Below are 57671 nucleotides of genomic sequence, written 5' to 3'. Positions count from 1 at the left end.
CGCGCCATGACCAGCAATTCCCGGCGGAAGTACACGACCACCGCCAACAGCGATCCGGCGTGCAGGATGATGTCGAAATCCAGCCCCTGGTAGACGCCGCCGGTTACCCAGGAGTACAACACCAGGTGCGCCTGGCTGGAGACAGGCAGGAATTCGGTCAGGCCCTGGATCAGGGCGATCAGCAGGGTCTGCAGCCAGTCCACGCTTTTTCCTCGGTCGGGTTGTGTCGCCGCGCTGCGGGCATGTGCCGGTCCAGTTGACGGGGCGTCGGGGGCTCGGGCGGTATGATAACGTTCAAATCAATCTGCCGGAGGCTTCCGGCAGCATGCCTCGGGGAGAAACAACATGAAAGCACTGCGCATCATCGTCCTTGTGATCGCCATCGTCGCGGCCCTGTTCCTGCTGCTGGCCGGCCCGGGCACGCGGATGGAATGGTGGGACTTCAGCTTCGGTTTCACGCTCATGCGTTGGGCGCTCTACGGCGGTGTTGCCGCTGGCGTGCTCGGCATCGTGTTTCTGCTGGTACCGGCAACGCGCCGCGGCGGCGCCGGCGTGCTCGCCGCTGCTGCGGTGATCGGGCTGGCGACGGCGGCCGTGCCGTACCTGCAGGTCCAGAAGGCGCGTTCGGTGCCGCCGATTCACGACATCACCACCGACACCGCCAATCCCCCCGAATTCGTGGCCATCGCGCCGCTGCGCGAAGACGCCCCCAACCCGGTCGAGTACCCCGGCGAGGAAACCGCCGAGCAGCAGCGTGAAGCCTATCCCCAGATCGAGACGCTCCAGCTCGACGCCTGGCCGGCCATCGCCTTCGAACATGCCTTGGCAGTGGCCCGTGCGCAGGGCTGGGAAATCGTGGCCTCGAGCGAATCGGAAGGCCGCATCGAGGCGACAGCGACAACGTTCTGGTTCGGCTTCAAGGACGACGTGGTCATCCGGATCCGGGGCGATAACAAGGGCAGCGCGGTCGATGTGCGCTCCAAGTCGCGCGTGGGCCGCAGCGACGTGGGCGCCAATGCCGAACGTATCGAGAGCTATCTCGAAGCCCTGCAGGCGCGGGCTCAGTCCTGAGGCGCCTCATGGCGTGAAAGGGCCCAGTCGACGTGCTCACGAACCAGCCCGGAGGGATGATCGATTCGCGCCCTGAGCGCCTCGACCACTTTGCTTGAGGTCGGGGCGTTGCCCAGGGCCACGGCGAGATTTCTGAGCCAGCACTCGTAGCCCGTTCGGCGGATCGGGTTGCCCTCGGTGCGCTCCAGAAACGTTTCCTCGTCCCAGCCGAACAGCTCGACCAGATCACCGGCGTCGAGATCCTTGCGTGGCGCGAAGTCGGCCTCGCCGGTGTGCTGCGCATAGCGGTTCCAGGGGCAGACCATCTGGCAGTCGTCGCAGCCGAACACGCGATTGCCCATCAGCGGCCGCAGCTCCTCGGGGATCGAGCCCTTCAGCTCGATGGTCAGATAGGAGATGCAGCGGCGCGCGTCGAGCTGGTACGGACCGGTGATCGCCTGCGTCGGGCAGACGTCGATGCATCGCCGGCAACTGCCGCAATGCTGGCTCACCGGCTCGTCGGCCGGCAACTCCAGGTCGGTGTAGATCTCGCCCAGGAAGAACCAGGACCCGGCATGGCGGCTGAGCAACAGGGTGTGCTTGCCGATCCAGCCGAGGCCGGCCTTTTCGGCCAGCGGCTTCTCCAGCACGGGCGCCGAGTCGGTAAACACGCGATGACCGAAGGGCCCGATCTCGCGTTCGATGCGCTGGGCCAGTTTCTTCAGCCGCTTTCGGATGAGCTTGTGGTAATCGCGGCCCAGGGCATATCTCGAGACAACCGCGCGGTCCGGCTGATCGAGCAGTTCCTCGACCGGGCGGGCCGACTCGGGCAGGTAGTCCATGCGCGCGACGATCACCGAGCGGGTGTCGGGATGCAGCAGCGCGGGCCGGCTGCGCTTGCGCCCGTGGGCCGCCATCCAGTCCATTTCGCCGTGCCGGCCTTCGGCCAACCATTCATCCAGGCGCTCTTCGTAGCCGGACAGATTCGTGTCGGCGATACCGACCTCGGCAAACCCGAACTCCAGCCCCCACTGGCGAATCTTCTCGACCAGTTCGCCGGAATCGAGCTCACCTTGCCTATAATCGCGACCATGACTCATGTCCGACATTATCCCATCGTGCCGCTCTACCGTGCCGAATCCGTGCGCGAACTCGACCGGCAGGCCATCGAAGGTCACGGCATCGACGGTTATGACCTGATGCGGCGCGCCGGCCGGCGTGCCTTCGAAATCCTGCGCGCCCGCTGGCCGGAGGCGCGGGCGCTGACCATCTGCTGCGGCGGCGGCAACAACGGCGGCGACGGCTACGTCATGGCCCGCCTGGCCCGGGAGGCCGGGTTGGCAGTACAGCTGATCGCGATGAAATCGCCCGACGACCTGTCCGGGACGGCCGCGCGGGCGGCGAAGGACTGGCTGGCTATCGGGGGCACCATCGAACAAACTGACGAGCGGCTGCGCGGCGACGTGATCGTCGACGCCCTGCTCGGCACCGGCCTGGACCGGCCCGTGCGCGACGACTACGCGCGCCTGATCGACCACATCAACGACACCGGCCGACCGGTGCTGGCCGTCGACGTGCCCTCGGGCCTGAATGCCGATACCGGCATGCCGCAAGGCCGCTGCGTGCATGCCTGGGCCACGGTCACCTTCATCGGCCGCAAGCGCGGCCTCTACACCGGCCAGGCCGGGCGCTGGTGCGGCGCCCTGCTTTTCGATGGCCTGGAGACACCGACAGCGATCCACGACGCGGTCGAAGCCGACGCCACACTGCTGGATCCCGGCCTGTTGCAGGATCAGCTCCCCGCCCGGCCAGCCGATACCCACAAGGGCGAGCTGGGACGCGCACTGATCGTCGGCGGCAATCACGGCATGGCCGGTGCGCCGGTGCTGGCCGGGCGGGCGGCCCTTCGGACCGGCAGCGGGCTGGTCACCCTGGCAACGCGCGAATCCCACGCCACCCTGGCGCCGGCCATCCAGCCGGAATTGATGAGTCACGGCGTGGAGACGCTCGAAGCATTCGAGTCGCTGATTGAAAGCGCCGACGTGCTGGCACTGGGCCCAGGCCTGGGCCGCGACGACTGGGCGCGCGCGCTGTGGAAGCGATCGATCGAGCAAAACGTGCCGCTGGTGGTCGATGCCGACGGGCTCAACCTGCTGGCCGGCGAGCCGACCCGGCGCGGGAGCTGGATTCTCACCCCCCACCCGGGCGAGGCCGCACGCCTGCTCGAGACCGGCATCGCCGAAATACAGGCCGATCGCTTCGCCGCCGCCTCGGCCCTGGCCGAGCGCTTTGATGCGGTGGTGATTCTCAAGGGTCACGGTAGCCTGGTGGCCGGGCCCGGCGCGACCGTGGCAGTCTGCCCCTACGGCAACCCGGCCATGGCCTCGGCCGGGATGGGCGATGCCCTGACCGGCATCGTCGCCTCCCTGCTCGGACAGGGCCTCCAGCCATTCGACGCGGCCTGCTGCGGCGTGCTGGCCCATGCCCTGGCGGGCGACCGGGCCGCGCGCGACCGGCGCCAGATTCTCGCCGGCGATCTCATCGATGCCCTGGCCCGGGTGCTTCCGGCGTGAGCGAAACGCGGGAGTTCGTTGCCCTGGGGGAGTCCGACACCCTGGCCCTGGGTGGTGAACTGGCCGGCTTGTTCGCCGGCGGGGGCATCGTCTATCTCTCGGGCGACCTGGGCGTGGGCAAGACCACGCTGGTGCGCGGCCTGCTGCGCGCGCTCGGCTTCGAAGGACGGGTCAAGAGCCCCAGCTACGGCCTGATCGAGAGCTACGTCATCGACGGGCGCGAGATTCACCACCTCGACCTTTATCGCCTGGGCCACGGCGAGGAAATCGCCTACCTGGGACTGGAGGACCTGCTGACCGAAGGCAGCCTGCTGTTGGTCGAATGGCCCGAACGCGGCGAGGGCTGGCTGCCGGCTGCCGACTGGCGTATCGAAATCGACGACCGGGAAGGCGGCGGGCGCACGATCCGCGTTCAGCGCTGAGAACCGCCCGACGCGGTCATTAGAGCCGTCGCTTGCTATAATGCTCGGTTTTCCGCCGCTGCAAGACCATCCCACAAGGAGACGCGCGTGAGCATCATCAGCAAACTCGACACCCTGCGCAAGATTGGCGGCAGGCCGCTGACCCCCGGCCTGTCCGACGACGTCATCGAACGCTTTGCCGAGAGCGATCCCCGGCTGGGACAGGCCGTGGACGATGCGCTGGGTGTGCTGGAATGCTGGCGCGAAGCCTACCCGGACCTGATCGGCATCGACGAGGCCGACCAGAAAGAGGCCCTGCAGTCCGGTTACGTCAACTTCTACCCGGACGACTGCGTCAATCCTTTCGTGGCGCTGGCCGCGCGCGGGCCCTGGATCATCACCACCAAGGGTGCGGTGCTGCACGACTCCGGCGGCTACGGCATGCTCGGGCTGGGTCATGCCCCCGAGGCGGTGCTCAACGCCATGAACCAGCCGCACGTGATGGCCAACATCATGACGCCGAGTTTTTCGCACCAGCGCTTCTTCGACGTGCTGACCTAAGAGATCGGCAATCGCCGCGACGGGGGCTGCCCGTTCCACCGGTTCCTGTGCATGAACTCCGGATCGGAGGCGGTCACCGTCGCCGGCCGCATCGCCGACATCAACGCCAAGCAGATGACCGACCCGGGCGGACCGAAGGCCGGCTACAAGCTGCACCGCCTGTCCCTGTCCGGCAGTTTCCACGGCCGTACCGACCGCCCTGCGCGCTTCTCGGACTCGACGCGCAAGACCTACAGCCAGCACCTGGCCTCCTACCGCGAGGAAGACACGCTGATCACCGTCGAGCCCAACAATATCGAGCACCTGCAGCAGGTGTTCGACTGGGCCGGCAAGAACAGGATCTTCATCGAGGCGATGTTCCTGGAACCGGTCATGGGTGAAGGCAATCCGGGCATGGCGGTCACGCCCGAGTTCTACGCCGAGGCCCGACGCCTGACAAAAGAACACGGCACCCTGCTGCTGATGGATTCCATCCAGGCCGGCCTGCGCACCCAGGGCGTGTTGTCGGTCGTCGACTATCCGGGCTTCGAAGGCCTCGAAGCGCCCGACCTCGAAACGTACTCCAAGGCCCTCAACGCCGGTCAGTACCCGCTGTCGGTGCTGGCCATGAACGACAAGGCCGCCGGCCTGTACCGCAAGGGCGTGTACGGCAACACCATGACCGCCAACCCGCGCGCACTGGACGTGGGCACCGCCGTGCTGCGCCAGGTCACGCCCGAACTGCGCGAGAACATCGTCGAGCGCGGGCGCGAGTTCCTGGACAAGTTCGGCCAACTGGCCGAGGAACTCGACGGGCGCATCACGCGCGTGCAAGGCACCGGCCTGCTGTTCTCGATCGAACTCGACAGCAGCGTCTACAAGGCCTACGGCGAAGGCTCCACCGAGGAATACCTGCGCATGCACGGCATCAACGTGATCCACGGTGGTGCCAACTCGCTGCGCTACACACCGCCGTTCGGCATCACCTCTGAAGAAGTCGACCTGATCGTCGAGGCCACCCGCGACGCCCTGGTCAACGGCCCTGTCCGTCAGTCCGAACAGGCCGCGTAAACCAGACAGCGCGGCGACGCTGCTCGTCGCGCTTCCAACTAGCTCGCAACATCCACTGGCAGTGCCGGTGGGCGCGCGCTATATTGATGGCAGGCCCCGAGCGGGATGCAACGCATGCGCTCAGCAACCCCCTGGCCGGCGCTTGCCGGCTGCCTCTTCGTCATCTGGTCGGGCACCGCCCCGGCCCAGCGGCCGAATGATCCGGTCTGGGTCGAACCGGATGCCCGGGCCCTGACCGGTTCGCCAGCCGTCGAGCGCAGCGCCGACGCCCTCCTCGAACGCACTCTTTCCGGCGCCGGCACGCATGCACTGGCTGCCGAAATGAGCGAGATTCGCGGTAACGCTTCACTGTCGCCGGCCGAGCGCGATGCAGTGCTGTTCGGTTACATCAAGCGGCTGCGTGATTTTCCACCCGGCACGGCACCGGAGGCGCTGCTGGAGTGGCTTGCCGGCGTGCCGCCACTGGCGGTGACGGCCCACGAAGAAGGCGCCCACCATCCCGTCGCGTTGTTCGACGTCGCCACGGCCGCGCGCGGCCTGGCCAACGAATGGGCCTGGCGGCGCGGTCACGAAGCCGTCTCCGGCCACAATGCACTGCCCCCGTCCACCCTGGCCGACCAGCTCACGCAAGGCTCGCCGGACAACCCCGAGTATCGCGGCATGCGCTACGCCATCCAGCGCATGCCGGTCGAGCGCCTCGACGCGCTGGCCCTGCACTGCGCTTCCGGTCTCTATGGTTGTGGAGATTTCCGCGCCGACATCGAACTCGCACGCGGCAACCTGGACTGGCTGCAGCACTGGCTCCAGACGGCATCGGCTCGAGTCGTCATGCCCCGGCTGAAGCATGCCCGGGCCATGCTTCCGCCCGCGAAGGCCTCGGAACTGAGTCGAGCCGCACTCGAGCACCCGGCCCCGGGCATTGCCGCCTGGGCGATGAGCGACCTGACGGCCCATCTGCCCAAGGACCGCGCTGTCCGGCAACAATGGGGCAGCCGGCTGCTGGATCTGCTCGACGATCCAGAGCTGGGCGGCGCGGCAGCGCTGCAGCTCGCTCGCATGGACGGCGGTGACTGGCTCGAAGCAGCAACGACCAAAACGCTGACGGAGCACGGGCGCCGCCGGCTTGAGCTGTTGGCCGAGCTGGAAGCCGCCGAGCAGGAGACCGATCCTGAAAGCGAGGCCGGACCATGAACAGGCCCGGCCGCTTCATCGCGATCATTCTCCTGGCGGCATCCCCACTGTTGCCGGCCCAGTCCATCATCGACTGGACCGAAGGCCCGGGCAGACTGGGGCTGGGCTACCCCGTGCCGATCCCGGTCGACACCCCACTGCCCTTCGACGGCTTCCGCACGTACGCCGGTCTGCGCACGCGTCACCAGGACCTGGCGATGACGCACGACTTTATCGATTCGGCGATCGCCGGGCAGACGCGCGGCAACCGCGACATCTGGGCCTACCGCCTGGGCCGCGGCGGCGACACTACGTTCGAGGGCCTGCCCCGCGCCGCATTGCAGTTCACCGGCGGCATCCACGCCCGCGAATGGCAATCACCGGAAGTCGTCACCGGCCTGATGGAACGTCTGGTCGACGGGCGCGGAGACAAGCACTGGACCGACTACATCCTGTATCACACCAGTATCGTCGTCATCCCGGTGCTCAACGTCGACGGCTTTCTCCAGACCCAGCGCTATCCACGCAGCAACTGGCTGGACGTGGACAACCGCTCTCCCGATTCCTCCCCGCGCGACGGCCGCATGCGGCGCAAGAACCTGCGCGGCGCGGATGAAAGCCTGGTTACGGTTTCCGGCCGACTGTCCGGTGTCGATCTCAACCGCAATAACGAGCCGGCCTGGCCCGGCCCGCCCGATACAGGCATACGGGAGGACCTGACTTATCGCGGCCCCTCCCCCGCTTCCGAACCGGAAACGCAGGCGCTCATGGCGGCCGCGGCACTCGGCCCGTCCGAACAGTTGCGCTTCTACGCCGACATGCACTCCTACACCAAGGTGTTCTTCAGCGTCCAGACCAACAACAATCGGCTCAACGACATCCAGGAGCGGGTTCTGGACATGGCCGCCGATCACCACGCCGCGCTGCCGGGCAGCAAGCGCTATGTCGACAGCCCTCGACACATCAGCAAAGGCATCGGAACAACCTCCGAATACTTCGCGCACGAGTTCCGGGTGCCCTCGCTGACCTGGGAAATCGAACCGGGCAGCAGGGGCGGCACCGAATACGGGGGCTTCGGCAACAACGGCCACGACGGCTTCATCCTGCCCGAGAGTGAAATCGCCCGGGTGCGCGAGAACCTGGCCGAGAGCATGATGGCGATTGCCTACCACATGGCCGGTCCGCCGCGCATCGTGCGCGCCGACCTGCTCGACGAAGACGGCCGATTGACCTTCTGGAGTGCACGCTGGCGCGAAGCCGAGAACGGGCAGCGCCAACTCGTCACGCGCAGCGTCCGGCCCCTCGAGACCGGCCTTGATTACCGGCTGCGAGTGGTCTTCAGCAAGCCCATGCGCTGGCGAGAAGACGGCGAGATCGTCCCATTCCCCGGCCGTTTCTCCAGCTCACTGGGCGTCGACCTCGATATTGAAGTCGATGGCCAGCCGCTGGAAACAACGGTCAGCGGGCCTTCCTGGAGTGAAGAACCTCATCGCTGGTTAGGCGACCGTCCGAACTATCGCGACAGTACCGTCACCCTGCCGGTTCACCTCGCGGACACCGAGGCCAATCGATCCCTGCTGGAGCAGTCCACCGGCAAACATGCAACGCTGGCCATCGAAACCACCGACATGACCGGGCATCGGCTCGACGCCGACCCGTCGACGCCCGTGCGTTTCCGAACCGGTTTCTGGCGAGACTACGATTCGAATGGTGACGATCCCGATCAAGGCGGTACGGACCGGTCGCTCCAGGTCGAGGCCGGGCCGGAGAGCGATCCGTCGATCCTGGCGATAAGCCCCGGCCATACGGCAATGTGGTTCAACCCCGAACGCAGCGGCGAAGGCTGGATGCTGGAAATCCTGCCCGACGATCGCGCGCTTGCCTACTGGTTCACGTTCGATGGCGAAGGCCGGCCGCGCTGGCTGATCGGTTCGGGCAGGATCGAGGGCAACCGCATCGAGTTTCCGGAGCTGGTGGCCGGAAGCGGGGCGCAATTCGGCAGCGCGTTCGATCCCGAAGACGTCGAGCTTGAAACCGTCGGCTCGGCTCGCATGATCTTCACCGGCTGCCAGAGCGGCTGGTACGAGTACGAGGCATATGACCATCACCGCACCATCGATTTCCAGGCCCTGACCTCGACCTGGAGCACCGATTGTCGCCCGCCCGACATGCCCACGGCCTTTCCGGATCGCGCGCTGCTGAGCGGCTCCTGGTACGACCCGCTGCAGCCGGGACAGGGCATGACGGTCCAGTGGCTCTCCGCGGAGTCGATGCTTCTGGTGTGGTTTACCTACGATGCCGAGGGTCGCCCCTACTGGATCATCGGCCAGAGCGAGGCCGGCAGCACTGACCCGATCGTCTTTCCCGAGCTGCTGACCGTCCAAGGTCCCGTCTTCGGCGACGATTTCGACCCGGACGACGCCGAGCAGAACTTCTGGGGCCGGGCGGAACTCACCCTCGGCTGCGAGCAGGGTCGCCTCGAGTACGAGTCCGAGCTGGATGGTTTCGAGGACGGTGCCCTGCCGCTGGAAAGGCTTACCGAGCTGGCCGGACTGGCCGGCCTAGGCTGCGAGTTGTAGGACACCGGCGAGCACGGTCAGGCCGGCAGCCAGGGCCACGGTCAGGCTGGCAAGGGCCAGCAATTCACCCGATACGGCGATCAGTTGCCGGGTGCACTGGCGAAGCGATTCCCGGCGATTAAAACGGGGACGAGCCTGGCGGTTTGGGAGGGTTGCCTGCATTTCTGAACTCCATCGTTTGAACGTGATGCAAGTTCAGCATGCCGACTTCTCAGAACCTGAGAATGGAGTGATTCGTCACTTCGACCCCCCCTCATCGCCGAGTTCGCGTTCCATCTCGGCCAGGGATGCGTGGCGAAGATCCTTGCCCTCGACCAGGTAGACGATGTACTCACCGATATTCTTGGCGTGGTCGCCGATGCGCTCGATCGAGCGCGCCACCCAGATGGCGTCGATGATCCGCCGAGTGTTGCGCGGCTCCTCGACCAGATAGGTGTGGTACTGGCGCAGGATGGCTTCGTAGTCAGCATCCACCTTGTTGTCCTCGCGCACGAGGCTCACGGCAACCTCGGGGGCCAGCCGCACGAAACCGTCCAGGGCATCGTGAAGCATACCCCGCACGGTCGTTCCCATGATTTCGAGTTCGCGGTAGTTGTTACGCGGCCGATCGGCCTCGGCCAGCCGGATCGCCATGCGGGCAATCTTCTCGGCCTCGTCGCCGATGCGCTCGAGATCGTTGATTGCCTTGATCATTGCCACGACCAGGCGCAGGTCGCTGGCCGTCGGCTGGCGCCTGGCGAGCACCATGATGCAGCGCTCGTCGATGGCCTTTTCCATCTCGTTGACCTGGTCGTCGGCCTCGACCACGTGCTGCGCAAGCTCGGAGTCACCCTCGACCAATGCCTGCACGGCATTGCCGATCATTTCCTCGGCGAGCCCGCCCATGGTCATCACCTGCTGGCGCAGGGACTCGAGTTCCTCATTGAACTGGCGGGAAATATGTTTATCGAGGTGCAGCTTGTCCATTGTTGATTACCCGTAGCGGCCTGTGATGTAGTCTTCCGTCGCCTTTCGGCGCGGATTGGTGAACAACCGGGCCGTGTCGTCGAACTCGACCATTTCGCCCATGTACATGTAGGCGGTGAAGTCGGAAACACGCGCGGCCTGCTGCATGTTGTGCGTCACGATGACGATGGTATACCGATCCTTGAGCTCGATGATGAGTTCCTCGACCTTGGCCGTGGAAATCGGATCCAGCGCGGAACAGGGCTCGTCGAGCAGGATCACTTCCGGTTCGATCGCAATGGCGCGGGCAATGACCAGCCGCTGCTGCTGACCGCCCGAAAGCCCGAACGCATTGTCGTCCAGGCGATCCTTGACCTCGTCCCACAGTGCGGCCGAGCGCAGCGCATTCTCGACCACCTCCGAGAGCTGGCGTCGGTCGTTGACGCCCTGCAATCTCAACCCGTAGGCGACGTTCTCGAAGATGGTCTTCGGAAACGGATTGGGCTTCTGGAAGACCATGCCCACGCGTCGCCGGTGCTCGGCCACATCGACATTGCGGTGATGAATATCCTGACCGTCGATCAGGATCTCGCCCTCGATGCGACAGATGTCGATCAGGTCGTTCATGCGGTTGAAACAGCGCAGCAGGGTCGACTTGCCGCAACCACTGGGGCCGATAAAGGCCGTCACCCGATTTCGGGGAATACGCAGGTCGACGTTCTTCAGCGCCTGGTCCTCACCGTAGTACAGATTCAAGTCACGCGTTTCGATACAGATATCCTCGCGCTCGATATTGAGCGCCTGGCGATCCTCATTGACGGATACGCCGGTCGGAATCTGCGTTTCCTGTTGCTTCTCTTCCATTGTTCTGATTACTCTCTATAAAACCATTTCTAACCGCGAAGACGCAAAGATCGCAAAGTGCATTCAAACTCGCCAAACATGCAGGCGAGCATAATCCGAGTCACCATCTGCCAATCTATTTACATTCTCCAATCTGCTAATCTTTGTCTTTGCGCTCTTTGCGGTTAGCCAATCATGTCAGTCGCTTTCTGAGCGATATTTCTCGCGCAGCCGGTTGCGGATGGCGATTGCGCTCAGGTTCAGGATCAGGATCAGCGCCACCAGCGTCAACGCCGTAGCGTAGACCAGTGGCCGGGCCGCCTCGACATTGGGACTCTGGAAGCCGACGTCGTAAATATGAAAACCCAGGTGCATGATCTTGCGCTCCATATGCACGTAGGGAAATTCGCCGTCGACCGGCAGGCTCGGGGCGAGCTTGACCACGCCGACGAGCATCAGCGGCGCCACTTCGCCCGCGGCACGCGCCACGGCCAGGATCAGGCCGGTCATCATCGCCGGTGCCGACAGGGGCACGACAACCTTCCAGAGCGTCTCCCACTTGGTTGCACCCAGCGCCAGTGAGCCCTCGCGCACGGTGCGTGGAATCCGTGCCAGGCCCTCTTCGGTCGACACGATCACCACCGGCAGGGTCAGCAAGGCAAGTGTCAGCGAGGCCCAGAAAAGCCCCGGGGTACCGAAAGTCGGCGCCGGCAATCGCTCGGGGAAAAACAGCTCGTCGATACTGCCGCCTAGCATGTAGACGAAAAAGCCCAGCCCGAACACGCCGAAGACGATCGAAGGCACGCCGGCCAGGTTATAGACCGACACGCGGATCATCTTGAGGATCGGCCCCTGCCGGGCATACTCGCGCAGGTAGATGGCGGCCAGGACGCCGAAGGGCGTTACCAATACCGACATGATCAGCACCATGGTCACCGTGCCGAAGATAGCCGGGAAGATGCCGCCCTCGGTATTGGCTTCACGCGGGTAACCGGTAATGAAGTCCGAGATCCTGTGCCAGTAGAAACCCAGCTTGCCCGCCAGGCCCAGGGCATTGTTCGTCGAAGCCATCACGATCTTGCCGACCTGGATGGCCACTTCCTGCCCGTTGGCCGTCCGCGCATGCAGCACATCGCGTTCGTTGCGCTGTTGCAAATCATTGCGCTGCGCCCGCAACTCGTCGTATTCCTCCTCGAGCACGGACCGGCGGGCCTCCAGGTCGGCCATGGCGGCTTCCCGCTCGGCACCGGTGACACCGCGGTGATCCAGCCCCCGCTCCTCCAGCCGGATTTCCTCGAGCTGGCTGTTGATACGGCCGATCTCGTAGCGTTCGATCTGCTGGATGCGCGCGTGCAGTTCATTGGCGCGTTCGATGCGCGCCTGGAGTTCGCCCCACAGGTTCTCGCCTTCGGCGATCGTCCGGCCGTCTTCTTCCAGGCGCAGGGGATAGCCGTAGAAATTGCCCCACTCGCGCCGTTCGATCATCATCGCGTCTTCCGGGTAGGCCCACTCCCCGAGCGCGGGTTCCAGGTGCCATACGAAATCGCGCCCGGTCAGGTCGCGGTTGCCGACCTTGAACAGGTGCCGCGTGACGACCTGGGTATCGTCGTCGATGAACTGACCGGCCTCCCGTACCCGGTCGGCCGGCAACGTCTCGCTTTCGACCAGCTCACCCAGAATGACCGATTCGCTACCATCTGCAGCCGTCACAGTGGTCTCGGCGAGCGGCGCCGGCCAGAAATGCCCGAAACCCCGCACGGCGATCAGCAGCAACAGGCCGACGACCATGATCACGGAAATGCTCAGTGCCCCGCCGATCATCCAGATCCACGGATCACCGGATTTGAACCATTCTCTGAACTTCATAGCTCTCACAGACTGCTGTACTTCGTGCGCAAGCGCTGGCGCACGATTTCGGCGATGGTGTTGACGATGAAGGTCATGGCGAACAGCACCAGGCCGGCCAGGAACAGGATGCGGAAATGCGTGGAATTGACGGCCGTTTCCGGCAACTCAACAGCGATGTTGGCCGACAGGGTACGCATGCCTTCGAAGATGTTGAAGTTGACCACCGGGCTGTTGCCCGTGGCCATCAGGACGATCATGGTCTCGCCCACGGCACGCCCGAAGCCGATCATCACCGCCGAGAAAATACCCGGGCTGGCCGTCAGCAGGATCACCCGCGTGACCGTCTGCCAGGGCGTGGCGCCCAGCGCCAGGGAGCCCTGGGTCAGATGCTTGGGCACGGTAAAGACCGCATCCTCGGCAATCGAGAAAATAGTGGGAATGACGGCGAAGCCCATGGCGATGCCGACCACCAGGGCGTTGCGCTGGTCGTAGGTAATGCCGATGTCGGTAAACCATTGCCGCATCGAGCCGTCGAAGAACCAGATCTCGATCAGCGGCGAGAGTTCGATCAGACCCCATACCAGCAGGCAGATGACCGGCATCAGAATCAGCGCTTCCCAGCCGCCCGGTATGCGGTTGCGAACGCCCCTGGGAAGCTGTGCCCACGCCCAGGCGACGATCAGGAAGGCCAGCGGCAGGCCAACCAGTACGGTAAACACCACCGGAATGTGGTTTTCCAGGAACGGCGCCAGCCAAAGGCCGGCCAGGAAACCGAGGATCACCGTCGGCAGCGCCTCCATCACTTCGATGGTGGGCTTGACGTAACCGCGCAAGCTGGGCGACATGAAATAGGCGGTGTAGATCGCCCCGGCAATCGCCAGCGGCATGGCGAACAGCATGGCGAAGAAAGCGGCCTTGAGCGTGCCGACGGTCAGCGGCACCATCGAATACTTGGGCTCGAAACTGTCGCTACCCGACGAGGCCTGCCAGACGTAGGCGGGATCGGAGCGGCCTTCATACCAGACCTTGCTCCACAGGGCCTTGAAGGATGTTTCCGGGTGCTCGTTCCACAAGTCGAGTTCGGTAATTGTGCCCTCACGATCCTCGACCAGAATCCGTTCATTGACAGGAGAAACGGCTACGCCCACCAGCGGCTTGTCGGAAACCCGGTCGAGAAACACCGTTCGTGCAGAAGTGCCGTAATGAATCCCGAGGTAACCGGCATCGTCGACGGCGACGAAGCCCTTGCGCGTGTACTCGGGCTGAATGGCCGTGATGGCACCCGGATGCTGTTCGAAATCGCGCGCCCGGGCCAGGTAGAAAATGTTGTCTCCGGCATCCTCGGTCTCGTCCCGGACAAGGAACCACTGCGATACATTGCCGGAGGCGGTGCCAACGATGGCCGAAAATGTACCGTTGAGAAACTGCAGGCTGGTGATCGACTCGCCCGGTTCACCGGCGACCTCCCGACGATCGCGCATGACGGCCTCGGCGGGCCTGGAAATGTCCCAGTAGATCAGGCTGCCGCCGGCATCCGCGGCAATCAGGTTCCAGAGGTTGGCGCTGAGCTGGAGGTGGGTGACCGGCGTGCCGAAGGCAGGCAGATCGTACGATTCACGCTGGACGTCTCGCTCGCCCGACAGAAAGCCGGTGCGCACCCGGTAGCGCACGAACAGCATGCGGCCATCGGCCGTCTGCGCGGCCACCCCGGTGTCGTCACGCGCCTTCTGGATGGCGATCGCGGTGAGGGCCTCGCCCGAATCGTCGACCACAACCGGCTCGGGCCCGACCGGAAAGCTGGGATCGGGAACCACGTCGCGAACGCCGGCTTCCGGAAACTCGAGCGCGTGATTATGTTCGACGATGATGGCCGTGCCGTCGCTGAGGCCGAGTGCCACCCGGCGCGCCCGCGGCTCGCCGTTTCCGACGCTGGTGATGCGTACCCCTTCGGGAACGGCCAGTTCGATGCGCCGGATAACCTCGCCGTCGCCGAGCCTGAAATACACCAGTTCACCCTCACGGCTGTAACGCATACCGATTTCGCCGTAGCGCTCCAGAGCCAGGTAGGCCGGCACCGTCGTCCCGGAATCGGCCGTAACATAGCTCTCCTGGCGCTCCACCGACGCCCCCTTGAACAGCGGCAAGACCTCGCTGAACAGGTACACGAAGATCAGCGCCAGGGCCACCACCACGCCCCCGCCGCCGGCGCGCACCATCCAGCGCGCTGCACCGTCAGCCAGGTAGCGGCTGCGCCGACGACGCGCCATCGCGTCGGCGCTCGGCAGGTGGGACTGCCGCTGGCCTGCTTGTGTCGCGTTGTTACTCATCCAGGAACTCGATGGTTCAATGATCGTTGTGGCCGGCAGGCCGATGTCGAACGGCCCCGCAAGTGCCAGGGCCGTTCGGATTCAACATGATAATGCGGACGTTTCTAAAGTCCCAGCTCGTCGCGAATACGCGAAGCAGCCGACTCCGGCAGGGGAATATAACCGTCGCGCAAGACAACCTGCTGACCCTGGCGTGACAGGACCATGCGGAAGAACTCGCGTTCCAGCGGGGAAAGCTCGCGATTGGGGTTCTTGTTGACATACACCAGCAGCAGGCGGGCCAGCGGATAGTCACCGCTGACGCCGTTGTCGGGCGTCGGGCCGTAACAGGCGTCATCGCCGACATGGGTCAGTTCGATGGCCTTGACGCCGGAGGTCTCGTAACCGATGCCCGAGTAGCCGATGCCGTTGAGCGATTCGGTCACGCCCTGCACGACCGAGGCCGAACCAGGCTGCTCGTTGATCGAGGGCTTGTAGTCGCCGCCGCAGAGCGCATTGTCCTTGAAGTAACCGTAGGTCCCCGACACCGCGTTGCGGCTATAGAGGGCGATGTCGCGATTGGCCCAGTCACCTTCCAGCCCGAGCTGGCCCCAGCGAGTGATGTCGTCGGCCGCACCGCAGCGACGGCCCACGGAAAAGATCGCGTCGACCTGTTCCATCGTCAGGCACTCGACCGGATTGTCCTTGTTGACGTAGACGGCCAGCACGTCGATGGCCGTACCGACCTGGGTCGGCGGGTAGCCGTGCTTTTCCTCGAAGGCCTGGATTTCGGACGAGCGCATGGGGCGGCTCATCGGCCCGAAATTAGCCGTGCCCTCGGTCAGCGCCGGCGGCGCGGTCGAAGAACCGGCACCCTGAATCTGGATGTTGACGTTGGGGTAGTAATCCTGGAATTCCTCGGCCCACAACGTCATCAGATTGTTGAGCGTGTCCGAACCGATGGACGACAGGTTGCCGGAAATGCCCGATACCGGCTCGTATTCCGGCAGTTCGGGGTCGACTTCGGCCTGCGAAAAGGCCGTGCCGCTTGCCAGCATTGCTGCACAGGCGGAATACTTGAACAGTTGCTTGATCATGTTGATCGGACTCCTTGGATGTTCTGCTTGCGGATTGTATGAACGAAAGGTGACAGTTTGATTACGCGACCCCGTTGCGACGCGCCGGGGCCGCGCAGGCCCGGTTCGCAGGAAAGATGCAACGGAAGACGCTGCCCACACCCGGGTCGGACTCGACGTCCAGCCGGGCGCCGTGGCGCTTGAGAACGTGCTTGACGATGGCCAGGCCAAGACCGGTGCCGCCCCGCGCCCGGCTGTGGGAGCTGTCAATGCGGTAGAAACGCTGGGTGATGAACGGCAAATGCCGGCGGTCGATTCCCACGCCATGATCCTGAACTTCGAAAACCAGGCTGCCGTCCTGTTCTTCCTGCCAGCGCACCGATACGGGCTGCCCCGCGTCACTGTAGCGGAAGGCGTTGATGACCAGGTTCGAGAGCGCGCTGTAGATCTCGTTTTCCACGCCGTTGAGACAGCGCTCCGTCTCGACCTGGATGTCCAGCGGGTGCGCCTCGGCGTCGGCCAGCACGGCGTCGCGTCCCAGGCGCCGGATCAGCGCGGGCATATCCACCGGGCTGTCCATCGGCGCTTCGCTTTCCTCGGTCTCGAGCCGGGAGAGCTCGAGCAGGTCGTTGACCAGATTGTTCATTCTCTGGGTTTGGGCGCGCATCTGACGGACGGGCCCCCGCCAGGACGGATCAAGGTCACGATCCTCCACCATGGAATCGAGATAGCCGCCCAGCACGGTGAGGGGAGAGCGCAGCTCGTGCGAGGCGTTGGCGACGAAGTCCCGGCGCATGGCCTGCAGGCGGTGCAGCCGGGTCACATCACGAATCAGCAGCAGGTACTGTTCATTGGTATAGGGCACCAGGCGCATCAGCAGGCGCCGGCTCGGGTCGACCGGAGAGGCAATCTCGATGGGGTTTTCGAAGTCGCCCGACTCGATGAAAGCCACCAGCCGGGGGTTCCGGATGAGGTTCGAAACCGGCTGGCCGAAATCGCTGCGGCTGGTCAGGCCGGCCAGCGTACAGGCTGCCTGGTTGTACCAGAGAATGCGGAACTCGCGGTCGAGAACCAGCGTGCCGTCCGGCATGGCGGCGGTGGCTTCCCGGAATTCGCGAATGACGGCCGCCAGCCGTCGCTTGCTCAGGTGATGTCGACGCCGCAACCGGTAGTAGTCGTCGAAGAGCTGGCCCCACACGCCCCAGGAAGCCGGCGGGTTGCGTCTCCGGCTGCGCAGCCACTGGTCGAGGCGGTAGAGCTGGTGAAACCAGCGCCCGACAAGAACGGCCAGGGCCAGCAGCAGAAACCAGGGAAGCCCCCCGAAAATAAGCGCCAGAACCAGGGCGCCGACGACCAGCGCGGCCAGGAACAGCAACTCGCTGAACCAGGCACGCGACATCAGGCCGTTTCCACCGCCGAGAATCTGTAACCTGCCCCGCGAACGGTCTGGATGTAGCGATCGAAACCCAGCGGCGCCAAGGCCTTGCGCAGGCGCAGTACGTGCACATCGACCGTGCGCTCCTCGATGTAGACGCCGCCACCCCAGACATAGTCGAGCAGTTGCGTGCGCGAGTAGACGCGGTCCTGGTGGGTCATGAAGAAACGCAGCATGCGAAACTCCGTCGGCCCGAGATCGATCGGCTTGCCGTTGCCCGTGACACGGTGGCTGGCGGTGTTGAGCACGAGGCCATTGACCACCACCTCTTCATCCGCCCCGCCGGGCGCCGACCGCCTCAGCAGTGCATTGATGCGCGCGATCAGCTCGCGCGCGCCGAAGGGTTTGGTGACGTAATCGTCAGCCCCGCTGTCGAGCCCGCGAACCTTGTCGTCTTCCATCGTACGCGCAGTCAGCATGATGATGGGTATATCCTGCGTCATCTCGTCACGGCGCAGGCTGCGAGCCAGTTCGACGCCGCTGGTGTCGGGAAGCATCCAGTCGAGTAGCAGCAAGTCGGGGAGATCGTCGGCGATTCGAACCCGGGCCGTCTGGCAATCACCCGCTTCGACAACGCGGAAACCCGCTCTTTCGAGATTGAAGACGATCATGTCGCGAATCGCCTCGTCGTCCTCCACGACCAGAATGGTCTGGTTGTTCATGGTATGCCCTGCAGTCAACTTCGCATCATTGCAGCAGTGTCATGTGACACTTCCATGACACGACCGTGACGGACTCCCTACACACGGGCAGTCTCCGCATGAGGCGCTATCGATAATAGCCCAGCGCGACTTCCAGTTGCCCGGATACCGCCTCGCGCAGAAAATCGGGCGCCACAACCTCGATATCGGCGCCATAGCGGAGGATCTCCATGATCAGTTCTCGGCTGCGCCCGAACGGTACGGTCAGCTCGAAGCGTCCGTCCTGCATCCACTCGGAGCGCTGCTCGGGATGCCAGACCTCGTCAGCCGCCCAGCGCGCCGCCTCGGCACTGAAACGCAATACGGCATCGTGTTCGACCGGACCCGAGAAGATGCCGAAGGCCTGGTCGAAATGCCGGGTGATCTCCTCCTCCGGCAACTCGATACTTTCCTGCTCAAGCCGACCGATATCGCGAATCCGTTCCAGGGCGAAACTGCGCAATCCTTCCGAGCGATGGCACCAGGCATCCAGGTACCAGCGGTCGCGGTAGCTGGTCAGGCGCTGTGGCGAGACTTCGCGTTCGCTGACGTCGTCGCGCCGGCGCCCGTGGTAGGTAATTGCCAGCCGCTGGCGCTTGAACAAGGCCTGCAGCACATCTTCGAACAGATCGGCCGGCACCGGCCGCCCGGCGTCGTGCCGGATGTTGATTCGTCCCGGCTGGGTCGAGAAATCCAGCCCCTGGGCGTCGAGCAGCTGGTTGATGCGCTGCTGCACGCCTTCGAGCTCATCCTCGAGCAAGCCCGGCTGGACATTGCCCAGCACGTGACGGGCGGTCAGCAGGGCCTGCAGTTCATCGGGGCTGATCCATAGCCCGGGCAGTTCGAAACTGCCGGCCAGGCTGCGGTCATAGAAAAAGCCGCGGCCGTCCGGATCCTGCTCCAGCGGTGCCCCCAGGTGGTCGCGCAATTCATTGATGAGCCGATAGAGGGTCGCCTGGCTGCAGCCGAGCTCTTCCATCAGACCCTGGCGGGCAATCGGCGTGCGCCGCTGGCGGAGGATGTCGTGCAGGTGATAGAGGCGTTCGCGCCGGCTCAAGAGCGATGGACCCCATAGCAGTTGTCACAAAGGCCGTAGATTTCCAGCACCTGGCGGCTGGGATGGAAATGCTCGTGCTCGGCGGCAGCGTGCAGCTTGCTGGTCAATGCCGGATCGTGAATCTCGGTCACCGTCTGGCATTCGTCGCAGATCAGGAACTGGCCCTGGTGGGACTCGGCCGGATGGAAACAGCTGACGAAAGCGTTGAGGGATTCGAGACGGTGAATGAAATGATTTTCGAGCAAAAACTCCAGCGCCCGGTAAATCGTCGGCGGCGCAGCGTTGGGCTGCTCGGCCTTGAGCAGGTCGAGCAGGTCGTAGGCCTTGACCGGCCCCTCGGCCGACAGCACCAACTCGAGCACCCGCCGCCGGGTGGGCGTCAGGCGCAGGCCACGCTGCCTGCAGCGCTGCTCGACCTCACGAATGACCTGGCTCGAATCCATGCCTTTTATTCTATCAGGCAGGGTCGGCAAAAACCTTTGAAACGCAAAGACGCAAAGCAGCAAAGGACGCGAAGAAAAACAAAAAACTGAATGATTAAAAACCAACAAACAGCGAACTGGGTCAACTCCAGCCTTTCAGCAACTTCCGTGGTCACCTGCTTTATTGATTTTTCTTTCTTGGCGTTCTTTGCGTCTTAGCGTCTTTGCGTTTTAAAGGTTTTAAGGGACTTGCCCGCCAAACTCAACCCTGGGCAGCAGCGCGGTCGGCGATGTGGGCCAGGGCGCGGTCGATGCGTTCGAGGGTGCGCTCGCGGCCCATCAGCCACAGGGTCTTGTCGATCGACGGCGACTCGCCGTGGCCCATCAGCGCCACCCGCAACGGCATGCCGATCTTGCCGAAGCCGATCCCCAGTTCGTCGACCGTGGCCTGCACGGCGGCCTGCAGCTCCTCGGCACGCCAGTGCGCCAGCTCGGCGAGCCGATTGCGCAGGTTCTCCAGCGGCTCGGCGGCGACAGGCCGCAAATGCTTTTTGGCAGCGCCGTGCTCATAGTCCGCGAAGTCCTCATAGAAGGGCCGGCTTCGCTCGACCAATTCGACCAGGGTTTCGACCCGCTCGGCCTGGACCGCGATCAGATCAGCCAGAGGCGGTCCGTTTTCAGCGTGCAGGCCGGTACGCTGCATATGCCAAAGCAGTTCAGAGTGCACCTGGTCGCGGTTGCCCTCGCGCAGGTAATGCTGGTTGAGCCAATTGAGCTTCATGGTGTCGAAGCGCGAGGCCTTGTGATTGACCTCGGCAATGTTGAACAACTCGACCAGCTCCTGCCGCGAAAACACTTCCTGATCCCCATGCGACCAGCCCAGGCGAGCCAGGTAGTTGACCATGGCATCGGGCAGGTAGCCCTGCTCCCGCCAGGCCATGACGCTGACCGCGCCGTGTCGCTTGGACAGGCGTGCCCCGTCGTCGCCGAGGATCATCGGCACGTGCGCGAACTCCGGTGGCTCGACTTCGAGCGCACGGTAGATGTTGATCTGGCGCGGCGTGTTGTTGATGTGGTCGTCGCCGCGGATGACCAGGTTGATGTCCATATCGAAGTCATCGATGACCACGGCGAAGTTGTAGGTGGGCGAGCCATCGGCGCGCATGATCACCAGGTCGTCGAGCTCACCGTTGGACACCTCAATGCGGCCGCGCACGCGATCGTCGAACGCCACCGTGCCGTCGAGCGGGTTACGGAACCGGATGACCGGCTCGATACCTTCCGGTGCTTCCGCCAGGTCGCGGCAGTGGCCGTCATAGCGGGGTTTTTCCCCGGCATTCATGGCTTCTTCGCGCAGCGTCTCGAGCCGCTCCTTCGAGCAGTAACAGCGATAGGCCTGCCCGTCTTCGAGCAGGCGATCGACCACCGCGCGGTAGCGGTCCATGCGCTCGCTCTGGTAGAACGGCCCCTCGTCGGCATCCAGGCCCAGCCAGGCCATGCCGTCAAGAATGGCCTGTACCGACTCGGCCGTGGAGCGCTGGCGATCGGTATCTTCGATACGCAGCACGAATTGCCCACCCGTGGCGCGTGCCGCCAACCAGCAAAACAGTGCCGTTCGTGCGCCGCCGATGTGCAGGAAGCCGGTCGGCGACGGTGCAAAACGTGTTCGAATCGAATGAGTATCGCGCGCCATGGCGGGTTGGCTCGAATGGGGAAAAGCCGGCTATTCTAGCAGAGGCGACCACCTTAAGCTCTCACACCAAATCCGCTATAAAGGGCATCATGATCTGTCCTGCAGCGCAAAGCATGAGCGACCTTCGCCCCCAAAACCCAGGACCTGCATGAGCGACCCCGGGACACAAAACAATAACGCTGTGCCGGGCAGGCGAAAACTGCTGGTGGAACGGCTGCGAGGGCTGGGACAGCTCGCCCTCGTCGCGGCGGCGATATTGATCGCCACGACCTCGGGTGACAGCAGACTGACCCAGGTCGAGCGCATCCAGGCACGCGGCAATCTGGTCATGCTGACCGTCAACGGTGCCTCGACCTATTACCTGGGTGCCGAGGGCGAAACCGGTTTCGAGTACGAACTTGCACTGGAATTTTCCCGCTTCCTGGGGGTGCCGCTGCAGGTGGTGACGGTCCCCAGCGTAGGCGACCTGATTCCGGCCCTGATCGACGGGCGGGGTGACTTCGTGGCCGCAAACCTGACGCGCACCCCCTACCGGCAGTCGCAGCTGCGCTTCGGCCCTGCCTACGACGATGTCGTGCCGACGCTGGTCTACCGGCGCGGGTCACCGCGCCCCCGCTCGGTCGAGGAGCTCACCGAGGGCCGGCTGGCGCTGATGGAGGGAACCGCCTATCGCCCCCTGCTGGACCGACGCGAAGTGGAGATCCAGCCCGAAATCCGCCCCCACGCCAGTATCGAGGACCTGTTCGAGGACATCAGCAGCGAGGAGGTCGACTACACCATCATCGACTCCAACATCCTGGAACTCAATCGCCGATTCTTCCCGGCCATCCGCCCCGCCTTCGAACTGGGCGAGCCGCAGCCGCTGGCCTGGGCAACCAAACGGTCCGATGACGACTCGCTGGTGCAGGTCATGCGGGAGTTCTTCCTGGTGGCCAATGCCGACTCGCTGCTTGCCGAGTTGCGCCAGCGGCATTACGGGCACATCGGGAACTATGAGCCGGTCGGCACTTTCACCTTCATGCGCCAGATCCGGGAGCGACTGCCCGACCTGCGCCCCTTCTTCGAAGAAGCGGCCGCCGCCCACGACCTGGACTGGCGCTTGCTGGCGGCAGTGGGCTACCAGGAGTCGCACTGGGATCCCGCGGCCGTATCGCGCACCGGTGTTCGGGGCATCATGATGCTCACACAGCGCACGGCGCGGCAGCTGGGTATCGACAATCGTGTCGATCCCGAGCAGAGCATCATAGGGGGGGGCGAGTTACCTGCGCTCAATGATCGACCGCATTCCCGACCGTATCGATTACCCGGACCGACTGTGGCTGGCGCTGGCGGCCTACAACGTCGGCTACGGCCATCTCGAGGATGCACGCGTGCTTACCGAGATTCGCGGCGGTGATCCGGACCGCTGGGTCGATGTGCGAGACTCACTGCCGCTGCTCACCCAGGAACGCTGGTACAGCCAGACGCGCTATGGTTACGCGCGCGGTTACGAGCCGGTGCAGTACGTGGAGAACGTGCGGACCTTCTACGAGATCCTGCTGTGGATGGAGGGCCGCGACCATCCCCTGCTGGCCGAAGCCGAGGACAGCGATCCACAGTCGCGTGAGAGCGCGGAAAGCACGACCGAGGAATCCCCCTAGGGAGCCTCTGAACAACTCTGCGCGGAGCGCCTTTCTAGTCTTCCGGAACGGAATCCTGCCACAGGCAATGACCGGCGCTTTCACGGATTGCGTCCAGTCGGGCCCGATGCGCCGTAAGTTCTGACTCGTTTGCCCGGCGCACTACCAGCTTCGAGACGTCGACTTCCAGCACCATCTCGTTACCTGCCTCACCCCGGTCGCCCTCACCCGACAGATCCAGCGCCAGGTCGACCTGGCCGCCGGTCATGGCCAGGTAGACTTCGGCCAGCAACTCGGCGTCAAGCAAGGCACCGTGCAGATCACGGCCGGAGTTGTCCACTTCGTAGCGCTTGCATAGCGCGTCCAGGCTTACGCGCTGCCCCGGATGCAACTCCCGCGCCAGCGGCAGGGTATCGAGCACGCTTGCGTGATCTTCGACGCGGGTTGGCGAATCCAGCCGGGCCAGTTCGGCATCGAGAAAGCCCACATCGAAGGGAGCATTGTGGATGATCAGTTCAGCATCCCGTATGAATTCGATGAAGTCCTCGGCGAGGTCGGCAAAATACGGTTTGTCGGCGAGAAATTCGTTGGTAATGCCGTGTACGGCCAACGCGCCGCCTTCGACATCGCGCTCGGGATTGATATAGACGTGAAAGCTGCGCCCGGTCTGTCGCCGCTCGATCATCTCCAGGGCGCCGATCTCGATGATCCGATGCCCTTCTGTGGGTTCGAGGCCGGTGGTTTCGGTGTCAAGAACGATTTGTCTCATCAAGAAAACCTATATTTGTCCACAGATGAACACAGATGAACACAGATATAAAAACAAAAAAGCCGATCAACTACAGCTCATGAACGCCGAGTTCTCGACACTAATTCAGTGACAAATGAACACATAAACGATTAGTTTTTCTATTATTTCATCTGTGTTCATCTGTGGACGATAATGCTTTTTGCTATTGCTCCCTGGCTGCCGTAGTCGCCAACTCATCGGCTCGCTCGTTTTCGGGGTGGCCGCTGTGGCCCTTGACCCAGTCCCACTGCACGTCGTGGCGTTCGCGCGCCTTGTCGAGGCGCTGCCATAGCTCGGCATTCTTGACCGGCTTCTTGGAGGCCGTTCTCCAGCCGTTCTTTTTCCAGTTGACCATCCACTCGGTGATGCCCTTTCGCACGTACTGGGAATCAGTGGTCAGAACGACCTGACAGGGGCGCTTGAGTGACTCCAGCCCCTGGATGGCAGCCATCAACTCCATGCGATTGTTGGTCGTCTCGGCCTCGCCGCCGGAAAGTTCGCGTTGGTGACCGTTCCAGCGCAGTAGCGCGCCCCAGCCGCCGGGGCCGGGATTTCCCAGACAAGCGCCGTCAGTCCAGATATGCACCGGCTCGCTCATGCGGCGCGGCACTGGCTGGGTACCGCCGAACCGCCGACCATGCTCGGCTGGCGGAAGCGTATCGGCTCGATCCGCGCGGGCTCCGCCGGTTTTCGGGCGATCACCACAAGGACGGGGACAAGCCCCGGCACCAAGCCGCGCACCTGGACATTGGCCGATATCGAAAGCTGCAACTCGCAGCGAACATGCATCCACTGGAACTGCGGCCAGCTGGGCAGGCGCAAGGCCGATCGACCCAGCTCGCGCCAGGCCAGGCGATGCCACGGGTTGGCCGAAACCGAAACGAGCACGCCCCCGGGCTTGAGCACGCGGGTGGCTTCACCCAGCAAGTCACCCCGGATGGCCGGCTGCCAGACATGCCGCAGCAGGATCGCCGGAACGCTGTCGTCTTCCAGCGGCCAGCACTCGAGCTCCGCCCGGAACGGCCAGCAGCAGGAATCGCCGTCGACCAGCACGCGACTTCTTTGCGGTTCGATCTGCGGCGACGCGCTGGCGGTGGGTGCGACCTCGAGAATCCATTTCGGGCGCGGCTTGGCGAACCCGGCCTCGACCAGCCGGGTTTCCAGGGGCTGCAGGCCGGAAAATCCGGCCGGCATGCGGTGCGCGTTAGAATGCTTGTGGGACACGTGAAAAGGATACCAGACGGAGCCGCACATGCCGCTGTCGATCGACGCCATACCGACCCTGGAGAGCAACTATGTCTGGGCCCTGCACGACGGCCGCTGCGCCCTGCTCGTGGACCCCGGCGAGGCCGGCCCGCCACTGGAGTGGCTGGCCGAAAGCGGTCTGGACCTGGGCGCCCTGCTGATCACGCATCACCACTGGGATCACACCAACGGCATCGACGAGATTCTCGCGCAGCATGCCGTGCCGGTTTACGGTCCGGAAGACCGGCGCATTCCGCAGGTCGACCATCCCGTCCGCGAGGGCGATCACGTGGAAATCGATTCCCCCCGGGCTCACTTCGAGATACTCAGCGTGCCCGGTCACACCAGCATCCACATCGCCTACTTCGGGCACCGGCTGGTGCTGAGCGGCGATGCCCTGTTCTCGGCCGGATGCGGGCGCATGTTCGAAGGAACGCCCGAGCAGATGCTCGCCTCACTGGACAAGCTGGCCAACCTGCCCGCCGATACGCGCCTATTCTGCGGCCACGAATACACCGCCGCCAACTGCCGCTTCGCGCTGGCGGTCGAGCCCGACAACGAAGCGCTTCAAGCTCGGGCCAGGGAAGCGGAAACGCTGCGCGAAAAAGGCGAGATCACCCTGCCTTCCCGGATCGGAGACGAACGCCGCTACAATCCCTTCTTGCGCTCGCGTGAGCCGGCCGTAATCGCGGCGGTGAGGGAGCACGAGCCGGACTGCGGGGAAGATCCGGTCGAAGTCTTCGCCGCCCTTCGCCGCTGGAAGGACAGTTTCTGATGGACGCTCACTAGCCATGGTCGCCCTCACCCGCGTCAAGCAGATAGAGAACGTTGATGCCTCGACGTTTCAGCGCGAATACAAGCAGCCGGCCCGCCCGGTGGTGATCAAGCGCCTCACCGAATCCTGGCCGGCGCGCGAGAAATGGACCGTCCAACACCTCAAGGAACGCGCCGGCGGCGTGGTCGTGCCGCTCTACGACAGCAAGCCCTCGCGCGATCACAAGCACCAGCACGCGCCGGCCGCGCGCATGCCGCTGGGCGAATACATGGACTTGCTGGAGAAAGGCGAAAACGACCTGCGGCTGTTCTTCTTCAACTTCTTCAACACCATTCCCGACCTCAAGCAAGACTTCGAGTATCCGGACGTGGGGCTCAAATTCTTCAAGAAGCTGCCCGTGCTGTTCATGGGCGGGAAAGGATCGAGGGTTCAGCTGCACTTCGATATCGACCTGGCCGATATCATGCTCTGCCACTTCGGCGGCCCCAAGCGCGTGATGCTGTTCTCGCCCGAGCAGACGCCCTGGCTCTATCGCGTGCCATTCTCCTTCAGTGCCCTGTTCGATGCTCGCGTCGACCAGCCGGACTACGACAAGTACCCGGCGCTCAAGCAGGTCCAGGGCGAGGTCGCCGACCTGGAACACGGCGACGTGCTCTACATCCCGCCCGGCTTCTGGCATTTCGTCGAGTACCGTGACATTGGCTTCTCGATGTCCCTGCGCGCCTTTCCGCGAACGCCGGGCAACCTGGCCCGCATGCTCTACAACCTGCTGGTGCTCCGCACCGTCGACGGCGTCATGCGCAAGACCGTCGGCCAACCCTGGAACGACCGCAACGAGCGCCTGGCCCGCAGCAAGACGGACAGGCGACTCGAAGCAACCGCACAACGATAAGACAGGCCCTGAATCGGATTCCGATTGCAGGGCTCGCCCGCCCGGTTGATTTATGAACCGATCGGTCCCATAATGTCTGACATGCCCAGAGGCCGTCCGCTGCAATTCGATCCCGATCGCGCCAGGCAGGCTGCCATGCACCTGTTCTGGGCGCATGGTTACCAGGGCACGTCCCTGCGCGACCTGACGCGCGAGATGGCGCTGTCTCGCTCGAGCTTTTACCAGTCCATGGGCAACAAGGAACAGCTTTTCATCGATTGCCTTGGCGACTATCGAAGGAATCTGCTCAACAGGCTGAGCCAACGCATGGAAGCAGCGCCTTCCGCGCGGGCCTTCCTGGAAGATTTGTTCATGGAGGCCGCGGATTCCGCCGGTTCGGAGCAGGCCAGGCTGGGCTGCCTGATCTTCAATTCCGCGGCCGAGCTCGGCCACGACGATGGCCACGCCGCTGAACAGGCGCGCGGAAGCCTGCGACAGTTGACCGGCCTGCTCCAGTCCTGTGTCGAACGCGCACAATCCCGCGGAGAGATTCCACCCGATCGCGACACTAAGGCCCTTGCCCACTACCTGACCGCCAGCATGGCCGGCCTTCGGACACTGGTGAAATCCAGCGTGGGACGCCGGACCGCCCGCGCCACAGCCCGGCAGATGCTCGCGGCACTCCAATGACGCCGTTTTTTTTTGACCCATTTTTGGACCACCCGGTCCATGACGACAACCGACAGCCAACCCACAAAGGAGATGACGTGACCGCCGAATACACCATCAAAATGGACGCCCCCACCCTGGAAAGCGCCAACGACGCGCAGCATCCACTGCTGGAAAGCGCCCACAAGTCGCTCGGCTTCGTGCCCGAGATGTACCGCCACATGGCGAAAGCGCCGGGACTGCTGAGCACCTACATGCACGGTTACGAGCAGTTCCGGGAGCATTCCGGGTTCGAGCCGGCCGAGCAGGAAGTGGTCTTCCTGACCATCAGCCGCGCCAACGGCTGCGGCTACTGCATGGGCGCGCACAGCATGCTGGCCGACCAGGTTTCGAACGTTCCCCCGGAAGTGCTCGAGGCCCTGCGCAGCGACAAGCCCATCCCCGACGAGAAACTGGCCGCACTGAGCAAATTCACGCGCGGCATGTTCGACAGCCGGGGCAATCCGAGCGAGGCCGACGTACGCGCCTTCCTCGGCGCCGGCTACGAGGAGAACCACATCCTGCAGATCGTGGTTGCCCTGGCCGTCAAGACGCTCAGCAACTACTCCAACCATCTCAACAAGCCGGAACTCGACGACGCCTTCAGCAACTATGCCTGGAAGGACTGATCGACCGCAACGCGGACGGGCGCGGCAGACTGCCGCGCCCGCTCACCCCGAACTGGAACAGGCCCGGGCACGCCATCCCCGAAACGGCGACTCGTCCTGCTCCCACGCGCCAAAGTCGGCTGCACTCACTTGGAGACAATCGATCTCCTGAAATAAGGCCAACATACGCTTGAAAGCCCCACTGGTTCGGGCTAGGCTATGCTATATCTTTCAATCGCGATAAAAGGATATAGTTATCGACCTGGACCGCGTGGGACGGCACTGCAGCCTGCTGGGGGACGCCACCCGGCTCAGGCTGCTGGCGCTGCTCGAAACCGAGGAACTGACGGTGGCCGAGCTGGCGCGGATCACGCGCCTGGCGCAACCGCGCGTGTCCACGCACCTGGCCCGGCTGCGCGAAGCCGGCCTGGTCGTCGATCGCCGTGACGGTGTGTCCGTCTACTACCGGCTGGGCAACCCCGAGGACAATCCGCAGCTGCACCGGCTCTGGGCCCTTTTCCGCGACGATCTGGACGACGCCGTCGTAGCGGCTGACGCCGAGCGGTTGCCCGAGATCATGGCGCAGCGCGCGTTGGGGCGCAACTGGCCGGACACAGTTGCTGGCGACATGGAGCGTCACTACTCACCGGGACGAACCTGGGAAGCGACCACCCGCGCGCTGGTGCAACTGCTCTCGCTCGGGCGCGTGCTCGACATTGCTTCCGGGGACGGCGTGATGGGCGAACTCCTCGCGCGCCAGGCGGAGTCCATCGATTGCATGGATGTGTCAGAGAAGGTCGTCGCCGCAGGCCGCGAGCGCGTCAAACCGTTCGATAACGTCCACTTTCACCTCGGCGACATGCACGCCCTGCCTTTCGATGACACGGTCTTCGACAGCGTGCTGATGATGCATGCCCTCACCTATAGCGAGAACCCTCCGGGCGCACTCGACGAGGCGGCAAGAACTCTGAAACCAGGCGGCCGGCTGGTGGGGGCGACGCTGAAGAAGCATCGTCACAGCGCCCAGGTCAAGAACTTCGGCCACGCGAACAACGGTTTCACGCCGAAGCAACTGTCGGCCATGCTGAAGAAAGCCGGGCTGCGCCCCGACTTCTGCGACGTCACCTCGATCGAGCGCAAAACTCCGAATTTCGAAATCATTACCTTTCTCGCGGAGAAATCATGAGCCTGAAATGGCACAACCCCGGCAGCGTCGAAGCACTTTTCGACGCCCTTGGCGAACGCATCCTGCTGCTCGATGGCGCCATGGGCACGATGATCCAGAACGAACGCCTCGACGAAGCAACCTTCCGCGGCGAGCGGTTCGCTGATCATTCCGACGACCTCAAAGGCAATAATGACCTGCTGACCCTCACCCGGCCGGACTTGATCACGCGCATTCACCACGATTTTCTCGATGTGGGCTGCGACCTGGTCGAAACCAACACCTTCAACGCCAACCGCATCAGCCAGGCCGACTACGCACTGCAGGACCTTTCGGAAGAGATCAACCGTGAGGCGGCGAAACTGGCCCGCCAGGCCTGCGACGAATCGGCCGCAAAAACCGGTCGGCCGCGCTACGTGGTGGGCGTCATCGGGCCAACCAATCGCACGGCCTCCATTTCCCCGGACGTCTCCAGCCCGGGCTATCGCAACATCGATTTCGCCACGCTGGTCGAGGCCTACACCGAGGCCACACGCGGCCTGCTCGACGGCGGCGCCGACCTGATCCTGATCGAGACCATTTTCGACACCCTGAACGCCAAGGCCGCGATCTACGCCGTGAACGAAGAATTCGAACGACGCGGCGAACGCTGGCCCCTGATGATCTCGGGGACGATCACCGATGCTTCGGGCCGCACCCTGTCCGGGCAGACGCCGGAAGCCTTCTACTACTCGATCGAACACGCCGAACCGTTCTCGGTGGGCTTCAACTGCGCCCTGGGCGCCGACCAGCTCAAGCCGCATATCAAGGCGCTTTCGCGCGTGGCCGGGTGCCTGGTCTCGGCCCACCCCAACGCGGGGCTGCCCAACGAATTCGGCGAGTACGACGAGTCGCCCGAGGAGATGGCCGAAACCATCGAAGCCTACGCCCGCGACGGGCTGGTCAACATCATCGGCGGCTGCTGCGGCACCACACCCGAACACCTGGCCGCGATGGCGAATGCGATCGACGGCCATTCTCCCCGTCCCATCCGACAACAGAAGGCGGCATGAGCGAATCCGAGCACAACAAACGCTACACCCGGTTGAGCGGCCTCGAGCCGCTGGTGATCACGCCGGAGCTGAATTTCGTCAATATCGGCGAGCGCACCAACGTCACCGGCTCGGCACGGTTCAAGCGCCTGATTGCCGATGAAAAATACGAGGAAGCCGTCGAGGTCGCCCTGCAGCAGGTCGAAAACGGCGCCCAGATCATCGACGTCAATATGGACGAGGGCCTGCTCGATTCCGAACAGGCGATGGTCGATTTTCTCAACCTCATCGCCGCCGAGCCCGATATCGCCCGCGTACCGGTGATGATCGACTCTTCGAAGTGGAGCGTGATCGAGGCCGGCCTGCGCTGCCTGCAGGGCAAGGGCGTGGTCAACTCCATCAGCCTCAAGGAAGGCGAGGAAGCCTTCCTGAAAGAGGCGCGCAAGATCCGGCGATACGGTGCGGCCGTTGTGGTCATGGCCTTCGACGAGGAAGGCCAGGCCGACAACGCCGAACACATGGTCGAATGCCTTGCACGCGCCTACAAGCTGTTGACCGAGGAAGCCGGCTATCCGCCCGAGGACATCATCTTCGACCCCAACATCTTCCCGGTCGCGACGGGCATCGAGGAACACGACAACTATTCGGTCGAGTTCATCGAGGCGACGAAAGCGCTAAAGAAGAGATTTCCCGACTGCCATGTCTCCGGCGGCGTATCGAACATGTCCTTCTCGTTCCGCGGCAACAACCCGGTGCGCGAGGCCATGCACTCGGTGTTCCTATACCACGCCACGAAAGCCGGCATGGACATGGGCATCGTCAACGCCGGCCAGCTGGCCGTCTACGACGATATCGACCCGGAACTGCGTGAACTGGTCGAGGACGTCGTCCTCAACCGCCGAAGCGATGCCACCGAGCGGCTACTGGATGCCGCAAGCAAGTTCAAGGGTGATGGCAAGAAGGAAGAGAAGGACGAGGCCTGGCGCGAGAAGCCGGTCGCCGAAAGACTCAAGTACAGCCTGGTCAAAGGTATCGACAAGTACGTCGTCGAGGACACCGAAGAGGCGCGGCAGCAGTTCGATACCTCGCTGGAGGTCATCGAAGGCCCGCTGATGGACGGCATGAATTACGTTGGTGACCTGTTCGGAGACGGCAAGATGTTCCTGCCGCAGGTGGTCAAGTCCGCGCGCGTAATGAAAAAGGCGGTCGCCCATCTCGTGCCCTATCTCGAAGCCGAGCAGACCACCAAGGAGAAGAAGGGCAAGGTCCTGTTGGCCACGGTCAAGGGCGATGTCCACGACATCGGCAAGAACATCGTCGGCGTGGTGCTGGCCTGCAACGGCTTCGACGTGCACGATCTGGGCGTGATGGTGCCGGCCGAGAAAATCCTCGACGAGGCGCGCAGCTCCGAAGCCGACATCATCGGCCTGTCGGGCCTGATCACGCCCTCGCTCGATGAGATGGTCAACGTCGCCGAGGCGATGAACGAGGCGAAGTTCGAGCTGCCGCTACTGATCGGCGGGGCGACGACCTCGCGTGCCCACACAGCGCTCAAGATCGATCCCGCCTACCCGGGCCCGGTGTGCTGGGTCAAGGACGCCTCCAGATCGGTCGACGTGGTGCGCAAGCTCGCCAGCAAGCAGCACCGCGACGGCTACGCGGCCGACATCCGGGCCGACTACGAGGAATACCGGGAACGCAGTGCACAGGGGCGCCGCCGCAAGCCGCTGATCTCCATCGAGGCAGCCCGCGAAAACGCATTTCAACCAGACTGGAACGAGCACAGGCCGGAAGCCCCCAGGCAGCCCGGGCTCCACATTTACGACGACTGGCCGCTGGCCGAGCTGGTGGATTACATCGACTGGACCCCCTTCTTCCAGACCTGGGAGCTCAAGGGGCGCTATCCCGACATTCTCGAGGATGAAAAGGTCGGCGAGGCCGCCCGCAACCTGTTCCAGGACGGTCAGGACATGCTTGAACGCATCGTCGACAACGACTGGCTGACCGCGCGCGCCATCTGCGCGCTGTGGCCGGCCGCGCGTGACGGCGACGACGTGCTTTTCTATACCGACGAATCGCGCAGCGACGTCATGGAGCGCATGGTCATGCTGCGCCAGCAGGCTGAAAAACCCTCGGCCAACCTGTGCCTGTCCGATTTCGTCGCCGAGGCCGGAAGCGGCATCAACGACTGGGCCGGAGTGTTCGCCGTGACCACCGGCATCGGTCTTGAAGACGCACTCGAGCACTTCCCGGAGACCGATGACTACAGCCGCATCCTCCTGCAGTCCATGGCCGACCGCCTGGCGGAGGCCCTGGCCGAAGCGCTGCACCAGAAGGTCCGGCGCGAGCTATGGGGCTATGCCGCCGACGAGGCGCTCGAAAATCGGGAGTTGATCCGGGAAAAGTATCGCGGCATTCGCCCGGCGCCCGGCTATCCGGCCTGCCCCGACCACAGCGAGAAGGAAAAGCTGTTCCGACTGATGGATGTCACCGACAACATCGGCATTGAGCTGACCGAGGGCTTCGCCATGACACCGATGGCGGCAGTCAGCGGCTACTACTTCGGGCATCCCGACAGCAAGTATTTCGTCGTCGGCAAGCTGGGAAAGGATCAGGTGGAAGATTACGCGGAGCGAAAGGGCGTCAGCGTCGAGCAGGCTGAGAAGTTCCTGCGGCCTAATCTGGATTACTAAAAGTAGGGTTCAGGGGCGGGCTTCGATCCGTCTTTTCCTGAAACCTGAACCCTGAAACCTGAAAACTTCTTTTACCAGACGAGGTCGTCGGGCACCGGGGGATAGTGGCTGCCGTCGTCCTCGGGTTCGTCTCGGCCCTCCAGACTGGGTACCAGGTCCGGGGCGACTGCACGGTATTTCTCCAGGGTATCAAGCGAGACCAGCAGATAGGACCCGCGCAGGTTGACCACGCCGATCTCGCCATTGTTGAGCTGATCACGCTGCTCGGGCGTGCACAATACGCGCCGGATCCGCCCCATGTGCTCGAAATAACGAGGCACCTCGGCTTCCTTGCGATTGAGGGTATTGCCCTTGAGGAGTTCGTCGAGCTGCAGATTGCGCTTGCGCCGCTCTTCCTGCTCGGCGACGCGGCGCTGCTTTTCGGCTTCCTTTTCCTGCAATTCGGCCTTGCGCCGCGCGGCGTAGGCACGGGCCAGATCCGAATCGCCCCCCCGCTTTTTGCCTGCGCTTCGCTTTTTGTTTCTGGCCGGCCCGCTTCCACGAGCGTTTTTCGGGCCGGGAGAAGCGGCGCCGGGTTTACCCCGGCGCCGGCTCTTTTCGACCTGCTTTTCGTCGGTCAGCCCTGCCTTGAGCAGGGCATCCTGCAAAGTCCCCATGGCGTTCGATGTGCGCTTCTTATTCCTGGGACTCGCTGCCGGACACTTCGAGCAGCTCGACTTCGAAAATCAGAGTCGAATTCGGCCCGATCGGACCGGGACGACCCTGGTCGCCGTAGGCTAGGTCCGAGGGGATGAAGAACTCGTATTTACCGCCTTCGGACATCAGCTGCAGGCCTTCGGTCCAGCCGGGGATGACCTGGTTCAGCGCAAAGCTGGCCGGCTCGCCGCGATCATAGGAGCTGTCAAACACGGTGCCGTCGATCAGGGTGCCCTTGTAGTGCACGGTCACCTGGTCCTCGGCGGCCGGGCTGGCGCCGTCGCCTTCTTCGATCACGCGATACTGCAGGCCGGAATCGGTCACCATGACATCATCACGCTCTGCATTTTCTGCCAGGAAGGCCTCGCCGGCTTCGCGATTGGCAATGCCCTCTTCCTCGCGCTGTGCTTCCATCTGTTGCTGGCGGCGCTGCATAAACGCCTCCCTCTCAGCAAGCGCTTCTCTATTTGTCATAAGCGTTTTGCCAAGGTGCAACCGATCATAAATCCCGCCAATAATAAGGTGGCGCTGAATGCTTATGTCTTGTTCACGCAGGCTCTTACCAATGTCTGCCCCGATTACATAGCTCAATTTTTCCATGTCGCCATAATCGATACTCGAAGATCCAGAAGAACCATCCTCCTTGCTCTCCATAAAAGCGTCTCGTATGTTCAGAAACTCTTCATCAGTCAACCAAAGTTTCTCTTCGGCCAATGCAGCGATAATTGCCACACACAGGAACTCAATTTCAATTTCGAGCTCTTGTTCTTTTAGGGAGCCTCCAATATCCATTCCAATGGTATAACTCAATCTATTGAGATCGCCGGTCAGACTTACATTGCTCCGCTGAGACTCCCAGTCTGAAACAATCGTCCCGCCACGCTTTCTGATTTCGGCTCGTTTCGAAGCCATTTCCTCAACTTCATCGCCTGGCCAACGCTCAGCAGCCTTGAGTCCAGCAAGCAAGTCCTCAGTGGGATCACCAGTTTCCGTTCGATCAGTTGCGCGCTCGAAGGATCGGATCGATGTCCGTGTGCTATCACCAGCTACGCCGTCGATTTCAACGTTGCGACCCAGCCGTTTCAATTCGGTCTGAACGGCTTGCACCAATTGACGCTTTGCTTCAGCTGCCTTGCGGCGCTGTTCTTCAGCAGCGGCTTCTTCCTGGCGGCGATTCCTTTCGGCTTCCCGGGCTTTCCGGATACGACCATCAACCTGGTCGATGTATTGACCCTCTGGAAATCTGTTGCGGTAGGTCGTATAAGCCACTTCAGTGCCGGCGTCTTCGGCATCAGTCCATGCTGCTTGATCGCGCCGTGCGTATTCGGCTTGCAGACTTTCGATTATCACTTCGTCGGCGTTTCCGGTAACCAGAAGGCCCTGGGCTTCCTCGAAGGCGCGAATTCCAGCTATCGTGCGCTCGCCCAATTCACCGTCGGTCGGGACGCGATAATCGAGACGGTTTAGGTAATCTTGAATGGTGGCGATACGCTGACGCTGCTGCTCGGCCTCGGCCTCGGACTCGGTCTCGCGCTCGTGCTTGGCCTGCTGCTGCAACTGGCTGATTCGCTCACCAGCGGCTTGTTGGTGCAAGCCATCCGGCCACTGTTCCAGAAACGCCTCGTAAGCGTCGAGCGTATCTTTTCCGCGCGCTTCGTCCCAGGCTACGTCCTCGCGTTGTTCGGCAAGTTGCCGCTGGCGTTCGGCTTCAGCCTCGGCTATCTGGCCCTGGCGCCAGTCGTAAACGCCGTAGCCGATGCCGCCGAGTACAATTAGCGCCAACAGAGCTGCCACAATCGGTTTGAGTGGCAGCCGGAAGCGGGCCTTCGGGTTGGCGGAGGTATTGCCGCCAATTGTCTTAGTTGATCCAGGCTCGTGCTCCAACTCAGCGACCGCCTCGTCCATCAGCACCTTGATCCTGGGCCGATCCCAGCCGACCGCTTCGGCTGCCTCGACAAAACCGTCCTGAACTGTTTCGCTCAAGGGGCCATGTCGGGCCTTGACCCGGCTACGGATAGCCAATGCAAGCCGACGCTTCGCTGATAGCTCCTTGTCGTTCTTGATGACATCGTCGATCAGTCGGTCCAGGTCGGATTCGTCCATTTCCGCAATAGCCGCTAGCGCCATCAATGCTTCCCGGTCCTCGTCAGCGAGCACGCCAGACTCGCCGACACGCTCCGCAATCTTCGCTCGTAGCGGCTTGAGTTCATCGCGGATGCCGGCTTCGCCCTCGCCCACCCACGTGCCGGTGTCACTTGCACTCGAGTCATCGCCGACCGACTGGCAGGCCTTGCGAAACATTTCCAGCGCCTCGGCTGCATCACTCGGACGTTCCTGTTTGTCCATCGCCAACATCGAAAGCAGCAGATCATTCATCGGCCGACCCAGTGTGGGAACGGCAACGTTGGGATCGGCAAAGCGGCCGATGGGCAGCTTGCCGGTGAGCATGCGGTAGGCGACTACGCCGACCGAGTAGATATCGGCCCGGGCATCGACGTGTTTGGCCGACTCGCGCTGCTCCGGGGACATGTAGTTACGGCTTCCGAGCCCCAAGTGGGAAACCGTCGAGTGCTGGCCGTCCGGAGCCTTGGCGATGCCGAAGTCCACGATCCGGATCTGGCCCGACTCGGAGAACATGAGGTTAGACGGTTTGATGTCGCGGTGGATCAGACCCTTGCCGTGGGCCGCGGCTAGACCGGTGAGGATTTGCTCGAGGATTTCGATGCTGCGCTCCAGCGGCAGGGCGCGCGGGCGCTGGTTGTCGGGCAGTTCTTCCAGTGCATTAACGTCGAAGACATCCTTGCCCAGTTCATCGGCCAGCGAATTGGGCAGGTACGGCATCACGTAGAATGGCGCGCCGTCGTCAAGCTCTCCGTATTCATGGACGGTCACAATGTTAGTCTCGTCTTCCAACGAGGCCAGAATCTTTGCCTCGGACAAGAACCGGGCCCGCAAGATCTCCAGCCCTTCCTCATCCGACGATGTCGCAAACGCAATCAGATTCTCGTCTTTGGGTTTGAAGACCTTGATCGCCACCTGGCGGTCGATGGCCGGGTCCTCCCCGAGAAACACCTCGCCGAATCCGCCTCCGCCGAGGCGTTTCAGAATTTTGTAGCGGCTAATCCGATCCATTGCTTTCCCATGCGTCAATTATTCGAAACCCAAGACCAAAAACGTCGATGGGAGCTGCGGTCCATACCCCCGTTCCGCTGCGCCTAAGCCAAGTGTATAAACACAAAGTTCAAAGCGCTACGGACCTGGCTGGACGAAAGCCCGTGTTGCCGAACTGGGAGACGCGATCGTACCCGGAGCGGTAGGCCGAACGCAGGCTCCGGCCGTCGCTGTTCCAAGAACCGCCGCGAAGAACCGCCCTGTCGCAGCTGCCGCTCATCCATGCACTGCCGTCGTTGGGTGCACCCGGACTATTGTTCCAACAGTCCTGTACCCATTCCCCCACATTACCGTGTATGTCATACAGGCCGAACGCATTGCCAGAAAAACTCCCGACAGCAACAGTCCGCTCACGATACTCACCCTTGCCACAACCTTCTGCGGGATAGTTACCGTCGAAATTGGCCTGATCAGTGGTGATGCAGTTGCCCGTATGAAAGCGAGTTGTCGTGCCAGCACGTGCTGCATACTCCCACTCCGATTCGCTCGGTAGCCGATACTCTTCGCCCGTCTTGCTGTTCAGCCACTGGACATACTCCTGTGCATCGTCCCAGCTCACATTGATCACCGGCCGGTCGCCTCGACCCCAGCCGTGATCTGCGGGCCGATGACTGCACCCACCGGCTTGAACACATGCATCCCACTGGGCAAAAGTCACTTCAGTTTTGGCCAGTGCAAACGCCGCCACGACAACACGAAGCTGTGGCCCTTCATTATTGAGACGTTGAGGCTCACTGGACGGACTGCCCATCATGAATTCGCCAGCCGGAATCACCACCATCTCCGGGCAATCCGCACAGTCACGGAACGTCTCGCCCGGCTGTGGGACCGGCCAGCGGTCCGTGGCCTCAAGAGCCGCCAGCAGCGATTCGCCGGGCTCGCCGGACTCGGCTCTATCCGTGGCGCGCTCAAAGGCGCGAATCTGGTCGGTGGTGCCCTGACCGGCCACACCGTCGACCGTAACCGCGCGACCCAACCGCTTGAGTTCGGTCTGGATGCCGGTGATCAGCTCGCGCCGGCGCTCGGCGGCCGCGGCTCCTTCGCGCCGGCGCTGTTGCTGGGCTTCGACTCGCTCTATTTGTTCATCGACCTCATCGATAAACGCACCTTGTGGAAATGTTTCGGCGTACTGTCGATAGGCCTGTTCGGTATCTGCGTCCTGCGCCGCGCCCCACGCCTCGCGATCACGGATTGCCTCAATCTGGGCAGCTACCTGGTCCACATACCGACCATCCGGAAAGTCATTCCGGTATTGGTCGTAGGCATCTGCGGTGTCGGCGTTGCCGGCCTGGGCCCAGGCTTCATCATCCCGACGGTTAAACTCCTCGATCAGACTGTCGAGAACAACTTCATCCGGAGTGCCGGTGACTACCAACCCTTGTGTCTGCTCGAAGTCGCGGATCGATTCGGTGGTGCGAGCGTCGACTTCACCGTCTTCGGATACGCGATAGCCCAGCCGGTTCAGATAATCTTGTACTCGCGCGACGGTGCTCTGGCCTCGCTCTTCGAGTTGCGCGATGCGTTCGCTGGCGGCCTGTTGACGCAGCCCATCGGGCCATTGCACCAAGAAGGATTCGTAGGCTTCAAGGGTGTCTGCAGCCCGGGCTTCGGACCAAGCTGTGTCCTCCTGTTGTTCAACCAGTAGCCGCTGGCGTTCGGCTTCGGCCTCGGCCAGTTGACCCTGGCGCCAATCGTAAACCCCGTAGCCGATTCCGCCCAGGATGACCAGCGTGAAAAGAATCGCGGCAATGGGTTTGAGCGGCAGGCGAACGCGGCTTCTCAGATTGGCGAACGTATCGCCTGAAGTTGATGTCGATGGTCCGGAGTTGTCCTTTCGATTCAGCTCGGCAACTGCCTCATCCATTAACGCCTTGATCTTTTCCCGGTCCCATCCAACTGCTTCGGCGGCGGTATCGTAGGAAGCCAGCTCGTCGTCGTCCAGTTCTGTTTGTTTTGTGCGCACTTGGCGTCGAAGTGCTCGAACCAACTTCAGTTTCGCCGACAGCGTCTTATCCTGCCGGATCACATCATCAATCAGATGGTCCAGATCGGCTTCTTCCAGATCAGCGATCGAAGCCAGCGCTTGAAGCCCGGGGCGATCCTTACTTCGGACGACACCGAATGCGCCAACAAGCTCAGCAATTTTGGCCCGTAGCGGCTTGAGTTCATCCCTAATTCCGGCTTCACCCTTACCCACCCAGGTACCGGTGTCACTTGCACCGGTTTCCTGGCCCACCGACTGGCGGGCATTTCGGAATTGCCCCAGGGCCTCGGCTGCATCAATCGGACGATCCCGCTTGTCCATCGCCAACATCGAAAGCAGCAGGTCGTTCATGTGCTGGCCCAGCGCTGGCACGGCCACGTTCGGGTCGGCAAACCGTCCGACTGGCAACTTGCCGGTGAGCATGCGGTAGGCGACTACGCCGACCGAGTAGATATCGGCTCGGGCATCGACGTGTTTGGCACTCTCGCGCTGCTCCGGGGACATGTAGTTACGGCTTCCGAGCCCCAAGTGGGAAACCGTCGAGTGCTGGCCGTCCGGAGCCTTGGCGATGCCGAAGTCCACGATCCGGATCTGGCCCGACTCGGAGAACATGAGGTTAGACGGTTTGATGTCGCGGTGGATCAGACCCTTGCCGTGGGCCGCGGCTAGACCGGTGAGGATTTGCTCGAGGATTTCGATGCTGCGCTCCAGCGGCAGGGCGCGCGGGCGCTGGTCTTCGGGCAGTTCCTCTAGTGCATTGACGTCGAAGACATCCTTGCCCAGCTCGTCGGCCAGCGAGTTGGGCAGGTAGGGCATCACGTAGAACGGCGCACCGTCATCGAGTTCGCCATATTCCAGCACAGTGACGATATGCGTTTCTTCATCCAGCGAAGCCAAAATCTTCGCCTCGGACAGGAAACGCGCCCGGAGAATCTCCAGCCCTTCCTCGTCGGAACTGGTGGCAAAGGCAATCAGGTTCTCATCTTTCGGCTTGAAGACCTTGATCGCGACCTGGCGGCCGATCGCCGGGTCTTCCCCGAGAAAGACCTCGCCGAAACCGCCTCCTCCCAGGCGTTTCAGAATTTTATAGCGGCTGATTTGCGGCATTGGATTCCCTCTAATAATCCGATTGCGCTACTACTGTCCCGGAAACATATCTGCTTATCACGCTACCATGCTGCAGCTCGAAATCAGACCCCAGTAACACTTCGGCACGCCGGGGCCTTGCGGGAACTACCCTCAATTTCGGATTCTCGATCGGAAAAACTGTTCTTTTGCTTTCTGACAATCCGTAAAGTCAACATCACCACGGCAGGCAAATGCAATCAATTGCAAGTGCCCTTCCTCCCGATGGCGGTGGTAAATCGTCTTCTTGTCTCGCGCCGGAACAGTAGTTGCCCCTGGGTTGGTGTGACAATTCGATAATCCGAAACAATACTTGACATTGAGCTCGTAGCCACAGCGATTTTCAAGAAACGCCATACTTGAGGTGTTGTTGGTCGTATCCACGCTAAGGCAATGCGCTTGATTGCTTACATACTGCGCTTTGCTCATCGCAGGCCAAAACCCCATAAAAATAACCAATGCCAAACCGCTCAATGTTGCAGACCCCATTCTCATACTGTCTCCTCCTTTCACTTGCTTTTAATCCGAACAAAACGCACCCGAAATGGCTGCTCCTGTTCGGCCGCCCAATCTTCAATATCTTCCGGGCTCAACTCTTGGTGTTCTCGGACCTTGCTCGTCAGCCATTGCTTGAATAACGACTCGGCTCGCAGGGGCCGGGAACCTGCAGGCCAGACAATGGCGAGTTCCAGCTCTCTTTCCTCTTCTAACCGTGCACGCAGTTCGCGTCGACCGTCGCGCATCGGGCCGAAATTCATCAGGCGGCCCTCGGGCAGGCCTACCGCAAGCGGCGCCATGCCGTCAGTGGCGCCAACGGCAAGCCCGCAGAATCGTCCGTTATCACCCGCCTGGCGCAGAATTTCGCCCGCTTCAACCAGTTCGGGCTGCGGATCGTTGCAACGAGCATCGCCGTACGTCGCGAAAACCGCCATCGTATTCCTGCTCGATTCACGTGCGATTCTTACTGAGTCGGCGTCGCGTTCGACTGCACTGGGTTCCGGACGCACGGTGGCGGTTTCAGGCCGGGTTACCTGCCCACCAAAATCGTCGAGAATGATGACCTCGCCGCTGCCGTCATCGCGAACACTCAGCCAATAGATGCCAACCATCACTGCCAGGATCACCAGCGGAAGCGCCCATTTCCAGTGATGACCCTTGCGGGAATGCAGACCCTGCCAAACCGCAGCGGCCTTGCCAGATAGCCGATGTTTGGCTGCACCGGACGAGTCACCGGCAAAACTATCCAATGCCTCGGCCAGGGTGTGTACACCAGCGACACCCGCCAGGTCCGAGACCTGCTCCACGCCCTCGGCCAGATTGGTGTCCGGCACCAGAATACGCACCTGGATACCGCTTTTACGCCATTGCTGAATTTGGGCCAGAGACTGCTTGAGCTTGTCGGCTGTGCGCTCGACCGGTCGGACCACGCCATCGGCGCCGACTTCACCGGTGGCCCAAATGACGCAGTCGCCCGATTCGGGCTGACCGTTGCCCAGTTCGCCATTGGCCTGAACCGCATGCGCGACGTACATTGGTAACTGCCAACTCACGCCCTGGTCAATCCGCTCAGCAACATCGACGCGAAACGCATCGTGCTGGAAATCGCGCGCGACGATGCCCGTGCCCCGCCTGACGAAATCGTGATAGGCGGCGCTGATCGGCAGCGCTTGTACCGTGCCGTTAAGACAGACGACCGATTGCACGCCGCTTTCCTCCAGCGTAATCCGCTGGATGGCGACCGGCCCGCAGGTGGTGCCGATGAAGACATGGGTTTTCATGACTTGACCACCTCCAGCTCGGAGCGGTCATTGCACAACAGGCGCAACACCGCATCGTCGGCTTCGAACAGGCGTTGGGTCTTGCCGTCGTGCAGCGGCGGGAAGGACACGCGAAGCACTTCGCTCTCGCCAATGGCGTGGATAACGACACCCTCGCCTTCCTCCAGTTGCAGGCCCGGGGCAACTTCCAGCGTGACGTAAACCTGCCCGTCCGATGCACGCGAGCGGCGAAACCGCAGCTCGAAACGATCGCCTGATCGGCGAGTCACCTCGCCGCGGTCCTGCGCGCAGGCTTGCACCGGCGAATAGGCCACCCGTTGCTGCTCCACCGCCGTGCGATACAAGCGTCGCAGGGCAAGGTTTTCGCCCAAAGCCCGGCGCACCGCCGCTTCATCGTCCACGTCCCGGCCCAGGCCAAAGTCGACGACGGCCTTTGGCAGGACCGGCTTCGAACCGCCCGGCGCGCTCAGGGCATCGCGCATGGCCAGGTAGCTGGCTGTGGCAACAATGGTTGGTTTTTGATCCTTGTTCACGCGTCCTTCCCGTGCAATGTCTGGAATCTGTCTCGGAATATGGCCAGATCAGCGGCATAATTCGGCTTGGCACTGTCGATTCGGTGCAGAAAATGCGCCAGCACGCCATCGATGGTGAGCAATTTGGCCACGCCCGCGCGATAGGCCGAGGGCTGCGCAAAATCATCCTCACTCCGGAACCCGGCTCGGTTGATGGCCTTGAATGCCTTGCGGCAAGCCTCCAGTGCATGATTGAGCGCCGGCATCTGCAGGCGCATCGTGTTCAGCTCACGCGTGGTTGTGGTATCTGAAAACGGCAATTGGCCCGCCTCTCCGGATGAATCGCTGAACGCTTCGGGGTGCCAGTCGACCAGCAAACCCAGCGCCTCGGGCATTTCCTCAAGCTGCAGCAGCACCTCGATACCTGCAAGCGCAGCCTGGTCGATCGTCGCGCGGTGCGCGACAAGGCGTTCAAGCCACTCACAATAAGTGTCTGTCTCCAGCGAGCCCCAGTCGAACGGACGGCCGCGCTTGCCCGCTTCGATCAGGCGGGCCTGATGATTACCAAACACCTGCATCCGCAGCAGCGTCAGGGGCAGCTGATCGATCACGTCTTGATGAGTTACCGACAACTCACATTCTTGCCAGACCCGCGCGGTCAAAAATTTCGGGTGCCGCGTCAGGTCGCCGCCGTCCAAGCGATCCTCGTCCAGATACTCGGCGTGCACCGGATCCACCGCCAGCCATTCGTGCATCTCGTCAAGCGCCATGGCGTGCTCGGCCGCCCGGGCGCGAGCACCGGCAATAAGCGCCCGATACAGATACAGGAATACCTCGGCCACGCTGCGAAACCGGCGGTAGTCGTCATCGGGGTTGGCGTGGCGCCAGAACTCGAGAATCCGCTGATCATCGATGACCGTCTCAGGCGCGCTGTCCGGTGCCTGCTCGGCCAGCCACTTTAATGCGCCATAGGCACGCTGTTGCCAACGAGAAGGTTGGAGGTGTTCAGACAAAAAGCTGTTGAAAAGCTTCTGCAGGCGCCTCGCCCAATCGACCGCGCGCATTTCGGGCGAGACCTCGGTCACGAGGTTCGGATCGATGTAGATCAGCAACTCGAGTAAAGCGAGCCAGAGTTGAAGCCGATGCAGGTGCAGGCAAAAACCTTCCTGGGCCGGACCGCAATGGAGCTTGTTACCCTCCAGTCGCGCACCATGCGGCAGTACGAGGCGGCCGTGCTCGACGGAATAGCGAAAATGCTGTGCCGAATTCACCTCCTCGATATACACGGCGCGCAGCACGATAGCGGCCTCGTCGGGACTACCGCGCGCAAGCACTTCGAACCAGTGACCAATCTCCAGGGTCAGTGGTGCCCAGGTCCGGCACAGAACGGCGCGGCGCAGCGCCGTGACGGTTTCACCGCGAAAGCGCGGCCGACCTTCGCTGGTACTTTGGTCGGCCAGTCCGCTGAACACCCCGGCCAGCGTTGCACTGACCCCGTTTTCTGCCAGTTGGCCGGCAGCACGACCCAGTACATCGTTGCCAGCCTGCGCCACACCGGCGTCACGCTCGACAGGCGGGTCGGGGCCGCTCATCGGATTGGCTGTTCTGTCATCCACCATCCTCCGCTCCGCGATCCTGGTGGCTATGTTGGCAGACGCCAAGCACCACCGTGATGTTGTCGTGCCCGCCGGCCGTCAACGCCACATCGATCAGGGCCTGGGCCGCCTGTTCGGGTTCCGGGTTGTCATTGATGCACTCGGCCAGAACTTCATCGGCCACCCCGTCGGTCAAACCGTCCGAGCAAAGCAGCACGGCATCTCCATCGTTGATTTCGACGCTGTAGAACACTGGCTCGAACGAATGCTCGGTCGATTCCAGACCAATCGACTGCGACAAAGTGTTGCGGTCTGGGTGATTGCGTAATTGATCCTCGCCGATCCGTCCATCCCGAAAAAGCTGCCGCGCCACGGTCTGATCCTCGGTGATCTGCTCAAGTTGGCCGTCGTGGAACCGATAAGCCCGGGTATCGCCTACCTGAAGCACATCGACGCGTGCTCGATTGCCGGCGGTATTGACCAGCGCAGCGGTCAACGTGCACGACATAGACAGTTCCTGTTCGGATTCCGCAGCCAGCTTCGATACCCGTGCGTGCGCCCGGTGCGCGGCCATCTCCAGGATCATCCGGCTCATGTCGGCACTTGTGGCGGCGGCCAGTTTGCCGCTTTCGGCCAGCTCGCGAAAGATGTCAGCCGTGGTTGCACTAGCAACCTCACCGGCATCACGACCCCCGACGCCGTCGGCAACCAGCAACAGCTGCTGGTCATCGCCGGCTTCCATCGCCAGCCAGGCATCTTCATTGTTGTCTCGCTTGCGCCCTGTATCGCTCAATCCGGCCAGTTGCATTTTCATTACCGCCACTCCTCCAGTCCCATGCTGCAATCGCCCAGCGTCACCGTGCTGCCGGCTGACAGCGGTATGCGCGTGCTGAGCACTTCACCATCGAGGCGGACGCGCTCATCGATTTCTTCGCCACAGGGTGCTACCCAGTAGCCATTGTCATGACCCAGCAGCACGACGGGATGGTCTTCTTCGGGAATGCCGGGTTGTACCCGCTTACCATCACCGTGCAGCGGCACGCCATCGCGCACCAGCAGCCAGACCCGCTTGAGGCCCTCATCCATGGTCGGCCACGCGACCGCCAGGTCGTCGCTGCTCAAAGTCTTAAGGTGAAAGCGATCCAGGCGGGCAATCGCTGAGCTCGGGCAGCCCTCGGGAACCTCTACCAGCAGCCGGGCCGGGCCGGCGCGGGCCGGATCACGCCCGCCGCCCAGGGCCAGCATCGTCTTGTTAGCCAGTCGCCGCGGCTGACCATTGGCCAGAAGCTGATCATCGGCCATCGTGCCGTGGGTGCTGCCTTGGTCCACAATGTACAGGCGCCGACCCTCACGGCGAATGACCGCCTGCTTGCCAAGCCGTGACATGCGCTTGTAGTTCATCGTGATCGAGCCGGCAACTAGGCCGTGCGCGCGCCCGAGGGCGATCTCATCGCCGGTCAGCAGCCAGGCATCCTTCAACTCACCGGTTCCCCGCGCATTGCCCTGCAATGCCCTGATCCCGGCAACCGCTTGATCGCGCAGTCGCTCAAGATGCGCGCGCTCATCAGCAAAATGATCCAGCCCGCCGATGGACGCCAAGCCCAGTCCAGCCTGGCTGGCGGCACGCAACCATTGCTGCTCATCAAGTGCAATCGCGGCGGTTTCGATATGCTTGGCCAATACGGTATTGCGCAGTTTCTCCTCGGCAGTTGCCAGCAGCGTTTCGACCTCTCCGGACAGAGAATCGTCCAGCTCTCTTGCCCGGATCAGCAGCTTGCTGGCCCGGGCCGGATCGGCATCCACATTGTCTTTCGCCTTGGCCAGCAGCGCATCGGCCTCGACAATGGCATGCAGACGCTCCTGCAGCGACAGCGCAGCAGCATGATCGCCGGCCTGCTCCAGGGCTTGCTCCAGTAGCGATGCACACCGTTCGAAATCACGCTGTTCGAGCGCCGCGCGCGCCTCGGCCACGTTTGCATCGGCAGCCGCCATACGCTCTTGCCATTGCGACCGCAGCGCTTCCCAGCGCGGCCGGCGCGGTAGCAGCGGCACCGGAGGCTGATCCAGAAACGCCAGACCTTCGCCGGGCCGATCACGCCGTTCCAGTTCTACAGCCACTTCGTCATATCGCGAGTAGCGCCACCACAGCACGAACAGCAATAACAGGACAAACGGCGTCAGAAACATTGCCGTGTAGCGACCGGCATAGGGAAAGCCCTGCCGCTCGACCTCCAGCCGACTGCCGCGAACGCGCACACTGCCGCTGGCACCGGCCTCGACGATAAGACTTTCGATACGCTCGCGCAGCGCACCGACGGCCAGCGGCGTCGCTAGTTCATAGGTGCCGGAGACACGCTGATGCAGCCACTCTCGGGTCCGGCTACCCGAGCCCAGCTCCTCTAGCGCACCCGAACGATAGTCGGGCGCGGCACGCAGGCCCGCCAGAATGGCCTCGCGTTCACCGGGGGTAAAACGCTGGAGTTCTATCCGGAAGTTGTACTCGCGCACATAGGCCGCCAGCTTTTCAGCCAGCACAGCGCCCAATTCCTGCCCCGACTCGCGTGCGCGATCGGCTTGCCACTGACGCAGGCACGGTCCCTGGCAGTTTTCCGATGGGTCCACAAATTCCAGCAAGCCGCCATCCCACTGGTCAACAATGCGACCGGTGCCGATGTCCACCATTTTGCCCGGCAAGCGGACCTGAAAACGGTCGATGGCCGCGCCGGAACGCGAGGTGACGATGACCGAGTACACTACCATCAGGTCGACTGGATCATCCGCTGTGCGATTCAGGTCGCGGGCTAGGCGAATAAAATCTGTTTGCGAATACCCCTCACAAGCCTCCCCGGCACAATCGCGCACCAGCCCCAATGCCGACTTGTCGAACACATCGAAGCCTCGATTGATCAACGCTTGGGTAATCGCCCGATCCGCCCGCCGCCAAGCGGGGTGACTGGCGGGCAGCGCATCGTCATTGATATCGCCCACGACCAACGTGTTCCAGTCGCTGGCTTGTGCTGGCAGGGATTGTGTTACTGCCAGAAGCAGGCTCAGCATCAAGAAACACGTGCTGCGTGAAATCATCTCAATCCCTTTGGAAGGCGGGTGCCTGCCGTAAGTTGTGTGTTGTCGGTTTTCGGTTGTCTGCTTTCAGTCGATACTCGGCTCTGCCACCCCCGCTTGCTGTCAACAGACAATCGACAACTGATAACCAAGTTAATACCGCCACCTTGATATGCCTCCGTTGCTTCCCACAGCTGCAGGGAAAAGAGAAAAGTTCATTGCATTACAGACCTGGCTGGACGAAAGCCCGTGCCGTTGCCTCCGGGAACGCGAACGAACCAGTTGCGGTAGGCCGAACGCAGGTTATGACCGAAGTAGGACCAGGAACCACCGCGCACACCCGCAAAGCGGCAATCACCCGACATCCAGGCCGAACCATCGCTTGGGGCACCCCGGTAACTGTCATTCCAGCAGTCCTGGACCCACTCCCAGACGTTGCCATGCATGTCCTGCAATCCGAAGTCATTAGGCGGAAAGCTCCCCACGGCTACCGTTCGCCCTCGATACCGACCCTTGCCGCAGCCCTGTGGTGGGTAGTTGCCATGGAAATTGGCCTGGTCAGTGGTGATGCAGTGGCCCGTATGAAACCGCGTCGCTGTACCCGCGCGCGCTGCGTACTCCCATTCCGCCTCGCTGGGCAACCGGTAGTCCTCGCCCGTCTGGCCGCTCAGCCACCGAACATACTCCTGTGCATCATCCCAGCTCACATTGATAACCGGTCGATCGCCCCTACCCCAACCTTGATCCCCGGGCCGATGATTGCACCCACCAGCTCGAACACAGGCATCCCACTGAGCAAAGGTCACTTCAGTCTTGCCCAGTGCAAACATCGGCACCGTAACGCGGTGTTGCGGACCTTCATTGTTCTGCCGATCTGCTTCACCAGAGGGACTACCCATGCGGAAACTTCCCGCCGGAATGACTACCATCTCCGGACACTCTGCGCAGTCTCGAAAGCTCTCGCCCGGTTTCGGCCCAGGCCATTCGCTGGATGCTTCTAATTGTGCCAATAGTCCCTCGGTCGGTTCACCTGTCTTTTGCTGATCTGTCCAGCGTTCGAAGTGACGAATCGCGCGCTGTGTGTCTTCATTAAGCTGACCATCAACCTCAATCTCCGGCCCAAGCCGCCGAGTCTCGGTCTGGATCTGTGAAATGAATTCCTCACGCGCCTGGGCTGCAGCCTGCGCCTCACGTGCTTCGCTGACGAAGCGTCCATCCGGATATTCATCCAGGTAGGTCTGATACTCCCGGCTGCTGTCGACATTCTGAGCATGGGCCCAGCGACGATCTTCGACTTCACGGGCTTCGGCGATCAATCGCTCAATAGCCGACTGCGCGGATTCGCGATGTTGGCCATCGGGGTATAGGTCCAAGTAGCTCTTGTAGGCCGCCTCCGTGTCCTGTTCCTTCGCCTCAGCCCAGGCTTCATTGGCGGCCTCGCGGTGCGCAGCTAACTCGCGCTGACGCTGCGCTTCGGCTTCGGCCTGGCGTACGGCCGTGATTCTTGCCGCCACATCGTCAACATGCGCACCTTCCGGGAACGCTTCTGCATACTGTCGATAAGCCGCTTCGCTATCCTCATCCCGCGCCGCTTCCCAGGCTTTACGATCACGGACTGCCGCAATTCGGGTATCGAGCTGATCCATGTACCGGCCCTGAGGAAAATCCTTCCGGTACTCGTTGTAGGCTTCTTCAGTGTCTGCATCGCTGGCCTGCGCCCAGGCTTCATCATCACGACGATTGAACTCCTCGATTAGGCTTTCCAGAACCACCTCATCAGGCGTAGCCGTGACCACCAGGCCCTGGGCCTCTTCGAAGTCACGGATGGATTCAGTGGTGCGGGTATCGACTTCGCCGTGCTCAGGGACGCGGTAGCCGAGCCGGTTCAGATAGTCCTGCACTCGGGCGATGGTGTTTTGACCCTGTTCTTTCAGTTGAACTATTCGTTCGCTGGCTGCCTGTTGATGCAGGCCGTTGGGCCACTGGTCTAGGAAGCTTTCGTAAGCATCGATGGTGTCAGCCCCTCGCGCTTCGCCCCAGGCCGCATCTTCCTGCTGTTCGGCCAATTGACGCTTGCGTTCGGCTTCGGCCTCTGCCAGTTGACCCTGGCGCCAATCGTAAACGCCATAGCCAATGCCGCCCAGAACGACTAGCGCGAGAAGAGCTGCTGCGATGGGTTTTAGCGGCAGGCGAAAACGGCTTTTCAGGTTGGCGAAGGTGTCGCCCGAAGATGATGTGGATGATCCGGGCTTGTCTTGTTGATTCAGCTCGGCGACTGCCTCGTCCATCAGCGCCTTGATCTTGTTGCGGTTCCAGCCGACGGCTTCGGCAGCAGTGTCGTACGACGCCAATTGGGTCGTTGTGAGTTCGCGGCCTCGCACTTGCACCTCGCGCTTGAGCGACTGGAACAGTCGGAATTTTGCCTTCAACTCCTTATCCGACTCCGAAACATCCGAAATCAGCTGATCAAGATCAGCGCCATCAAGATCCGCGATCGAGGCCAACGCCGCCAGGCCCGGACGGTCTTCATCACTGACACAGCCCTTGTGGCCAATCACTTCCGCAATCTTCGCCCTGAGCGGCTTCAACTCATCTCGAATCCCGGCCTCGCCTTCCCCTACCCAAGTGCCCGTGTCGCTTTCACCGGTTTGCTCGCCAACCCCGGACTTGGCCGCTTCGAATTGCTCCAGCAGCTCACCAGCATCTTCCGGCCGTTTGTCGCGGTCTTCTTCGAGGGCGGCTAGAATGACATCGTTCATCGCCTTGCCGATCTCCGGCACGGCGACGTTGGGATCAGCAAAGCGCCCGACCGGTAAGCGGCCAGTGAGCATGCGATAGGCCAGGCGGCCGACCGAGTAGACATCGGCACGCGCATCGACATGCTTGGCACTCTCACGTTGCTCCGGGGCCATGTAGTTACGACTACCAAGGCCCAGGTGAGAGACGGTGGAGTGCTGACCATCCGGGGCTTTGGCAATACCGAAGTCGACAATGCGCACATCATCGTCTTCGGTCAACATGATGTTCGAGGGTTTAATATCGCGGTGAATCAATCCGCGGCTGTGGGCAGCCGCCAGGCCCCGCAGCACCTGCTCAAGAATCTCGAGCGCACGCTCCATCGGTAGTGCGCGGGGCCGCTGGCCCTCAGGCAGTTCTTCCAGGGCCTTGACGTCGAACACATCCCGACCCAGCTCGTCGGCCAGCGAGCGGGGCAGATACGGCATGACGTAAAACGGCGAGCCGTCGTCCAGCTCGCCGTATTCCAGCACCTCAACAATGTTTCGCACATTGTGCAACGAAGCAAGGATCTTCGCCTCGGACAAGAATCGCGCCCGAAGGATTTCCAGCCCTTCCTCATCCGAGGAAGTCGCAAATGCGACCAGGTTGTCATCTTTCGGCTTGAAAACTTTGATCGCCACCTGGCGGCCGATCGCGGGATCTTCCCCGAGAAACACCTCACCAAAACCACCACTCCCGAGGCGGCTTAACCCTGTAAAACGTTGCAACTTCATGCAAACCTCACAATGCTCAGACCATCAAAGGGCTCTTGCAACTCGAAAGCCAATGAAGTCATTTCTCGGCCACTTAGCATATAGATGCCTTTTAGCAGACCGAATTTCCCTTCCTGGGTTCTTAAAGGATCCTCCCCGTACGCTTATAGAATAAAGAAAGCTCTTTTCCACTGGTGATCCGTCATCCGGAGCACCCTCATATGTTTTGTGATACGCATCTTCTAGCCACTCCATGACGTTGCCATGCATGTCGTAAAGGCCAAATTCATTTGGTAAAAACGACCCCACGGGGACCGTACTCCTTCTATACTCACCGGAAGGACAACCTTGTGCTGGCTCACTGCCTTTAAAATTTGCCTGATCTGTAGTAATACAATGCCCAGTATGAAAACGAGTCTCAGTGCCAGCCCTTGCCGCATATTCCCATTCCGACTCCGTAGGTAGCCTGTAGTTTTTTCCGGTTTTCTTGCTTATCCATTCAATATATTCTTGAGCATCTCTCCAATTAACTTTTATAACAGGGTGAGCCCCTCGCCCCCATCCTTTGTCATCTGGTTCATGTGAACAGCCCCCGTCCTCGACACACTTATCCCATTCAGAAAAAGTGACCTCTTTCGCGCCAAGAGCAAATCTTTTTATTCTGACCCCATGAACCGGGCTCTCATCATTATCTCGTTCCGGCTCACTCATAGGACTTCCCATCATGAAGCTGCCAGAGGGGATTACAACCATTTCCGGACACTCTTCACAATCTCTGAACATATCCCCAGGCTCCAGAATTGGCCACCGATCCTGTTTTCTTAGAGATGCCAATACAGCTTCCGAGGCAGGAGACGATGCATCCACATCCATTTCCGCAACAAAGGCATTAACGGCATCTCTGGTCCTGGAATCAAGTTCTCCAGTTACTTGAACCTCTCGATCGAGACGTCGAAGCTCCTCCTGGAGGCTCCGGACCAATTCCTCAATTTCTTGGACCCGCTGATTGGCCGCTTCAGCCTGTTGCCCAACAGGCCAGTTCTTCAAATACATCTGATATGAGTCCAATGTATCTTTGGACGCTGCCATCGCCCATGCTTCGGCGTCCTCTTTTTCAAGATCGCCAATTCTGGATTTGGCATCGTCAACAAAGCGCCCCGCAGGATAATTATTTACATATTGATCATATGCGTCGACTGTATTAGTGTCAGTTGCCATGCGCCATGCGTCCTCTTCCTCTTGTCTTTCATTGGCACGACGCCGAGCTTGTTCAGCAGCACGTAGCTCTTCTATTTTTGTGTCGACCTCATCGGCATAGGCACCTTTCGGAAACTCTTCTGCATATCTTCGAAGTGCGGATTCGGTGTTTTCAGATAATGCTGCTTCCCAGGCGACTTGATCTTTTACTTCAGCCACCCGCATTTCAATTTGATCTACATAGCGACCTTGCGGAAATTCTTTTCCATATTGCCGAATCGCAACTTCAGACCCCTCTTCGCTTGCCATTTTCCAAGCTTCATCATCGCGACGGCTATATTCCTCAATCAAACTGTCAAGTACGACATCGTCAGCCGTGCCGGTCACCACTAAACCCTGAGCCTCTTCGAAGTCGCGGATGGATTCGATTGTGCGCGTACCCGCCTCCCCGCCTTCGGGTACGCGATAGCCGAGTCGGTTTAGGTAGTCTTGAATCCGGACCACGATATTTTTACCCTGCTCTTCCAATTGCGTGATGCGGTCCCTAGCGGCCTGTTGGTACAGGCCATCTGGCCACTGGCCCAGGAACTTTTCGTAACTCTCCAGGGTGTCGGTGCTGCGGGCCTCTTCCCAAGCAGCGTCCTCTTGCTGTTCTGCTAGTTGCCGCTGGCGTTCGGCTTCTGCTTCCGCAAGTTGCCCCTGGCGCCATTCGTAAACGCCGTAGCCGATGCCAGCCAGAACAACCAAGGCGACGAGGGCAGCAGCAATGGGTTTGAGCGGCAGGCGGAAGCGGCTTTTCAGGTTCGCGAAAGTGTCGCCTGAGGATGATGTTGGTGATCCGGGCTTCTCCTGCCGCCTCAGTTCAGCCACAGTCTCATCCATCAGCGTCTTGATCTTGCTGCGGTCCCAGCCAACCGCCTCAGCAGCGGTGCCCAGACTTGCCAGCGCACGTTGATCCAATGGGCCACCCACGGCCCGGACGCGGGTGGCGATGCTGCGGGCCAGTCGCTGCTTGGCTCCCAACGTTTTGTCTTCCTTGACGACCTCCCCAATCATTTTGTCCAGATCGTTCTCGCCAAGATCGGCAATGGCGGCCAGGGCGACCAGGCCTTCCTTCTCATGGGATGGAATGCGGCCATTGGCGGCGATGACTTCGGCAATCTTTGCCCTCAGTGGCTTCAACTCATCCCGAATACCAGCCTCGCCTTCCCCTACCCAAGTGCCCGTGTCGCTTTCACCGGTTTGCTCGCCAACCCCGGACTTGGCCGCTTCGAACTGCTCCAGCAGCTCACCAGCATCTTCCGGCCGCTTTTCGCGGTCTTCTTCGAGGGCGGCTAGAATGACATCGTTCATCGCCTTGCCGATCTCCGGCACGGCGACGTTGGGATCAGCAAAGCGCCCGACCGGTAAGCGGCCAGTGAGCATGCGATAGGCCAGGCGGCCAACCGAATAGACGTCGGCCCGAGCATCAACATGCTTGGCACTTTCCCTTTGCTCGGGGGCCATGTAGTTGCGGCTGCCCAGCCCCAAATGTGAAACGGTCGAGTGCTGTCCGTCGGGGGCTTTTGCAATGCCAAAGTCAACGATGCGCACGTCGTCGTCCTCTGTGAGCATTATGTTCGAAGGCTTGATATCACGGTGAATCAATCCGCGGCTGTGGGCAGCAGCAAGGCCCCGCAGCACCTGCTCAAGAATCTCGAGCGCATGCTCCATCGGTAGTGCGCGGGGTCGCTGATCGTCAGGCAACTCTTCCAGCGCTTTGACATCGAACACATCCCGACCCAACTGGTCGGCCAGCGAGCGCGGCAGATACGGCATGACGTAATACGGCGAGCCGTCGTCCAGCTCGCCGTATTCCAATACATTGACTACATGCATTGTGTTTTCCAGCGAAGCCAGAATCTTGGCTTCGCTCAAGAACCGCGCCCGCAATATCTCAAGCCCCTCTTCATCAGACGATGTAGCAAACGCAATCAGGTTCTCATCCTTGGGCTTGAAGAGCTTGATCGCCACCTGACGACCAATGGCCGGGTCTTCCCCGAGAAACACCTCGCCGAAACCACCTCCTCCAAGGCGTTTCAGCACTCGATACTTTCCAACTTGTTGCATGTTTTCCCCTGAGTTGCTCTCCCTGCCCAACCGGACAGGCCATTCACCAATCGATCTGGTCGCTCTCTTTTTGCTTTTCCTCTTCTGGTTCGGCGAGTGCATCTTGCCGGTCTTCAGTCCACACCGCTATTTCTACCCGCCGGTGTTCAGCCGCATCTTCCGGCAGTCCATCGATAAGTTCAGTTTCTCCCTTGCCCTCGGCAAGCAGTCGGTCCGCATCGATCCCGTAGTTTTCGATCAGCGCCGTACGCACGGCGCGGGCGCGGCGTTCGGATAGTGCACGGTTGTATTCGGCATCGCCGACGGCATCGGTATGCCCAATGATGCGGAAGCGGTAGGGTGCCAACCGCTCGCCATTCATGGCTCGGCCGAGGATGTCGATCTGTTCCAGGCCGTCTGGCAGGAGTTCGGCCGAATCGAATGCGAATGCGATGTTCAGGTCGATGGAGCGACGCACGCCGTCGTGGTTTTCGATAAATTCCAGCGGGTCGAGCTCGGCTTCGATTTCGGCCAGGCTACGGGTGCCCTTACCCGACTGGGCGAATGCGATCCCGGCAGCGAGGGCTGCCGGGATCAGCAAGGCGATGATGAGCAGGCGATGCATGGCTGCCTACCAATCGTCGTTCGGATCAGGGCGTTGCCGCTCGCCGCGCAGGGTGACCTTGCGTACCGTAAAATTGCTACCGGAGAATGTCACGACCCCACGCAGGCCGGTTTCCTGCAGCATGCGCTGGAGGTTGCGGTTGAGCCGTGCCGCTTCGATCTGGGATTCGTACCAAAGCTCCTGGCGACGCGCGCCGGAGTAGGTTGGGCGATGGTCACGGTAGCCGGAGAAAATCACCAGGTATTCCTCAAAGGTCATTATTTCTTCAGGCGTGAAGCCGTCGAAGACCAGCGTGTAGGCGTTCTCGATGCCACCGCCCGGTGCCTGGCCACCGCCGTCGACCATCCAGGCCAGTTTTTCGGTCAGCACCGCGCCGACATCGTTGGCCAGGATGCGCGCATAGCCGCCGACCGTCTCCAGGATACATTCGCGCGAGCAGTTGGGCTCGGCGTTCCATTCCCTGGGGCTGGGCAGCTCGAAATTGCCGAGGCGCTGTCCGGTGCGCACGTTCAGCAGGCGACCTTCAACTCGCGTGCGTACCTTGGTGGTGTAGTCCACGTCCTTGGCACTGGCGTAAATCGAGAACATCACGACGACATCAATCGGAGGCTGGTCGATGCTGCGTGCAATGTCGATCAGCTCAGCATCGGAGCGCCGGACGCGACCTTGTGCGAAGTCATCCAGACTCACGGCGGTTTCGTCGTAGACCTTGAAGCCTTCATCATGCAACTGGTTGGACAAGGCGTTGAGGACGCGGCGGAATACCCGGCTGTCGCGCGGCACGGTATCCTCGTCATAGTCCTCGCCCATGATGAGCAGGTTGGGGTCGTTCGAGGCCAGCACCGGCTGGTTCGAGCAGGCGGTCAAAAAGACCACCAGTAGCGGGATCATAAAAAGTTTGTAGCCATTCATTTTCATTTCTCCTGTCATTAAAGCCGAAAATCTCTCGGTTGCTTCGGTTATGTACGGATCAGTATGAAATTTCTGGTCCGTTGATCATTCGCCTTGCTCATCCTCCCGGCACGGCGGTTCGCGCTCTACGATCACGCCACCGATGTTTTCGCGACATAGCGGCATATCGCGGTCCGGATCGGGTTCTGGCGTGGGGTGATGTGGCGTACCTGCACAGCCAGTCAGGGTTGCCGCCAGGATGATGAGGCTTGCGTTAAGTAGCAGATGATTTTTCATGATGAATCTCCCTTGCGGCACGGGGGGTCGCGTTCGATCAGTATGCCGTCGATGCGTTCCTTGCACAGCGGCAAATCCAGGTCGGGTTCGGGTTGCGGCTCAGGTTCAGGTGCAGGTTCCGGGGCCGGTTCAGGTTCGGGCGGAGGCTCCGGCGCGGGTGGGGGACGCAGGTTGGCCTCCAGCCAGGAAAGTGCCGCGACCAGATCCAGGCGTGCGCTGGCGTGCCCGTTTCTGGGATCGCGATAGGTGGTGTCGTTTTCGGTCAGCGCGCGCACGATGTCGTCGGCCGAGGCATCAGGATAGGCCGAACGCAGGCTGGCCACGGCACCGGCGACATGGGGTGCGGCCATAGAGGTGCCGGACAGGCGAGCATAACTGCCGCCTGGCACAGATGAATTGATATCGCCACCCGGGGCGACGATATCCAGAATGGGTCCACTGTTGGAGAATCCTGAGATACGCCCATTCTTTTCCAGCGAACCAACCGCAAGCGCATGCGAAACGCAGGCTGGGGAACTGATGCCGTCGGTGCGCGATTCGTTGCCGCTGGCCACGACGACCACAATACCGGCCTGGTGCAACATCTCGAAAATTTCGGCATAAACACTGTCATCATCGCAGTGGTGTTCGTGCCGGGTATTACTGCCCAGGCTAAGGTTGACCGCCGCGATGTTGTGGCGTTCGCGTTGGCCATAAAGCCAGTCCAGTGCTGCAATGATGTCGGAATCCGCTGCGCCGATCCGGTTTTCGATGCGCGAAAAAACCTGCAGGCTCAGCAGCGAGGCCCCGGGCGCCACGCCGCTGAATTCGTTGTTGGCCCCGCCGGCAATACCGGCGACATGGCTGCCATGGCGGGCCAACGCACCGCCGGCTTGCGGGCCGAAATCACGTCGTTCGCCGTTCGGGCAGCTTTTCGTCACGGAAAAACAGGCCCCGCCCACCAGCCTGGCCTGAACAAACGGATGCTCCAGATCCACCCCGGTATCAACCACGGCCACGGTCTGCTCAGCACCGTTGGCGGCGCGGGCCAGGGCCTCGGCCAGCCCGACCATGCGCGTGCTTTCTTCGAGGTGGGTCTGATTCCATTGGTTGGCATACAGTTTTTCAACGTGACGCGATTGCAGTAATCGTCGCGCCTCATCGCGGTTGATTTCGGCCGCCATAGCCGGGATATGTTCGTAACGCACCAAGTCATTGAAATTGCGCCAGCCCATCTCACTGGCCAGCTCGCGCTGGACACGGTCGATATAGTTGTTCAGGTTTTCCCACTCACCACGCTGCGAGGCCGCCCGCGCCGCATGCGGCAGACGCAGCCCGATAATCACTGACAGCTCACCTTCGGTAGCCGCCATCTCTTGACGAATATCGGCGCGCTCGATATCGGCGAGCGAACGAATGGCCTGCCCGTTAGCCACTATGGGCAGGAACAAGAGCAACAGCGTTATGAGTTTGATCTGTTTCATATCTGCCTTCTTTGTTCCGTGGCGCCTGGTTTAATCATGTGTAGGTCACACCTCAAATTTCGATTACGTGAGACTCAAATGGTCTTTTCGCCTCATTCGATAGCCGCACCAACTACCGACAACTGATTCAAGGGAGACTCCGCCCCCATACCCCCGTTCGCCTACGCCGAACCCAAAAGGCAAAATCACAAAGCTCAAAGCGCTACGGATCTGGCTGGACGGAAGCCCGTGAAGACGTTACGGCCGACGCGATCAAACCTGTTGCGGGAGGCCGAACGCAGGTACTGATCGCCGTTGAGCCAGGAACCGCCGCGAAGCACCGCACGGCCGCAATCACCCGACATCCAGGCCGATCCATCGCTTGGTGCGCCCCGGTAACTTTCGTTCCAGCAATCCTGAGCCCATTCCCAGACATTGCCCGTCATGTCGTATAGCCCGAAACCGTTCTTGCGGTAGCTGCCAACCGGGGCCGTGAACACCTGATTGTCGGTACAATCAACT

Annotated in this window: 46 protein-coding genes and 1 pseudogene (2 of these 47 running past the window's edge); 15 read left to right on the top strand and 32 right to left on the bottom strand. The window is 61.9% G+C overall.

The window, feature by feature from the left end:
* On the bottom strand, positions 1–203 hold the start of the coding sequence (locus ACDC66_RS10045; RefSeq protein WP_376696574.1) for an undecaprenyl-diphosphate phosphatase. The gene continues 598 nt to the left of window position 1, outside the view; the window shows 203 of its 801 coding nt (coding positions 1–203); its start codon is at positions 201–203; the stop codon falls past the left edge of the window.
* 142 nt (positions 204–345) lie between these two features.
* Here ACDC66_RS10045 and ACDC66_RS10040 point away from each other — a divergent pair, with 142 nt between their 5' ends.
* Positions 346–1071, top strand: a complete 726-nt coding sequence (locus ACDC66_RS10040) for a DUF1499 domain-containing protein (RefSeq protein WP_376696573.1) — start codon at positions 346–348, stop codon at positions 1069–1071.
* Here the strand turns inward: ACDC66_RS10040 and queG are convergent.
* Positions 1062–2150: a tRNA epoxyqueuosine(34) reductase QueG gene (gene queG / locus ACDC66_RS10035; RefSeq protein ID WP_376696572.1), complete on the bottom strand. Its 1089-nt coding sequence runs from the start codon at positions 2148–2150 to the stop codon at positions 1062–1064. The two genes, ACDC66_RS10040 and queG, sit on opposite strands and share 10 nt — an antisense overlap.
* Between queG and ACDC66_RS10030 the strand changes: the two genes are divergently transcribed.
* The 6 genes from ACDC66_RS10030 to ACDC66_RS10005 all read left to right on the top strand — a co-directional run bounded on the left by ACDC66_RS10030 (position 2142) and on the right by ACDC66_RS10005 (position 9384).
* On the top strand, positions 2142–3623 hold the full coding sequence (locus ACDC66_RS10030; RefSeq protein ID WP_376696571.1) for an NAD(P)H-hydrate dehydratase: 1482 nt from the start codon (positions 2142–2144) through the stop codon (positions 3621–3623). The genes queG and ACDC66_RS10030 overlap by 9 nt on opposite strands.
* Entirely contained in the window at positions 3620–4045 is a 426-nt protein-coding gene (gene tsaE / locus ACDC66_RS10025) for a tRNA (adenosine(37)-N6)-threonylcarbamoyltransferase complex ATPase subunit type 1 TsaE (protein ID WP_376696570.1), read from the top strand. The genes ACDC66_RS10030 and tsaE overlap by 4 nt, the downstream gene beginning before the upstream one ends.
* Positions 4046–4132: 87 nt before the next feature.
* Positions 4133–4585, top strand: coding sequence for a hypothetical protein (locus tag ACDC66_RS10020; RefSeq protein WP_376696569.1), 453 nt, complete (start codon positions 4133–4135; stop codon positions 4583–4585).
* A 3-nt stretch (positions 4586–4588) separates the two neighbouring features.
* Complete coding sequence (locus tag ACDC66_RS10015; protein WP_376696587.1) at positions 4589–5635, top strand: aminotransferase class III-fold pyridoxal phosphate-dependent enzyme; 1047 nt, start codon at positions 4589–4591, stop codon at positions 5633–5635.
* Between the two features lie 114 nt (positions 5636–5749).
* On the top strand, positions 5750–6826 hold the full coding sequence (locus ACDC66_RS10010; RefSeq protein ID WP_376696568.1) for a hypothetical protein: 1077 nt from the start codon (positions 5750–5752) through the stop codon (positions 6824–6826).
* The gene (locus tag ACDC66_RS10005; protein ID WP_376696567.1) at positions 6823–9384 is read left to right on the top strand and encodes a M14 family zinc carboxypeptidase; all 2562 of its coding nucleotides are present in this window, start codon (positions 6823–6825) and stop codon (positions 9382–9384) included. Before ACDC66_RS10010 ends, ACDC66_RS10005 begins: the two co-directional genes overlap by 4 nt.
* Here the strand turns inward: ACDC66_RS10005 and ACDC66_RS10000 are convergent.
* The 11 genes from ACDC66_RS10000 to gltX all read right to left on the bottom strand — a co-directional run bounded on the left by ACDC66_RS10000 (position 9367) and on the right by gltX (position 21689).
* Positions 9367–9546, bottom strand: a complete 180-nt coding sequence (locus tag ACDC66_RS10000) for a hypothetical protein (protein ID WP_376696566.1) — start codon at positions 9544–9546, stop codon at positions 9367–9369. The two genes, ACDC66_RS10005 and ACDC66_RS10000, sit on opposite strands and share 18 nt — an antisense overlap.
* Before the next feature lie 75 nt (positions 9547–9621).
* On the bottom strand, positions 9622–10350 hold the full coding sequence (gene phoU, locus ACDC66_RS09995) for a phosphate signaling complex protein PhoU (protein ID WP_376696565.1): 729 nt from the start codon (positions 10348–10350) through the stop codon (positions 9622–9624).
* Between the two features lie 6 nt (positions 10351–10356).
* Positions 10357–11193: a phosphate ABC transporter ATP-binding protein PstB gene (pstB, locus tag ACDC66_RS09990; protein ID WP_376696564.1), complete on the bottom strand. Its 837-nt coding sequence runs from the start codon at positions 11191–11193 to the stop codon at positions 10357–10359.
* 177 nt (positions 11194–11370) lie between these two features.
* Complete coding sequence (gene pstA / locus ACDC66_RS09985) at positions 11371–13038, bottom strand: phosphate ABC transporter permease PstA (RefSeq protein ID WP_376696563.1); 1668 nt, start codon at positions 13036–13038, stop codon at positions 11371–11373.
* A gap of 5 nt (positions 13039–13043) precedes the next feature.
* Positions 13044–15347, bottom strand: coding sequence for an ABC transporter permease subunit (locus ACDC66_RS09980; protein ID WP_376696562.1), 2304 nt, complete (start codon positions 15345–15347; stop codon positions 13044–13046).
* A gap of 104 nt (positions 15348–15451) precedes the next feature.
* Complete coding sequence (locus tag ACDC66_RS09975; protein ID WP_376696561.1) at positions 15452–16423, bottom strand: PstS family phosphate ABC transporter substrate-binding protein; 972 nt, start codon at positions 16421–16423, stop codon at positions 15452–15454.
* 61 nt (positions 16424–16484) lie between these two features.
* Positions 16485–17801, bottom strand: coding sequence for a phosphate regulon sensor histidine kinase PhoR (phoR, locus tag ACDC66_RS09970; protein ID WP_376696560.1), 1317 nt, complete (start codon positions 17799–17801; stop codon positions 16485–16487).
* Positions 17801–18499: a phosphate regulon transcriptional regulator PhoB gene (phoB, locus tag ACDC66_RS09965; RefSeq protein WP_376696559.1), complete on the bottom strand. Its 699-nt coding sequence runs from the start codon at positions 18497–18499 to the stop codon at positions 17801–17803. The genes phoR and phoB overlap by 1 nt, the downstream gene beginning before the upstream one ends.
* 106 nt (positions 18500–18605) lie before the next feature.
* Entirely contained in the window at positions 18606–19574 is a 969-nt protein-coding gene (locus tag ACDC66_RS09960) for a helix-turn-helix transcriptional regulator (RefSeq protein ID WP_376696558.1), read from the bottom strand.
* Positions 19571–20017, bottom strand: a complete 447-nt coding sequence (locus ACDC66_RS09955; RefSeq protein WP_376696557.1) for a Fur family transcriptional regulator — start codon at positions 20015–20017, stop codon at positions 19571–19573. The genes ACDC66_RS09960 and ACDC66_RS09955 overlap by 4 nt, the downstream gene beginning before the upstream one ends.
* A gap of 241 nt (positions 20018–20258) precedes the next feature.
* Positions 20259–21689: a glutamate--tRNA ligase gene (gltX, locus tag ACDC66_RS09950; RefSeq protein ID WP_376696556.1), complete on the bottom strand. Its 1431-nt coding sequence runs from the start codon at positions 21687–21689 to the stop codon at positions 20259–20261.
* A gap of 205 nt (positions 21690–21894) precedes the next feature.
* Here gltX and mltF point away from each other — a divergent pair, with 205 nt between their 5' ends.
* Together mltF and ACDC66_RS09940 are read left to right on the top strand one after the other, a co-directional pair.
* Entirely contained in the window at positions 21895–23085 is a 1191-nt protein-coding gene (gene mltF, locus ACDC66_RS09945) for a membrane-bound lytic murein transglycosylase MltF (RefSeq protein WP_376696555.1), read from the top strand.
* Positions 23060–23329, top strand: a complete 270-nt coding sequence (locus ACDC66_RS09940) for a hypothetical protein (RefSeq protein WP_376696554.1) — start codon at positions 23060–23062, stop codon at positions 23327–23329. Before mltF ends, ACDC66_RS09940 begins: the two co-directional genes overlap by 26 nt.
* Before the next feature lie 34 nt (positions 23330–23363).
* On the opposite strand, the gene dnaQ is transcribed toward ACDC66_RS09940, so the two are convergent.
* The 3 genes from dnaQ to ACDC66_RS09925 form a co-directional block, all read right to left on the bottom strand.
* Entirely contained in the window at positions 23364–24077 is a 714-nt protein-coding gene (gene dnaQ, locus ACDC66_RS09935) for a DNA polymerase III subunit epsilon (RefSeq protein WP_376696553.1), read from the bottom strand.
* Positions 24078–24261: 184 nt separating this feature from the next.
* Positions 24262–24696, bottom strand: a complete 435-nt coding sequence (rnhA, locus tag ACDC66_RS09930; protein WP_376696552.1) for a ribonuclease HI — start codon at positions 24694–24696, stop codon at positions 24262–24264.
* Positions 24693–25292: a class I SAM-dependent methyltransferase gene (locus ACDC66_RS09925; protein ID WP_376696551.1), complete on the bottom strand. Its 600-nt coding sequence runs from the start codon at positions 25290–25292 to the stop codon at positions 24693–24695. The genes rnhA and ACDC66_RS09925 overlap by 4 nt, the downstream gene beginning before the upstream one ends.
* Before the next feature lie 58 nt (positions 25293–25350).
* On the opposite strand from ACDC66_RS09925, the gene gloB reads away from it, so the two are divergent.
* From gloB to metH, 6 genes and pseudogenes are all read left to right on the top strand, one after another.
* Entirely contained in the window at positions 25351–26118 is a 768-nt protein-coding gene (gloB, locus tag ACDC66_RS09920) for a hydroxyacylglutathione hydrolase (protein WP_376696550.1), read from the top strand.
* Positions 26119–26134: 16 nt separating this feature from the next.
* On the top strand, positions 26135–27010 hold the full coding sequence (locus ACDC66_RS09915) for a cupin-like domain-containing protein (RefSeq protein WP_376696549.1): 876 nt from the start codon (positions 26135–26137) through the stop codon (positions 27008–27010).
* 72 nt (positions 27011–27082) lie between these two features.
* On the top strand, positions 27083–27679 hold the full coding sequence (locus ACDC66_RS09910; protein WP_376696548.1) for a TetR/AcrR family transcriptional regulator: 597 nt from the start codon (positions 27083–27085) through the stop codon (positions 27677–27679).
* Positions 27680–27756: 77 nt separating this feature from the next.
* Positions 27757–28326: a carboxymuconolactone decarboxylase family protein gene (locus tag ACDC66_RS09905; RefSeq protein ID WP_376696547.1), complete on the top strand. Its 570-nt coding sequence runs from the start codon at positions 27757–27759 to the stop codon at positions 28324–28326.
* Positions 28327–28576: 250 nt separating this feature from the next.
* Complete coding sequence (locus tag ACDC66_RS09900) at positions 28577–29491, top strand: ArsR/SmtB family transcription factor (protein WP_376696546.1); 915 nt, start codon at positions 28577–28579, stop codon at positions 29489–29491.
* Positions 29488–33194, top strand: a pseudogene (gene metH, locus ACDC66_RS09895) (methionine synthase). Before ACDC66_RS09900 ends, metH begins: the two are co-directional and overlap by 4 nt.
* 71 nt (positions 33195–33265) lie before the next feature.
* Here the strand turns inward: metH and ACDC66_RS09890 are convergent.
* The 16 genes from ACDC66_RS09890 to ACDC66_RS09815 all read right to left on the bottom strand — a co-directional run.
* Entirely contained in the window at positions 33266–33850 is a 585-nt protein-coding gene (locus ACDC66_RS09890; protein ID WP_376696545.1) for a DUF2058 domain-containing protein, read from the bottom strand.
* 19 nt (positions 33851–33869) lie between these two features.
* Positions 33870–37022: a protein kinase domain-containing protein gene (locus ACDC66_RS09885; protein ID WP_376696544.1), complete on the bottom strand. Its 3153-nt coding sequence runs from the start codon at positions 37020–37022 to the stop codon at positions 33870–33872.
* 109 nt (positions 37023–37131) lie between these two features.
* A complete protein-coding gene (locus tag ACDC66_RS09880) occupies positions 37132–40152 on the bottom strand; it encodes an SUMF1/EgtB/PvdO family nonheme iron enzyme (protein WP_376696543.1) in 3021 nt (1006 codons plus the stop codon).
* A 132-nt stretch (positions 40153–40284) separates the two neighbouring features.
* Positions 40285–40659, bottom strand: a complete 375-nt coding sequence (locus ACDC66_RS09875) for a hypothetical protein (RefSeq protein WP_376696542.1) — start codon at positions 40657–40659, stop codon at positions 40285–40287.
* A gap of 20 nt (positions 40660–40679) precedes the next feature.
* The gene (locus ACDC66_RS09870; protein ID WP_376696541.1) at positions 40680–41948 is read right to left on the bottom strand and encodes a hypothetical protein; all 1269 of its coding nucleotides are present in this window, start codon (positions 41946–41948) and stop codon (positions 40680–40682) included.
* Positions 41945–42481, bottom strand: coding sequence for a hypothetical protein (locus ACDC66_RS09865; protein WP_376696540.1), 537 nt, complete (start codon positions 42479–42481; stop codon positions 41945–41947). Before ACDC66_RS09865 ends, ACDC66_RS09870 begins: the two co-directional genes overlap by 4 nt.
* Positions 42478–44079: a hypothetical protein gene (locus ACDC66_RS09860; protein WP_376696539.1), complete on the bottom strand. Its 1602-nt coding sequence runs from the start codon at positions 44077–44079 to the stop codon at positions 42478–42480. The genes ACDC66_RS09865 and ACDC66_RS09860 overlap by 4 nt, the downstream gene beginning before the upstream one ends.
* Entirely contained in the window at positions 44069–44869 is an 801-nt protein-coding gene (locus ACDC66_RS09855) for a PP2C family protein-serine/threonine phosphatase (RefSeq protein WP_376696538.1), read from the bottom strand. The genes ACDC66_RS09860 and ACDC66_RS09855 overlap by 11 nt, the downstream gene beginning before the upstream one ends.
* A complete protein-coding gene (locus tag ACDC66_RS09850) occupies positions 44869–47112 on the bottom strand; it encodes an FHA domain-containing protein (protein ID WP_376696537.1) in 2244 nt (747 codons plus the stop codon). Before ACDC66_RS09850 ends, ACDC66_RS09855 begins: the two co-directional genes overlap by 1 nt.
* Before the next feature lie 221 nt (positions 47113–47333).
* Positions 47334–50630, bottom strand: a complete 3297-nt coding sequence (locus ACDC66_RS09845; RefSeq protein ID WP_376696536.1) for a bifunctional serine/threonine-protein kinase/formylglycine-generating enzyme family protein — start codon at positions 50628–50630, stop codon at positions 47334–47336.
* A gap of 24 nt (positions 50631–50654) precedes the next feature.
* Positions 50655–53891, bottom strand: a complete 3237-nt coding sequence (locus tag ACDC66_RS09840) for an SUMF1/EgtB/PvdO family nonheme iron enzyme (protein ID WP_376696535.1) — start codon at positions 53889–53891, stop codon at positions 50655–50657.
* Positions 53892–53958: 67 nt separating this feature from the next.
* Positions 53959–54519, bottom strand: coding sequence for an OmpA family protein (locus tag ACDC66_RS09835; RefSeq protein ID WP_376696534.1), 561 nt, complete (start codon positions 54517–54519; stop codon positions 53959–53961).
* A gap of 6 nt (positions 54520–54525) precedes the next feature.
* Positions 54526–55431 carry a hypothetical protein gene (locus ACDC66_RS09830; RefSeq protein WP_376696533.1) on the bottom strand — a complete coding sequence of 302 codons (906 nt, stop codon included), beginning with the start codon at positions 55429–55431 and terminating at the stop codon, positions 54526–54528.
* Between the two features lie 84 nt (positions 55432–55515).
* On the bottom strand, positions 55516–55707 hold the full coding sequence (locus tag ACDC66_RS09825; RefSeq protein WP_376696532.1) for a hypothetical protein: 192 nt from the start codon (positions 55705–55707) through the stop codon (positions 55516–55518).
* Positions 55704–57170, bottom strand: a complete 1467-nt coding sequence (locus tag ACDC66_RS09820) for a S8 family peptidase (protein WP_376696531.1) — start codon at positions 57168–57170, stop codon at positions 55704–55706. Before ACDC66_RS09820 ends, ACDC66_RS09825 begins: the two co-directional genes overlap by 4 nt.
* 194 nt (positions 57171–57364) lie before the next feature.
* Positions 57365–57671, bottom strand: the final stretch of a protein-coding gene (locus ACDC66_RS09815; protein ID WP_376696530.1) for an SUMF1/EgtB/PvdO family nonheme iron enzyme. The gene runs 2843 nt beyond the window's last position; 307 of the gene's 3150 nt are visible here — the last part of the coding sequence; the start codon falls outside the window, past its right edge — the gene reads right to left on this strand; the stop codon is at positions 57365–57367.

The organism is Wenzhouxiangella psychrophila, from assembly GCF_042310375.1.
Taxonomy (GTDB): Bacteria; Pseudomonadota; Gammaproteobacteria; order Xanthomonadales; family Wenzhouxiangellaceae; genus Wenzhouxiangella.
Note: the sequence above shows the minus strand (reverse complement) of the source record. Positions and strands in the feature narration are given on the sequence as shown.

Coding starts and splice junctions, on each gene's coding strand:
- dnaQ (WP_376696553.1), bottom strand. CDS start 24,077: ATGAGACAAATCGTTCTTGACACCGAAACCACCGGCCTCGAACCCACA.
- phoU (WP_376696565.1), bottom strand. CDS start 10,350: ATGGACAAGCTGCACCTCGATAAACATATTTCCCGCCAGTTCAATGAG.
- queG (WP_376696572.1), bottom strand. CDS start 2,150: ATGAGTCATGGTCGCGATTATAGGCAAGGTGAGCTCGATTCCGGCGAA.
- ACDC66_RS09830 (WP_376696533.1), bottom strand. CDS start 55,431: ATGAATGGCTACAAACTTTTTATGATCCCGCTACTGGTGGTCTTTTTG.
- ACDC66_RS09845 (WP_376696536.1), bottom strand. CDS start 50,630: ATGAAGTTGCAACGTTTTACAGGGTTAAGCCGCCTCGGGAGTGGTGGT.
- ACDC66_RS10040 (WP_376696573.1), top strand. CDS start 346: ATGAAAGCACTGCGCATCATCGTCCTTGTGATCGCCATCGTCGCGGCC.
- ACDC66_RS09850 (WP_376696537.1), bottom strand. CDS start 47,112: ATGCTGAGCCTGCTTCTGGCAGTAACACAATCCCTGCCAGCACAAGCC.
- ACDC66_RS09910 (WP_376696548.1), top strand. CDS start 27,083: ATGTCTGACATGCCCAGAGGCCGTCCGCTGCAATTCGATCCCGATCGC.
- ACDC66_RS09925 (WP_376696551.1), bottom strand. CDS start 25,292: ATGCCGGCCGGATTTTCCGGCCTGCAGCCCCTGGAAACCCGGCTGGTC.
- ACDC66_RS09915 (WP_376696549.1), top strand. CDS start 26,135: ATGGTCGCCCTCACCCGCGTCAAGCAGATAGAGAACGTTGATGCCTCG.
- ACDC66_RS09855 (WP_376696538.1), bottom strand. CDS start 44,869: ATGAAAATGCAACTGGCCGGATTGAGCGATACAGGGCGCAAGCGAGAC.
- gloB (WP_376696550.1), top strand. CDS start 25,351: ATGCCGCTGTCGATCGACGCCATACCGACCCTGGAGAGCAACTATGTC.
- ACDC66_RS09820 (WP_376696531.1), bottom strand. CDS start 57,170: ATGAAACAGATCAAACTCATAACGCTGTTGCTCTTGTTCCTGCCCATA.
- ACDC66_RS09890 (WP_376696545.1), bottom strand. CDS start 33,850: ATGGGGACTTTGCAGGATGCCCTGCTCAAGGCAGGGCTGACCGACGAA.
- ACDC66_RS10010 (WP_376696568.1), top strand. CDS start 5,750: ATGCGCTCAGCAACCCCCTGGCCGGCGCTTGCCGGCTGCCTCTTCGTC.
- ACDC66_RS09880 (WP_376696543.1), bottom strand. CDS start 40,152: ATGCCGCAAATCAGCCGCTATAAAATTCTGAAACGCCTGGGAGGAGGC.
- ACDC66_RS09835 (WP_376696534.1), bottom strand. CDS start 54,519: ATGCATCGCCTGCTCATCATCGCCTTGCTGATCCCGGCAGCCCTCGCT.
- ACDC66_RS09825 (WP_376696532.1), bottom strand. CDS start 55,707: ATGAAAAATCATCTGCTACTTAACGCAAGCCTCATCATCCTGGCGGCA.
- pstB (WP_376696564.1), bottom strand. CDS start 11,193: ATGGAAGAGAAGCAACAGGAAACGCAGATTCCGACCGGCGTATCCGTC.
- ACDC66_RS10030 (WP_376696571.1), top strand. CDS start 2,142: ATGACTCATGTCCGACATTATCCCATCGTGCCGCTCTACCGTGCCGAA.
- phoR (WP_376696560.1), bottom strand. CDS start 17,801: ATGTCGCGTGCCTGGTTCAGCGAGTTGCTGTTCCTGGCCGCGCTGGTC.
- ACDC66_RS09975 (WP_376696561.1), bottom strand. CDS start 16,423: ATGATCAAGCAACTGTTCAAGTATTCCGCCTGTGCAGCAATGCTGGCA.
- gltX (WP_376696556.1), bottom strand. CDS start 21,689: ATGGCGCGCGATACTCATTCGATTCGAACACGTTTTGCACCGTCGCCG.
- ACDC66_RS09860 (WP_376696539.1), bottom strand. CDS start 44,079: ATGGTGGATGACAGAACAGCCAATCCGATGAGCGGCCCCGACCCGCCT.
- ACDC66_RS09980 (WP_376696562.1), bottom strand. CDS start 15,347: ATGAGTAACAACGCGACACAAGCAGGCCAGCGGCAGTCCCACCTGCCG.
- ACDC66_RS09875 (WP_376696542.1), bottom strand. CDS start 40,659: ATGGGGTCTGCAACATTGAGCGGTTTGGCATTGGTTATTTTTATGGGG.
- ACDC66_RS10000 (WP_376696566.1), bottom strand. CDS start 9,546: ATGCAGGCAACCCTCCCAAACCGCCAGGCTCGTCCCCGTTTTAATCGC.
- pstA (WP_376696563.1), bottom strand. CDS start 13,038: ATGAAGTTCAGAGAATGGTTCAAATCCGGTGATCCGTGGATCTGGATG.
- rnhA (WP_376696552.1), bottom strand. CDS start 24,696: ATGAGCGAGCCGGTGCATATCTGGACTGACGGCGCTTGTCTGGGAAAT.
- ACDC66_RS09955 (WP_376696557.1), bottom strand. CDS start 20,017: ATGGATTCGAGCCAGGTCATTCGTGAGGTCGAGCAGCGCTGCAGGCAG.
- ACDC66_RS09870 (WP_376696541.1), bottom strand. CDS start 41,948: ATGAAAACCCATGTCTTCATCGGCACCACCTGCGGGCCGGTCGCCATC.
- ACDC66_RS09885 (WP_376696544.1), bottom strand. CDS start 37,022: ATGGATCGGATTAGCCGCTACAAAATTCTGAAACGCCTCGGCGGAGGC.
- ACDC66_RS10005 (WP_376696567.1), top strand. CDS start 6,823: ATGAACAGGCCCGGCCGCTTCATCGCGATCATTCTCCTGGCGGCATCC.
- phoB (WP_376696559.1), bottom strand. CDS start 18,499: ATGAACAACCAGACCATTCTGGTCGTGGAGGACGACGAGGCGATTCGC.